Annotated in this window: 48 protein-coding genes, 1 rRNA gene and 1 riboswitch; of the genes, 27 read left to right on the forward strand and 22 right to left on the reverse strand. The window is 46.2% G+C overall.

The window, feature by feature from the left end:
* Positions 1-69: 69 nt before the first annotated feature.
* Both KO537_RS10620 and KO537_RS10625 read left to right on the forward strand, forming a co-directional pair.
* A complete protein-coding gene (locus KO537_RS10620; RefSeq protein WP_105250140.1) occupies positions 70-408 on the forward strand; it encodes a P-II family nitrogen regulator in 339 nt (112 codons plus the stop codon).
* Entirely contained in the window at positions 405-1,718 is a 1,314-nt protein-coding gene (locus KO537_RS10625; protein ID WP_173246688.1) for an ammonium transporter, read from the forward strand. Before KO537_RS10620 ends, KO537_RS10625 begins: the two co-directional genes overlap by 4 nt.
* Before the next feature lie 89 nt (positions 1,719-1,807).
* Here the strand turns inward: KO537_RS10625 and KO537_RS10630 are convergent, their stop codons facing one another.
* The 6 genes from KO537_RS10630 to KO537_RS10655 form a co-directional block, all read right to left on the reverse strand.
* On the reverse strand, positions 1,808-3,328 hold the full coding sequence (locus KO537_RS10630) for an EAL domain-containing protein (protein WP_219234450.1): 1,521 nt from the start codon (positions 3,326-3,328) through the stop codon (positions 1,808-1,810).
* A 160-nt stretch (positions 3,329-3,488) separates the two neighbouring features.
* Complete coding sequence (locus KO537_RS10635; protein WP_219234451.1) at positions 3,489-4,361, reverse strand: DMT family transporter; 873 nt, start codon at positions 4,359-4,361, stop codon at positions 3,489-3,491.
* Positions 4,362-4,549: 188 nt separating this feature from the next.
* Positions 4,550-5,398 (reverse strand): 3-deoxy-8-phosphooctulonate synthase, encoded by an 849-nt coding sequence (kdsA, locus tag KO537_RS10640; RefSeq protein WP_105250144.1) that lies wholly within the window; start codon positions 5,396-5,398, stop codon positions 4,550-4,552.
* 58 nt (positions 5,399-5,456) lie between these two features.
* On the reverse strand, positions 5,457-6,704 hold the full coding sequence (locus KO537_RS10645) for a DUF819 family protein (protein WP_105250145.1): 1,248 nt from the start codon (positions 6,702-6,704) through the stop codon (positions 5,457-5,459).
* A gap of 156 nt (positions 6,705-6,860) precedes the next feature.
* Positions 6,861-7,649 carry a tetratricopeptide repeat protein gene (locus KO537_RS10650; protein WP_219234452.1) on the reverse strand — a complete coding sequence of 263 codons (789 nt, stop codon included), beginning with the start codon at positions 7,647-7,649 and terminating at the stop codon, positions 6,861-6,863.
* Positions 7,649-8,044: a SirB2 family protein gene (locus tag KO537_RS10655; RefSeq protein ID WP_219234453.1), complete on the reverse strand. Its 396-nt coding sequence runs from the start codon at positions 8,042-8,044 to the stop codon at positions 7,649-7,651. The genes KO537_RS10650 and KO537_RS10655 overlap by 1 nt, the downstream gene beginning before the upstream one ends.
* A 119-nt stretch (positions 8,045-8,163) precedes the next feature.
* On the opposite strand from KO537_RS10655, the gene KO537_RS10660 reads away from it, so the two are divergent.
* A complete protein-coding gene (locus tag KO537_RS10660) occupies positions 8,164-8,577 on the forward strand; it encodes a GNAT family N-acetyltransferase (protein ID WP_219234454.1) in 414 nt (137 codons plus the stop codon).
* 202 nt (positions 8,578-8,779) lie between these two features.
* Here the strand turns inward: KO537_RS10660 and KO537_RS10665 are convergent, their stop codons facing one another.
* Positions 8,780-8,983 carry a YheV family putative zinc ribbon protein gene (locus KO537_RS10665; RefSeq protein WP_012088350.1) on the reverse strand — a complete coding sequence of 68 codons (204 nt, stop codon included), beginning with the start codon at positions 8,981-8,983 and terminating at the stop codon, positions 8,780-8,782.
* Between the two features lie 253 nt (positions 8,984-9,236).
* Between KO537_RS10665 and KO537_RS10670 the strand changes: the two genes are divergently transcribed.
* Both KO537_RS10670 and KO537_RS10675 read left to right on the forward strand, forming a co-directional pair.
* Positions 9,237-11,150, forward strand: a complete 1,914-nt coding sequence (locus tag KO537_RS10670) for an ABC transporter ATP-binding protein (RefSeq protein ID WP_219234455.1) — start codon at positions 9,237-9,239, stop codon at positions 11,148-11,150.
* Positions 11,151-11,204: 54 nt separating this feature from the next.
* On the forward strand, positions 11,205-11,666 hold the full coding sequence (locus KO537_RS10675; protein ID WP_113939753.1) for a TIGR02444 family protein: 462 nt from the start codon (positions 11,205-11,207) through the stop codon (positions 11,664-11,666).
* A gap of 84 nt (positions 11,667-11,750) precedes the next feature.
* Here KO537_RS10675 and KO537_RS10680 read toward each other — a convergent pair whose 3' ends face one another.
* The 3 genes from KO537_RS10680 to KO537_RS10690 form a co-directional block, all read right to left on the reverse strand.
* Positions 11,751-12,161 (reverse strand): GFA family protein, encoded by a 411-nt coding sequence (locus KO537_RS10680; protein ID WP_219234456.1) that lies wholly within the window; start codon positions 12,159-12,161, stop codon positions 11,751-11,753.
* 51 nt (positions 12,162-12,212) lie between these two features.
* Positions 12,213-13,808 carry a GMC family oxidoreductase gene (locus tag KO537_RS10685; RefSeq protein ID WP_219234457.1) on the reverse strand — a complete coding sequence of 532 codons (1,596 nt, stop codon included), beginning with the start codon at positions 13,806-13,808 and terminating at the stop codon, positions 12,213-12,215.
* A gap of 69 nt (positions 13,809-13,877) precedes the next feature.
* Entirely contained in the window at positions 13,878-14,384 is a 507-nt protein-coding gene (locus KO537_RS10690; RefSeq protein WP_105251529.1) for a TAT leader-containing periplasmic protein, read from the reverse strand.
* A gap of 188 nt (positions 14,385-14,572) precedes the next feature.
* Between KO537_RS10690 and KO537_RS10695 the strand changes: the two genes are divergently transcribed.
* From KO537_RS10695 to KO537_RS10705, 3 genes are all read left to right on the forward strand, one after another.
* The gene (locus tag KO537_RS10695) at positions 14,573-15,616 is read left to right on the forward strand and encodes a hydrolase (protein WP_173497285.1); all 1,044 of its coding nucleotides are present in this window, start codon (positions 14,573-14,575) and stop codon (positions 15,614-15,616) included.
* The gene (locus KO537_RS10700; protein WP_173497284.1) at positions 15,600-15,845 is read left to right on the forward strand and encodes a YheU family protein; all 246 of its coding nucleotides are present in this window, start codon (positions 15,600-15,602) and stop codon (positions 15,843-15,845) included. The genes KO537_RS10695 and KO537_RS10700 overlap by 17 nt, the downstream gene beginning before the upstream one ends.
* 90 nt (positions 15,846-15,935) lie before the next feature.
* Positions 15,936-16,823, forward strand: coding sequence for a phosphoribulokinase (locus tag KO537_RS10705; RefSeq protein WP_011847692.1), 888 nt, complete (start codon positions 15,936-15,938; stop codon positions 16,821-16,823).
* Positions 16,824-17,401: 578 nt separating this feature from the next.
* Here the strand turns inward: KO537_RS10705 and KO537_RS23250 are convergent.
* The 3 genes from KO537_RS23250 to pepB all read right to left on the reverse strand — a co-directional run bounded on the left by KO537_RS23250 (position 17,402) and on the right by pepB (position 19,552).
* Positions 17,402-17,530: a hypothetical protein gene (locus KO537_RS23250; protein ID WP_276572369.1), complete on the reverse strand. Its 129-nt coding sequence runs from the start codon at positions 17,528-17,530 to the stop codon at positions 17,402-17,404.
* A gap of 42 nt (positions 17,531-17,572) precedes the next feature.
* A complete protein-coding gene (locus tag KO537_RS10710; RefSeq protein ID WP_219234458.1) occupies positions 17,573-18,082 on the reverse strand; it encodes a GNAT family N-acetyltransferase in 510 nt (169 codons plus the stop codon).
* A 177-nt stretch (positions 18,083-18,259) separates the two neighbouring features.
* Entirely contained in the window at positions 18,260-19,552 is a 1,293-nt protein-coding gene (gene pepB / locus KO537_RS10715) for an aminopeptidase PepB (protein WP_173246710.1), read from the reverse strand.
* A gap of 201 nt (positions 19,553-19,753) precedes the next feature.
* Between pepB and sfsA the strand changes: the two genes are divergently transcribed.
* The 10 genes from sfsA (at position 19,754) to KO537_RS10765 (ending at position 29,332) form a co-directional block, all read left to right on the forward strand.
* The gene (gene sfsA, locus KO537_RS10720) at positions 19,754-20,458 is read left to right on the forward strand and encodes a DNA/RNA nuclease SfsA (protein WP_105251524.1); all 705 of its coding nucleotides are present in this window, start codon (positions 19,754-19,756) and stop codon (positions 20,456-20,458) included.
* Between the two features lie 163 nt (positions 20,459-20,621).
* Positions 20,622-21,065 carry an RNA polymerase-binding protein DksA gene (gene dksA, locus KO537_RS10725; RefSeq protein ID WP_006082967.1) on the forward strand — a complete coding sequence of 148 codons (444 nt, stop codon included), beginning with the start codon at positions 20,622-20,624 and terminating at the stop codon, positions 21,063-21,065.
* Positions 21,066-21,234: 169 nt separating this feature from the next.
* Positions 21,235-22,149, forward strand: a complete 915-nt coding sequence (gene gluQRS / locus KO537_RS10730) for a tRNA glutamyl-Q(34) synthetase GluQRS (protein ID WP_173246713.1) — start codon at positions 21,235-21,237, stop codon at positions 22,147-22,149.
* A 19-nt stretch (positions 22,150-22,168) separates the two neighbouring features.
* Complete coding sequence (locus KO537_RS10735; protein ID WP_219234459.1) at positions 22,169-23,710, forward strand: polynucleotide adenylyltransferase PcnB; 1,542 nt, start codon at positions 22,169-22,171, stop codon at positions 23,708-23,710.
* On the forward strand, positions 23,710-24,198 hold the full coding sequence (gene folK, locus KO537_RS10740) for a 2-amino-4-hydroxy-6-hydroxymethyldihydropteridine diphosphokinase (protein ID WP_219234460.1): 489 nt from the start codon (positions 23,710-23,712) through the stop codon (positions 24,196-24,198). Before KO537_RS10735 ends, folK begins: the two co-directional genes overlap by 1 nt.
* A gap of 56 nt (positions 24,199-24,254) precedes the next feature.
* Entirely contained in the window at positions 24,255-25,052 is a 798-nt protein-coding gene (gene panB / locus KO537_RS10745; protein WP_028761774.1) for a 3-methyl-2-oxobutanoate hydroxymethyltransferase, read from the forward strand.
* A 24-nt stretch (positions 25,053-25,076) separates the two neighbouring features.
* Positions 25,077-25,922, forward strand: a complete 846-nt coding sequence (panC, locus tag KO537_RS10750) for a pantoate--beta-alanine ligase (protein ID WP_173246722.1) — start codon at positions 25,077-25,079, stop codon at positions 25,920-25,922.
* Positions 25,923-26,311: 389 nt separating this feature from the next.
* Positions 26,312-26,839, forward strand: a complete 528-nt coding sequence (locus KO537_RS10755; RefSeq protein ID WP_131525367.1) for a DUF4124 domain-containing protein — start codon at positions 26,312-26,314, stop codon at positions 26,837-26,839.
* Positions 26,840-27,392: 553 nt separating this feature from the next.
* Entirely contained in the window at positions 27,393-27,812 is a 420-nt protein-coding gene (locus KO537_RS10760; protein WP_105251518.1) for a curlin, read from the forward strand.
* A gap of 14 nt (positions 27,813-27,826) precedes the next feature.
* Positions 27,827-29,332, forward strand: coding sequence for a curlin (locus tag KO537_RS10765; protein WP_173246725.1), 1,506 nt, complete (start codon positions 27,827-27,829; stop codon positions 29,330-29,332).
* 174 nt (positions 29,333-29,506) lie between these two features.
* Here KO537_RS10765 and KO537_RS10770 read toward each other — a convergent pair whose 3' ends face one another.
* The gene (locus KO537_RS10770; protein ID WP_014611267.1) at positions 29,507-30,172 is read right to left on the reverse strand and encodes a LuxR C-terminal-related transcriptional regulator; all 666 of its coding nucleotides are present in this window, start codon (positions 30,170-30,172) and stop codon (positions 29,507-29,509) included.
* A 394-nt stretch (positions 30,173-30,566) separates the two neighbouring features.
* Complete coding sequence (locus KO537_RS10775) at positions 30,567-31,175, reverse strand: DUF2238 domain-containing protein (protein WP_105251516.1); 609 nt, start codon at positions 31,173-31,175, stop codon at positions 30,567-30,569.
* 154 nt (positions 31,176-31,329) lie between these two features.
* On the opposite strand from KO537_RS10775, the gene serA reads away from it, so the two are divergent.
* Together serA and ygfZ are read left to right on the forward strand one after the other, a co-directional pair.
* A complete protein-coding gene (gene serA / locus KO537_RS10780; protein WP_105251515.1) occupies positions 31,330-32,559 on the forward strand; it encodes a phosphoglycerate dehydrogenase in 1,230 nt (409 codons plus the stop codon).
* Between the two features lie 154 nt (positions 32,560-32,713).
* Complete coding sequence (ygfZ, locus tag KO537_RS10785; RefSeq protein WP_173246731.1) at positions 32,714-33,676, forward strand: tRNA-modifying protein YgfZ; 963 nt, start codon at positions 32,714-32,716, stop codon at positions 33,674-33,676.
* A gap of 88 nt (positions 33,677-33,764) precedes the next feature.
* On the opposite strand, the gene KO537_RS10790 is transcribed toward ygfZ, so the two are convergent.
* From KO537_RS10790 to KO537_RS10800, 3 genes are all read right to left on the reverse strand, one after another.
* On the reverse strand, positions 33,765-34,781 hold the full coding sequence (locus tag KO537_RS10790; protein WP_028759378.1) for a two-component system response regulator: 1,017 nt from the start codon (positions 34,779-34,781) through the stop codon (positions 33,765-33,767).
* 48 nt (positions 34,782-34,829) lie between these two features.
* Positions 34,830-40,160, reverse strand: coding sequence for a PAS domain S-box protein (locus KO537_RS10795; protein ID WP_219234461.1), 5,331 nt, complete (start codon positions 40,158-40,160; stop codon positions 34,830-34,832).
* Between the two features lie 130 nt (positions 40,161-40,290).
* Positions 40,291-41,649 (reverse strand): sodium:alanine symporter family protein, encoded by a 1,359-nt coding sequence (locus KO537_RS10800; RefSeq protein WP_105251512.1) that lies wholly within the window; start codon positions 41,647-41,649, stop codon positions 40,291-40,293.
* A 250-nt stretch (positions 41,650-41,899) separates the two neighbouring features.
* Positions 41,900-42,029: riboswitch (glycine riboswitch) on the reverse strand.
* 447 nt (positions 42,030-42,476) lie between these two features.
* Here KO537_RS10800 and KO537_RS10805 point away from each other — a divergent pair.
* From KO537_RS10805 to napB, 6 genes are all read left to right on the forward strand, one after another.
* A complete protein-coding gene (locus KO537_RS10805) occupies positions 42,477-43,151 on the forward strand; it encodes an ABC transporter ATP-binding protein (RefSeq protein ID WP_173246740.1) in 675 nt (224 codons plus the stop codon).
* Complete coding sequence (locus tag KO537_RS10810; RefSeq protein WP_219234462.1) at positions 43,141-45,750, forward strand: ABC transporter permease; 2,610 nt, start codon at positions 43,141-43,143, stop codon at positions 45,748-45,750. The genes KO537_RS10805 and KO537_RS10810 overlap by 11 nt, the downstream gene beginning before the upstream one ends.
* A complete protein-coding gene (locus KO537_RS10815; RefSeq protein WP_173246746.1) occupies positions 45,750-46,964 on the forward strand; it encodes a lipocalin-like domain-containing protein in 1,215 nt (404 codons plus the stop codon). The genes KO537_RS10810 and KO537_RS10815 overlap by 1 nt, the downstream gene beginning before the upstream one ends.
* Before the next feature lie 438 nt (positions 46,965-47,402).
* Positions 47,403-47,672, forward strand: coding sequence for a chaperone NapD (locus KO537_RS10820; protein ID WP_219234463.1), 270 nt, complete (start codon positions 47,403-47,405; stop codon positions 47,670-47,672).
* A complete protein-coding gene (gene napA / locus KO537_RS10825) occupies positions 47,669-50,164 on the forward strand; it encodes a nitrate reductase catalytic subunit NapA (RefSeq protein WP_219234464.1) in 2,496 nt (831 codons plus the stop codon). Before KO537_RS10820 ends, napA begins: the two co-directional genes overlap by 4 nt.
* Positions 50,161-50,592 carry a nitrate reductase cytochrome c-type subunit NapB gene (gene napB, locus KO537_RS10830; RefSeq protein WP_173246752.1) on the forward strand — a complete coding sequence of 144 codons (432 nt, stop codon included), beginning with the start codon at positions 50,161-50,163 and terminating at the stop codon, positions 50,590-50,592. The genes napA and napB overlap by 4 nt, the downstream gene beginning before the upstream one ends.
* Before the next feature lie 267 nt (positions 50,593-50,859).
* On the opposite strand, the gene KO537_RS10835 is transcribed toward napB, so the two are convergent.
* Entirely contained in the window at positions 50,860-51,012 is a 153-nt protein-coding gene (locus KO537_RS10835) for a hypothetical protein (protein WP_081729124.1), read from the reverse strand.
* A gap of 93 nt (positions 51,013-51,105) precedes the next feature.
* Here KO537_RS10835 and KO537_RS10840 point away from each other — a divergent pair, with 93 nt between their 5' ends.
* Positions 51,106-51,993: a LysR family transcriptional regulator gene (locus tag KO537_RS10840; RefSeq protein ID WP_173246755.1), complete on the forward strand. Its 888-nt coding sequence runs from the start codon at positions 51,106-51,108 to the stop codon at positions 51,991-51,993.
* A 146-nt stretch (positions 51,994-52,139) separates the two neighbouring features.
* Here KO537_RS10840 and fusA read toward each other — a convergent pair whose 3' ends face one another.
* The 3 genes from fusA to rrf all read right to left on the reverse strand — a co-directional run.
* Positions 52,140-54,233: an elongation factor G gene (gene fusA, locus KO537_RS10845; RefSeq protein ID WP_105251504.1), complete on the reverse strand. Its 2,094-nt coding sequence runs from the start codon at positions 54,231-54,233 to the stop codon at positions 52,140-52,142.
* A gap of 440 nt (positions 54,234-54,673) precedes the next feature.
* Positions 54,674-56,128 (reverse strand): diguanylate cyclase, encoded by a 1,455-nt coding sequence (locus KO537_RS10850; protein ID WP_173246758.1) that lies wholly within the window; start codon positions 56,126-56,128, stop codon positions 54,674-54,676.
* A 707-nt stretch (positions 56,129-56,835) separates the two neighbouring features.
* Positions 56,836-56,924, reverse strand: a 5S ribosomal RNA gene (gene rrf, locus KO537_RS10855); the annotation flags it as partial.

Here is a 56,924-nt window from a genome sequence, read left to right on the forward strand (position 1 = left end):
GCTTTATCTATATGGCCTAATTCCTGCTTTATTCCAATAAATTGAGTCTGCAGCTTGTTGGAGAGAAAATTGAAACTGGTCACCGCAATCATTAAACCATTCAAATTAGACGATGTACGTGAAGCTTTAACCCAGCTCAGCGTCCATGGCATGACAGTCACTGAAGTACGCGGTTTTGGCCGCCAAAAGGGCCATACGGAATTGTATCGTGGTGCTGAATATGCAGTGGACTTTTTACCTAAGATTAAACTCGAAGTTGCCATTCATTCCGATCAAGAAGATGCCGTTATTGATGCCATTATTGCTGCAGCCCATACGGGCAAAGTGGGTGATGGCAAAATCTTTGTGACTTCGTTAGAACAAGTGGTGCGCATTCGCACTTCGGAAGAAGGAGTTGATGCCCTATGATGCTAGTGAGCTTCAGACTCAGTATTAAATACCTATTGATATTATTCAGTATATTGGCGACGAATGCCGTCGCCGATGATGGTCAATTTAGCGCTGCAAATACGGCGTGGATCTTAAGCTCATCCGCATTAGTGTTATTGATGACCCTGCCAGGATTAGCGTTGTTTTACGGCGGTTTAGTTCGCAGTAAAAACGTGCTTTCAATATTGATGCAATGCTTCTCTATTGCCGCCCTAGTGTCAGTTTTATGGTTCGGGCTAGGTTATTCACTCGCATTCGACACAGGTAACAGTTTCATCGGTGGCTTAGACAAAGCACTACTGTCAGGTATTGGTCGCGATAGTCTTAGCGGGGATATTCCCGAGCCGCTGTTTATGCTATTTCAAATGACCTTTGCCATCATAACGCCAGCCTTAATCATCGGTGGTTTTGCCGAGCGAATGAAGTTTTCAGCTGTGCTTATCTTTTCAGGTGCTTGGTTATTACTGGTTTATGCGCCGATCACCCACTGGGTTTGGGGCGGTGGCTGGTTAGCACAGCTAGGACTGTATGATTTCGCGGGCGGAACCGTGGTGCATATCACCGCAGGGGTTGCTGCGCTCGTGGCCGCTAAAGTGCTAGGTCCACGCAAAGGATTTTTAAACTCGGCGATTATGCCGCACAACCTGACGATGACTGTCACAGGTGCGGGCATGCTGTGGGTGGGTTGGTTCGGTTTTAACGGTGGCAGTGCGCTCGGCGCTAATGGCACCGCAGCCATGGCGATTCTAGCCACTCATCTCGCCGCTTCTATGGGCGCGATGACATGGGCGGCAATTGAGTGGATTAAGTTTGGTAAACCCAGCGCCCTTGGCATAGTCACAGGCGTGGTAGCGGGCTTAGGCACTATCACTCCCGCCTCTGGTTATGTTGGCCCAGCAGGCGCCTTAGTCATAGGTTTACTCGGTGGAATCGTGTGTTTTTACTCAACGGTTTATATCAAACAGAAACTTAAAATCGATGACTCCTTAGACGTTTTCCCCGTGCACGGTGTCGGCGGTATTCTTGGTACTCTTTTGGCAGGAGTCTTTAGCTCGACCCAATTAGGCGTTTTTAGCGGCTACGGTTTTGCGACTATGAACAACACTATGATAGACCAACTTGGGGTACAGATTATCGGGGTTGCAGCGACATTCACTTATACTGCGGTGGTCACTTGGTTGCTGTTTGTGATCATCCGTAAGCTACTTGGCGGCCTTCGCGTCAGCACAGAACAAGAAGTTAACGGCTTAGATTTATCGGAACACGAAGAAACGGGTTATAGCCTTTAATCAGAACCTCGAGCCAGAACCTTTAGTTAAGACAGTTCAATAGCCATAAGGGTACCAAGGCGCCCTGATGGCTGACTTACATCATGATGCTACTTTTTAAAATGCTCGACTAACCATAACTTTAAATCCGCCAACTTCATCGGCTTAGCAAAGAGATAACCTTGTAAAAAATGGACTTGGCGACTAGTCAAATAGTCCGCCTGCTCCTGCGTTTCAACCCCTTCAGCCACCACCACATAATTCATCTTATGGGAGAGCTCAATAATGGTATCGAGCACGTGGGAAGTCACGGAATCCTGCCCTATGGTATCGATGAAGCATTTATCGATTTTCAAGTAATCTAATGGCATGGTTTGTAACAAAGATAAGGTTGTTTGCCCAGTACCAAAGTCATCGATAGCCACTAAAATCCCCAACTGGCGTAAGCTTTCAATGCGCTGGCAAATATCCGGCGTTAATAATTGCCGTTCGGTGATTTCGATTAAAGGCTTAACGCCAATACGATCCAAAGAATCCCGCAGATGAATAAATTTCGACTCGATATCATCTTGGGTAAAATGCTCTGGCGCCACGTTGAACGCGACTCTAAAGCCCGATTCAACCTTCATATTAGCAAAATCTTTTAATGCCTTTTCGAAGATATAATTGGTCAATGGAACAATCAGCTTGCTCTCTTCGGCGATAGGAATAAACAAATCAGGCCGCACTAAGCCCATTTGTGGGTGCTGCCAACGCACTAATGCCTCGACTCCTTTGGCCTTGCCGTCCTCAGCACAGATCACAGGTTGATAAACCAAAAAGAACTCTTCGTTCTCTATCCCGCTACGAATATCATCAGCAAGGGAGTGACGAGATAACCGTGAATAGAGCACAAACAAGATAGAACCCGTAATCAAAATAATGCTAAAGGGTAATGAGATGGCAAAAAATATCCAAAAAAAATGCCTAAAAAAAGCAGGTGACATTTCTAGTAACACCGAAAAACGATGATCCTCAGAATCTAAAGTCATTACCTCATTTTTGATAAACTCGAGTGATTCAGGAATCGTTTTACCATTGATGGATAAAGCGACATTGATAACTGCGCTAGGAAACACATCGGGCTGTACAAAGGAATCTAATAAATATTGTCCTTCAATAATGACAGCAGCGCCGTGTTTAGATTTAGGGTCCCATTTAGATGACACTATCGCGGGCACCTCAGGCATAAAAGGCGTGCCCGTAATAATAAACTGGTTAGATATTTCAAGATTTTCGGTAGCACTAACAATGCTCAGGGGAGTATCAATATCACCGGTTTTAGATGAGCAATAAACATGTTGTGAATCATATATTAAAGCCGAGCGAAAGTAGGGTTGGAACAACATATAGTTGTATAACTCTTGACACTCAGAATCCTTCAATGCCAATGCATAATGGCTGATTTCATTAGCATGGGACACCAAAGTATCAATATGACTCACATAAATAGCCCCCACACCTTTGACTTTATCTTCAACAAAATACTGTGCAGAGAGATAACTTGCGGCAGCAGCAATTCCAATTGGAAACAATATGACTGCCAGCCATTGCCATAATGACAGATTTAATTTTGCTAACTTTTTTCGCATATATCCTTAACTCGCACAGCGCTCGGTTAAAAATGGTATCAAAATCTATGGAGCAAGACGTGTGTATATTTGTATCTCAGCGAATGTTTGCTTGATATAAACACACTGAATCGAGTTCTATTTTAGTCTAAAAAACCAGCATACCTTCTATTAATTTAGTCTATTCCCACATCACCAAAATGGCGGCAATAGCGATCAAGACTAACCCTAGCATATCTTTTATCTTTACTTTTTCCTTCAGCCAAAAGGTGGCAATCAAGATCATAAAGAAAACTTCAACTTGGCCTAAGGTCTTCACATAAGGCACTGCCTGCAGCGACATAGCACTAAACCAACCGATAGAACCTAAACAACTGGTGGTGCTTGTCAGTAAAGTCAACTTAGGTCGTTGCCATAATGCTATCAGCGTAAATTTATCCTTAAGCAACAAATAACTGACTAACAGCAAAGTTTGTAGGCCTATCACAAATAGCAACACCCAAGCTGCGCTATGGGGGAAACCAATATTCAAACATAAACTCGCTTCTCGTACCCAAAGCGATGTCAGCGCAAACGAAGTACCACAGGCTAAACCAATCAATACCGTATTGAGCGACAGACTTCGCAGGCCTTGTTTGGCACTAATGAGAAAAATTGCCACACCACCCAACAACACTCCCGACCAACCTAAAAGGGATAAATGCGTCCCAAAAAACACTGTGCCTAACACTGCCGCGACCACAGCTTCACTCTTGGCTAGCCCAGCACCAACGGCAAAGTTCTGTTGCTTGAACAATTTCACCATCAAGCCCGTCGCGAGGATTTGCATCGCCGATGCTCCGAGAATAAAACCGATAAAACGGTCGCTAAAATCGGGGATTCCGACATCCTGCCAAAGATATAAGCTCGCCAGATACACGGCGGCAATCGGCCCAGCCCAAATAAAACGCGCTAAGGTCACGCCCGCAACACTCACTTCTTTACTCAGCTGGCTTTGAAACGCATTACGCCAAGCCTGCATAAATGCCGCCAGCAAAGTGAGTAAGATCCACATAAAGGTATTCCGTAAAGAATCTGGTCGGCTATAAAAACAAGATCGTTAAGCAAAGCCCATCATAAAACATTAATGTTTCAGATAGCTACGGGGCTATACCAATCACATTCCTCGACTGAAAAACAAAAGCCCCGAACGAGTCGAGGCTTTGGGATTAAGTCACTAATTCATTAAGTCTTAGCTTGCGATTACTTACTGGTATCGATTGGCTCGAAGGATTTAACCAAATCGTCGATCGCTTTCATTTGCTTCAGATAATTTTCTAACTGATGCAAAGGCAGCGCACATGGGCCATCACACTTAGCGTTATCAGGATCGGGGTGCGCCTCAATGAATAGACCCGCTAAACCCAGCGCCATACCACTGCGCGCTAATTCGGTTGCCTGTGCGCGACGTCCACCCGCTGAATCGGCACGACCACCAGGGCGTTGCAGCGCATGAGTCGCATCAAAAATCACAGGGTAGCCAGATTGCTTCATCTCATCCATGCCCAACATATCAACGACTAAGTTGTTATATCCAAAGCTTGAACCACGTTCACACAAGATGATCTCGTCATTACCCGCTTCGTTAAACTTAGTGATGATATGGCGCATTTCATGTGGTGCTAAAAACTGTGGCTTTTTCACATTGATGATAGCGCCAGTTTTTGCCATCGCGACAACCAAATCTGTCTGGCGGGCTAGAAATGCAGGTAACTGAATAATATCAACTACTTCTGCCACTGGCGCACACTGATGCACTTCATGCACGTCGGTGATCAAAGGTAAATTAAAGGTCTTTTTAATCTCTTCAAAAATCTTTAAGCCTTCCTCCATACCTGGACCGCGGTAAGAGTTAATCGAAGAACGATTCGCCTTATCAAAAGACGCCTTAAATATATAAGGGATCCCCAGCTTTTGAGTCACTTCGGCGTAGGTTTCAGCAATCGACATAGCGAGATCGCGAGACTCAAGCACGTTCATGCCACCAAACAACACGAAAGGTTTATCGTTGGCAATCTCGATTGAACCTAGGTTTATGATTTTATTACTCATCGCAACTTCTCTCTAAAATGCTGGAACCTTTCCCAGCGGTGAATAGGAGCTAAGGCGGTTATACCGCAACTAACTGTAAAATTTGACCACAAATCCATGCCATATAGGTTCCTAACGCATAACCTAATACGGCTAACAGTACGCCCACTGGTGCTAAAGCGGGGTGAAATGCCGCCGCAACTACAGGGGCTGACGCAGCGCCACCCACATTCGCTTGGCTGCCTACGGCCATATAAAATAACGGGGCTTTAATCAGCTTAGCCACCAATAACATAAAGCTTGCGTGAACGATCATCCACACAATACCAATTAAAAAGTACAATGGCGTATCGAGCACCTTACTCACATCCATATGTAGACCAATGGTCGCAACTAAGATGTAAAGGAAGGCTGAAGCCACTTTTGATGCCCCCGCCGCCTCTAAATGACGCACTGGGCTGAATGACATCGCCAAACCAATCGTTGTGACTATCACCACTAGCCAGAAGAATTTAGAGGTTAAACTGTAATCTGCGGTCCAAGGATAGTTCACTTCAAAAAATGGCCCCAGAAAATCAGCGGCGATATGAGCAATACCTGTGATACCAAAGCCTACAGCGACAATCAGCATAAGATCGCGCAGATTAGGAATGCGTGCATTTTCAGCGTGATACTTTTCAACTTTATCTTTTAACGCTTCAATAGCAGAAGTATCTGCACCGGTTTTAGCATCGATCTCTTTCGCTTTTGAGGCAAGAAACAGCAGCACTGCCATCCAAATATTGGCGACTATCACATCGACTGTCACCATCACAGAGAAAATATTACCGCCCACGTCATAAATTTCTTTCATTGCAGCTTGGTTTGCGCCGCCACCAATCCAGCTCCCCGCTAAGGTCGTCATACCACGCCATACAGCATCGGGGCCATCGACCCCAATTAAAGAAGGTTCAATAACCGACACCAGCAACAAGGCGATAGGGCCGCCGATAACGATACCGACAGTGCCGGTTAAAAACATGATCAAAGCTTTCGGCCCTAAACTTAAAATAGCTTTTAAATCAACGCTTAAAATCAATAATACTAAACAAGCTGGCAGCAAATAACGGGATGCTACAAAATACAGTTGTGAGGTATTACCATCGATTACCCCAAAGGTATTCAATAACGATGGCAAGAAATAGCACAATAAAAGGGCGGGAATAAAACGATAAAACTTCTGCCAAAAAGGATGACTACTGCTACTGGTATAAAATACAAAACCTAGAATTGTCGCGAGTATTCCTAACGCCGTGGCATCGTTCGTCACTAAAGCCGTGCTTGTCATGCTAATTTCTCCCTGTTGATACAGTTATTATTTTTATTAGAGACTTAACTTTTAAGTCCCTGGGTCAAACTTCCATCTGCCCAGTGTTATTATTTTTGCGGATTGAATTCGTTAATAAAAGTTGAATAAATAAGAAGAGCCCCGAAAGGCTCTGCTTTAGTGATAAACCTCGGCGTGTTCGTTTAATTCTTTGAGCTGCATCTTCACTATCTCGATCACGGGATCGTGAGGACTATTATCAACAAAATGCTGCAGATCGGCGGCGGCCACATTAATACAACCCAACTGCTGTGCAATAAACGCCCGCTCACGATTCAAATGCACATCGTCAACATACCATTGCAACAGCAGGCTGCAACACTCCATCGCTGCCTCAAATTGATGCGACACTATGCAACCCGCCTTAAGCTCATGCAGCATACGCGTCAGCAGTTTTTTCACCGTTGCAGGCTTTAAGTAACTTGCCTTAAGCTCAGCAGCATTACCTAACTCGCCGCGCACTAACACGTGCAACTGGTGACGGGTGAGTTCCTTGCCCGTTAAAGGATCCAAATAACTCACTTCACCGCCAATCTTACAACGCAGCACCGTATTGCCAGGTAGCAATATGGGTTCGAGTTCAAGATCTAACTGCTTCGCCAGCAACATCAATACCGTCGCCAGCGTTGTACTATTACCTTGGCGACTAATTAAGCAAGTACCTAAATCTGCCGCCTCTGTACTGAAGTAGTTCTCACGAACACAAAAACCTAAATCCTCGTAAAACCAATGCAACAGCGCATTAAAACGCTGTTGTTGATCAACCAAGTAATGACTTAATACGGCTCCCGCCATTTCAAACCAAGCCCATTTAGCGGCTTCAAGTTTAGAAAATCCAAGGTGCGCACCTACATCCAATGCCGACTCGGGCAATGAAATGCCATCTTGCAGAGTGTAGTTACCCATTAACCCAATAATACCGCTTGTTTAAAATGAGCCAATTTAGCAGCATAAACCAACCAACCTATCGCGCCTAAGTAAGCAAACACTTTGAACAATTTGTTTCTATTCGCTTTTATGGCAATGGCGCCTAGGACAATGTAAGCAACTACAGCACCGATTTTTTCGGTCATCCAAGGATCCAAAAAAGGAAATTGCTGGATCATAAAACACAAAGTTAAGCCCGACAGCAGTAGGAAAGTGTCGATAACATGGGGCGCTATCTTGAGCAGTTTCTTCTCCATCAGAGCCGATTGGCGCAGATGCAGAACAAAGCGCACGGTAAGCAGCAACACGCTCAACGCGATAAAGGTAAAATGCAGATGTTTAACCGCAGGATATAGACTGTAAAAAGTTTCCATTACGATACTTATGGCCAGTGACAAAGGCGCTAGTTTACCCTAATCCTTGGCGGCATACCAATGCCTATCAGCCTAGATATTCAGAGCTAACATCATAAAAAATCAAACGAGAAGTGACGATGAATTTAAGCTTAATTAATGATGAATCAACCGAGTTCGCCGACGTTGTAAAACAAAAAATTGTCGAGTTCAACCAAGTCCAATGGCAGGGGCTTAGCCGTAAAAATCTCGGACTCAAACTACAGGACTCCGAAGGTAAACTGTTAGCAGGGATCAGCGGTAAAACCTTCGGCAATTGGTTGTTAATCGATTATCTGTGGGTCGATGGCACCCTAAGACACCAAAAAATCGGCACGCACTTGCTATTAGAAGCAGAAAGCCAAGCAAAAGCGCGCGGCTGCCAATTTGCCCTACTCGATACCTTAGATTTCCAAGCTAAGCCCTTCTATGAGCGCCACGGCTATCGCGTACAATGGATACAACAAGCCTACCCAGAAACCGGCAGTAAATTTTTTATGGTAAAAGTGTTGTGATGTTTAAGGTCAGCGGTCATAACCGAACCCAATGCTTAGGCTACCATTTCTGATATCTAACTCAGACCGCTTCAATGAACTTGAGCTAATTGCGAGTGGTTAATGATTTGCGCACCTTTTACTCGCAAAGCTACAAACGGAAAAATAAGACATAGGACAGACGTCCTCAGCCAAAGCGATCCAATTGAATTAAAGCTTTAACCTAATCCGGCTTAAACACGCCGATCACAGCGCCGGTGGCTTTTTCAGTGACCTTTTCATCGGTTTGCTGTTCACGGTAGTCACACTCTGTGCATTCAACGGTTTCGATGCCGTTTTCCTTGTAGAGTAAAATGCTGTCTTTGGCGCTGCATTTTGGGCACTTAGCACCGGCTACGAAACGCTTTTTGATTTTAGTGTTTGTCATAATAGATAAAGGACCAGATAGCAGGGCCAAGGGACTCGGCCGAAGAAATTGGCGCTATTTTGCCACACTGATGATTGAATGCCAGTGTTACCTGAAAGTGTGAGGCCTTAGGTCGATGTGATGCGATTCACTGAAGATCGTCCTGAAAAGTCGAATAATTGTCCGAGTTATCGGGTCAGGCTGTGGTTTGATACGGGGTTGTACGCTATTATCTGTGCCCTGACGAATTCACGTTCTAACCAAGTTGTAGTCAATGATCAGCATCAACCAAGCGCAATTAATCCGTGGCAGCAAAACCCTGCTAGATGAGACCTCTCTCACGATTTATCCCGGCCATAAGGTCGGTTTAGTCGGTGCTAACGGCACAGGCAAATCTTCACTGCTCGCATTAATTTTAGGTCACTTAAGCCTAGATAAAGGTGAATTTAGTCTGCCTTCTGGCTGGCAAATTGCCACTGTGGCCCAAGAAACCCCTGCGCTCGACGTCTCGGCACTGGAATATGTGATCGATGGCGATAGCGAATATCGTCAATTAGAAGCCTTATTACACAAGGCCCAAGAAGATAACGACGGCAATGCCATCGCACTCTTACACGGCAAAATCGACGCTATCGGTGGTTATGCGATTCATTCGCGCGCGGGTTCATTGTTAGCGGGTCTGGGCTTTAGTGAAGCCGATCAAAGCAATCCAGTGAAAAGCTTTTCGGGCGGTTGGCGTATGCGCCTCAACTTAGCCCAAGCGCTACTGTGTCGCTCTGACTTATTGCTCCTCGACGAACCGACCAACCACTTAGACTTGGATACCATGTACTGGCTCGAAGGTTGGATTAAGTCCTATCAAGGCACGCTGATTTTAATCAGCCATGATAGGGACTTTATCGATGAAATCGTTGATGAAATCGTCCACGTTGAAAATCAAAAACTCAATTTCTACAAAGGCAATTACAGTGCCTTTGAGCGCATTCGTGCCGAACGTATGTCGCAGCAACAAGTTGCCTTCGAACGCCAACAAAAAGAACGTGCACACATGCAGTCCTTCGTTGACCGTTTCCGTTATAAGGCGAGTAAAGCCAAACAAGCGCAGAGCCGCTTAAAGGCGCTAGAGCGCATGACTGAGTTGTTGCCGTCTCAAGCCGATAGCCCATTTTATATGGAATTTCGTGCTCCAGAAGCCCTACCCAATCCGCTGATTAAGATGGAGCAAGTCGCTATCGGTTATAGCGATAAGCCAATCCTGAGCAAGGTGCATTTAAACTTAGTACCGGGTGCGCGCATTGGTTTACTCGGCCGTAACGGCGCGGGTAAATCGACATTAATTAAGCTGTTATCGGGTCAATTATCGCCAATGACAGGTTTGTATGAACCTAATCCTGGCGTCAATATCGGCTACTTTGCTCAGCATCAAATCGAATTTTTACGCCTCGACGACACGCCGATGCAGCATTTAGTACATCTTGCACCCAATGCCAGAGAGCAAGAGCTACGCAACTTCTTAGGCGGTTTTGGTTTTAACGGCGATATGGCGCTTTCACCTGTGCGCCCCTTTTCTGGCGGCGAGAAAGCCCGTTTAGTGTTAGCGCTATTAGTTTGGCAACGCCCTAACCTATTGCTGCTCGATGAACCCACCAACCATTTAGACTTAGAGATGCGCCACGCCCTGACAATGGCATTGCAAACCTTTGAAGGCGCTATGGTTGTCGTCTCGCATGATAGGCATTTACTACGATTAACCTGTAGCGATTACTATCTGGTGGATCAAGGTGAAGTACGCGCCTTCGACGGCGACTTAGACGATTATCACCAATGGTTGCTCGATGCGGCGAAAGCCAACTCGAATCAAAACAGCACCAGCGACGAGATCAAACCTGCCGCCGATAAAAAACAGCAAAAACGCCTCGAGGCCGAGATCCGCCAAAAGGTATCGCCGCTCAAGCGCAAACAAACTAAGTTAGAAACCGAGCAACAAAAGCTGAGCGAACGCCTCGCCGAGCTAGAACACTTGCTGGCCGATAGCGAATTGTATGATCAAGATAACAAAGCCAAGCTAACCTCGGTATTAACCGAGCGAACGAGCTTGACGCAAACCTTAGAAGACAGTGAAATGCAATGGCTTGAGTTGCAAGAAGAGATAGATGCAATGGAGCAAGAGGTCATGGAGCAACAATAACTCCAGCGTTCTTTTACATAAAAGTCAGTAGCAGCGGCAATACAAGGAAATAGTATGGCGGTTTTAACCCAGTTCGACAGTCAACTCTGGCAATGGTGTGATATGAGCTATGCGCAAAACAAAGCGCTCTGTCTCGAATTGCAAAATAGCTGTCAGGTGAACGTCAATCTACTGCTACTGGCACAATATTTAGATATCACTATGGATGTGTCTGGGCCGCAGCAATACAGCACGGACCAATGGCAAACGCTGATGAATGCTGTGGGTGAATGGGATGAAAGGTTTCTCATGCCCTACCGCAAATTACGCAAACTGGCTAAGTCCAGCCTGAATGAGCAAGAGTATCAGCAGATGCTCGCCGTTGAGCTGATGATGGAACGTAAAGCGCAACGAACCATCTTGAATAAACTCAATGAACTCAGCCCAAGCGGCCAAGCGACAAATCTCGTGAGCTACTTAAGCCTGTTTGGACTCAGTGACATTGACGCCAACGAAATCGGCTTAATCGCACCCTGATTCAATCCAAATAAATCATTTTAAATCAATAACATAAAAGCCAGAACAAGCTAAATCAAATTAACGCTATGATCATCTGATCCGCTAACAGCTGCGGCCTTGCGGATAGCGTTCACAGTCATCCTTGATCACCAACCAGTTCAGCTGACTCTCAGTATAAATATGGTACTTAGGCTGAACTTGGTTAGCATCGTCCAGACTCGCTATGCTCAAGGTCGAATAATCAGGATATTGAGTATGTCGGTAAGTTAACGATGTACCGCACTTGTCACAAAATCCACGGCGAATAAACTCGGACGATGCAAACTCAGTCACCTGACCTTTAAGCCAAATCACTTGGCTGAGTTTAAAATCCATCCAAGCCCCAAATGCAGATCCCGTGCTTTTTTGGCATGAACGGCAGTGGCAATAATCCGCATCAAAGGGTTCACCTTCAATCTGATAACGAATCGCGCCGCATAAGCAACCACCTTCCCGTAATATGTTTTCAGACATTCACACCCCATCAAGCTTTATCAAGCTAAGCTGCATTTTGATAAGATAACATCAGGCTTTACCGTCAGTGAGCTTCTGTGCAAGTGCGGTGGCATTACGCGCCGTGATGCCATAAATCGACAGCTGCGGGTTAGCGCCAAGGCTGGTCGGGAAGATAGAGCCATCCATTACAGATAAATTCTCTAAATAGTGCGACTGTCCATAACTGTTGACCATAGAAAGCTTTTCATCTTCGCCGAAGGGACAACCACCCATTACGTGCGCCGATGCGACGATAGTGCGCAGTGGCGCGAGTGACATCTGCGCAATGCTCTCTTTGGCGTCTTTCCACGAGGACAAATAAGGCATACCATCGCTGATCGGCAACACTTTTAAGGCGCCCGCCGAGAATTGTAACTCCGCCATACTAGCAAAAGCGCGTCTCGCGGCCCGCCAAAAAGCATCGGTCAACGGATAATCTAAAGCAAAACCCTTATCCGTTAAGTGTACTTCACCGCCTTGACTGTCGGGATGATAGCCATCGCGGATCAAAGCGATAGTCACTTGCAACTGATTGAATTGTGACATTAACTCAGCATGACTTGTACCATAACCTAAGGTTTTAGAGGCAATTAAAATCGGATGCACCGGCGGCACTTCAAGTTTATAACCCAGCTCACCATCGGCGCCATTGTTCCACACAAATTCATCGGAATAGATAGATTGCGGCGCACCGCTATGGCCATTGATCGAATCGGCAAATACGCCGCCGGATAACAAAGTAGGATGTAAAAAGGTGCGTTTACCCAAAAGTTGGTGGGGATCGGGCACTTGCGAACGCATCAAAATCGTCGGTGTATGGATAGCACCCGCACTCAAAATATAATGTTTAGCCTTAAATAACAGCTCAACGTCAGTGGGTCGTAAATTCACATCCAGCGCCTGCGCCTTTAACGCAAACACTTGGCCATTATGGTGCTCAATCTTAGTCACTTTAGCGCGACTGATCAGCTGCGCGCCTTTCTCAAGTGCCGCGGGAATCGTGGTGACTAACATAGATTGCTTCGCATTGACCGGACAACCCATTCCGCAATAGCCGGTATTCCAGCAACCCGCCACATTACGTTTAATCACAGTGTATTCCCAGCCAAGATTGATACAACCTTGCTTCAGGGCGGCATTATTGCGATTAGGCTCATAGTTCCATTCATGAATGTTGAGCCGTTGTTCCATTTGCTCAAACCAAGGATCTAAACTCTCGCGATTAAGCCCAACAACCGATTTATGTTGCGCCCAAAAAGCTAACGCCTCGGTCGGCGTGCGAATAGAAGTGGTCCAGTTAACTGTGGTTGAGCCACCGACTGCGCGGCCTTGAAAAATTCCAATCGCCTTATCGGCGGTTTTCATCGCCGCAGCTTGTTGATACAAGTTGGGGTAAGCGACCCGCTCTTCCATATTAAAATCGCTGGAGGATTTTAGCGGTCCCGCCTCAATCATGATCACGCTCAGCCCAGCTTGGGTGAGGATTTCAGCCGCCACACCACCGCCAGCACCTGTGCCGACAATAATCACATCAGCTTCAAACTGCTGGTTTTCTTGCAATTGGCTCGCATCAGTGTGCAACCAACCAGAGTTTAAACCATTCACTATAGGATCTATGATTGCCAACTTGAGTGCTCCACTGTCGCGGGTAAAATGCTTATTATTCGGCGTTTAATTAGGTTAAAAATGGACTCGCTATTTGAACAGCTCAGGCTTGGCATAATGCAGGCGGCTCCAGTGCTCAGGACAAGCGTAGTAACTTGCCATCACTAATTCCCGCAATCCGAGATAAGCCGTTTGTAACAAAGCAAAATAACTGTGGCGCCAGGTTTCTAACATATCAGTTAACTCGGCGGGAGAGCGCATCAATAGCGGCGTCATACTCGAAGTGAGCACCAGTAAACCAAGACGATTTTCGAGCATATCGAGCAGCTCAAACAATTCGGTCTGTTGCTCATCGGGTAACACAGCAATCGACTGTTTGATGGCATCTAAAGTGCGGTTTTGCGCCGCTAACTTATGAATGGCCACATCAGGCAAGGCGCCGTCGAGCATCACAGGCAAAAGCACGCTAAACAACAAACGATAATCTTTGCCTTCGCTATCCTCGGGCAAACTAAATTCAGGAGAATAGAGATTAACCCCTAAGGCTAACGCCGCCGTACCGGCAAACGCGCCCATTATAAAGGTTCGTCGCTTCATCTCTATCTCCTAATTATCAGCCTAAATGTCGGCCTAAATATCAGCATAAAAAACAATTGTGCTACAATGGCCGCGAGTTTATACCCAAGCGACCTCAAAATACGAATTTCAGCATTTTGAGTTGGTTTGGGTATAAATTAAACACACGTTTTAATTTTCAGCAATAGCCGATACCAAGATAAACATCTATGCCAAATTCCTTTATGCCACCTTGGTGGGCCAAGAGTCCCCATATACAAACGATTTTACCCGTATTCACTAAAGTGGCCAAACCAGCATTACAGCGGCAGCGCTTAGAGTTACCTGATGGCGATTTTATCGATTTAGATTGGCAGGATGTTCCACAGTCTGGCAAACCGATCGTGGTGATCATCCACGGCTTAGAAGGAAGTGCTCAGTCCCATTATGCGCGGCGGATACTGCAAGCCTGTAAAGAACAGCAACTCGCAGCCGTCGTGCACCATCACAGAAGTTGTTCGGGTGAGGCCAATCGCCTCGCCCGCAGTTATCACAGTGGCGATACGGACGATTTACAGTTTAGTCTATCGACACTGAAAAGCGCGTATCCGCAATCGCCCTTATTAGCCGTAGGTTACAGTTTAGGCGGCAATGTGCTGACTAAGTATCAAGGCGAATATCGGGATGATAGTTTATTAGCCCGCGCAGTGGTTGTCTCTGCGCCGCTGCAATTGTCCGCCTGTGCTAAACGCTTGGAAAATGGTTTCTCGAAGGTGTATCAAAGCTATTTAATCAAACAGTTGCAGCAAAAAATCAGCCATAAACTGAATGATCCCGACTTAGCCATCTCTATGCCGCTAAGCCAGTTGCAGGTCGACCGTTTAAATACCTTCTATGATTTTGACGATAAAGTCACAGCGCCATTACACGGCTTTGACGGCGTCGACGATTACTATACGCGTGCCAGTGGCTTACCCTTTGTCAGCCGTATAACTAAACCGACGCTCATCATACATGCTAAGGACGATCCCTTTATGACCGATGAAGTGATCCCCCAATCAAGTCAATTGTCGGGCTATGTGGAATACGAACTGCATCCCTATGGCGGCCATGTCGGCTTTATTGAAGGCGGTACACCTTGGAAACCGCGCTTCTACCTTGAGAGACGGATTTTACATTTTTTATTAGGCGATCAAAGTGTTGACTCACTTAGCGCAGACCCAATCAACGGCGACAATATCACCCAAGGCAACACCGATGCTCATTCCCTATGAAACCCTGTTACAACTCCCCAAGGAAACGCTCGCCAATGTGATCCGCGAATATCTCTTCGGTCAAGTGGAGGATGGCAGCTTTGCCAGTCTCGATGAGCAGGAGCTTGCTCAAGCTATAATCCAATGTCAACAAGCACTTAAGCAAGGCAAGCTGAAATTAGAGTACAGTGAAGACGATGAATCCTTCGCCATACGTTCAGCGGATCAAATAGCACAGCAGCAAGATTGACCAGTCCTACCTCTGTACCGTATAAATAGTACTCGCGTTTTTATCGCTTACCCATAAGCGGCTCTTTTGGTTCCTAGCTAGGTAGAAAAAATGTCAGCAAAACATCCCATTATTGCAGTTACAGGCTCATCAGGCGCGGGAACCACCACCACCACGACTGCCTTTAGCCATATTTTTCGCCAACTCGGGATCAACGCCGCCTTTGTCGAAGGCGACAGTTTTCATCATTTTACCCGCGCCGAAATGGAAGTCATGATCCGCAAATCCCAAGCTGAAAACCGCAATCTTAGCTATTTTGGCCCAGAGGCTAATAACTTTGCTCGTTTAGAGCAATGCTTTCGCGATTACAGCACCACAGGCCAAGGTGAAACCCGCAGCTATTTACACACCTTCGATGAGGCAGTGCCTTTTAACCAGATGCCCGGCACTTTTACTCAATGGCGACCACTACCTGAAAATACCGATATGCTCTACTACGAAGGCTTACATGGCGGCGTAGTTACTGGTGATGCCAATGTCGCCCAGCATGTGGACTTGCTGATCGGCATGGTGCCCATAGTCAACTTAGAGTGGATCCAAAAAATTATCCGCGATACTTCGGAACGTGGCCACAGCCGTGAAAAAGTCATGGGCTCGATTGTGCGCAGTATGGATGATTATATTAAGCACATGACGCCGCAGTTCTCCCGCACTCACATTAACTTTCAACGAGTACCGACGGTCGATACCTCTAACCCATTTAGTGCCAAAGATATTCCGAGCTTAGATGAGAGCTTTGTGGTGATCCGCTTCCGCGGTATCAATAATGTCGACTTCCCCTATTACCTCAATATGATCCAAGGTTCATTTATGTCACGGGTCAACACACTCGTCGTCCCCGGCGGCAAAATGTCGCTGGCGATGGAGCTGATCCTCACGCCTTTGATTAAAGATTTGATGGAAAAACGTCAACAACTTAATACCCCAGAGGCGAACTGAAACCTTGAGGATTTACGGGTAAGTTTGACTAAAGGCTAAGGAAATAAAGTCTTTTTTTGCAATGGATTAAGTTTTATTTAAGCCACTAGCGCTAATCTTGTCGGCATCGGGATTTCAGGCGAAAGAACGATAGTTGGCATACTCTTGGGAGTTAATTCCCCCATCTTGATCTGTTGATTTCCTTGAGTATGTCAGCAACCTTTTTAACGAAACTATAAGTCTTCAGAGTTAATTCCACATCCATACTTGATCTGTTGATTCCCTTGAGTATGTCAGCAACCTTTTAACGTAACTTTAAGTCTTCAGAGTTAATTCCACATCCATACTTGATCTGTTGATTTCCTTGAGTATGTCAGCAACCTTTTATGAAGAATGAATTCCACATCTATGCTTGATCTGTTGATTCCCTCGAATATGTCAGCAACCTTATCTTAAACTCTAAATCTTCAGAGTTAATTCCACATCCATACTTGATCTGTCGATTTCCTTGAGTATGTCAACAACATCTCAGAAAATAGGTTCTAGGCTTTAGATTCTAGGCTCTAGATTCTAGGAAAATAGAACATTCGTAAACTCACTCACAGAACGCTGCGCTCACCGTAAGAGCAAAGCCCGTTGTGTAAATCGTGAGTCACAAAGTGACGTTCTGTAGCAGTTTGCTGCGTGCCGTTATCCGTAGCCGCAACGCGGCGTTCTAGCAGTTGCAAAGCAACGCCTTAGATTCTAGCAGCAGCGTTTTTTGCGGCGCCCTAGCAGGCAAAAGACCGCACTAGATTTTTATACATCACCATACACTCTAAGGCTATTCCTCTGGGCGAACAGTAAATAGATTCCTCCTCTAACCCCTCACCACCAAAACCACAGTGGCGATAGAAATCCACCGCATTTAAAGTTGACTCCAATCTGAGTTGGGCTATCCCCTGATTAAAAGCCATGGTTTCAATAAATTGTAGCAATACCTTGCCGACACCTAACCCCATAGCATCGGGGGAAACAAACAAGGCTTCTAACTGGGCATAGGGTTCATCCAACATGGCAGTGCCGACCACAGTCTTAAGCTGCAACTCGTCAGAGGACAACTCTGCCACATAAAAATGTGCATCGACGATACGACTAAATTGCTCGGTCAGTTCGCCCTCGGTCCAAATCACCAGATCGCCCGCATCATAAAATCCGGCGCAACCTTTATTGATGGCCGCATTGCGGATATCCCAGCAGGCCTGAGCATCCACTTTCGTTGCTTTTCGTATAGTTATCATCATGTTTTCCAATTAAAAATGCTCAGCCATAACATGCCATGAAGCCGCTAAAACGCCAAGTAAACGAGTGTTCTAATCTTTCAACCAATAAAAAAACCGCCCGTAGGCGGTTTAATCAAAGCTACAGAACCTTAATGGATCTTAGCTAACATATCTGACTTAGTCTTAGCGCTAGACTTAGCCTTTAATCAATTCACTAATAGTCAATACGCCGTGGGTCGTTGCACCCGCGCCCCACATGGCAGAAGCTGAATCTTCAAAAGCACCCGCTAAATCAACGTGTAACCATTTAGCTTCGGGTGACACGAAACGCCATAAGAAACCAGCGGCATTAGAAGCACCACCTGCACCGCCGCCTTTCATTGCGCGGCTGTTTGCGGTGTCAGCATAGGCAGATGGACACATTTCTTTGTGCCAAGGATCCAGCGGCAGCGGCCATACGCGCTCGGCAACGCTAGTGGCTTTTTGCTGGGCCAGTTGCAACACATCCGCCTGTGGCGAGAAAATCGCGTTGTAGTTAGAACCCACCGCCATCACAGCGGCGCCTGTAAGGGTCGCTGCATCGATAATAAAAGGTGCGCCTGTAGCAGAAGCAGCTTGTAGGCCATCGGCCAACACTAAGCGCCCTTCCGCATCTGTGTTCACCACTTCAACTGTTACACCATTTTTGTAGGTCAGAATATCGCCTAACTTATAGGCGCGGCCACTGATCAAGTTTTCGGCACAACATAAGAAGAGTTTAACCCGTTTATTGAGGCCAGACTTGATGGCCAAACCGAGCGCGGCAGTCACAGTCGCCGCGCCGCCCATGTCGCATTTCATGCCTAACATGCCTTCAGAAGCTTTGATGCTGTAGCCGCCAGAATCAAAGGTTATCCCTTTACCCACAAGCGCCACAGACACGGGTGCATCGGCGGCTAATGGGTTAAAGTCTAACTCTAACATTGCCGGTGGACGCTCACTGCCGCGACCGACGGCATGGATACCAATCCACTGTTCTTCAAGCAGCGCTTCGCCTTCGATAATCCGATAACTTACCTTGTCGCCACCAACGTCAGCCAACCATTTTGCTGCTTGTTGGGCAAGCTTCACTGGCGACAGGTTTTCAGGCGTATCGTTGATCAGTTGACGGGCAAAGGTTGCCACATCGAGTCGACGTTGCAATTCTGCTTGCACAGACTCATCACCACACCAATGGATTTGATAACCTGGTTTTGCCGTCGCGAAACCTTGGGCAAACACCCATTGGCTATTGAGATCCCAAAACTGCCCAGCTAATTCCACACAGCTAATACCTTGACTGCGCAGTTTACGGGCCGCCATTTGAATTTGACGTAGCTCATCGCCACCCGCTAAATGAATTTGCGCACCGTCGGCAGTATAAGTCACATCAGCCTTGCCCCAGTGCGCGGCGGGGGCTTCTTTGGTTAATTGTACTTTCATCAATTCAGTTACTTTTAGTTCACTCATTAGGGATCCTTATTTTTCGATTCGTTTTAGAATAATCAATCAGAACAATCAATCAGCAATCAGAACAAACTTTATGGCGGCAGTTTACTGCTAGCAGACGATGACGCAAAGCGATTGGCTGAAGTTACTCAGGTAAAATCTGTAAACATTTGCGAAATTTGCTAGGCTTTGCGACCTAGAACAGCCGAGATAGGTCTACCGATGGAATTTACTCCGCCACTACAACAGGGCATTTTACTGCGCCGCTATAAACGTTTTCTGGCCGATGTGCAGTTAAGCGACGGCAGTGAGATCACCCTACATTGCCCCAATACCGGCTCTATGCGTAATTGCCTGTATCCCGGTGAAACCGTATGGTTTTCTACCTCTGATAACCCTAAACGTAAATATGCCCATACGTGGGAACTGATGACCACGCCAGATGCAGGCTTAATCGGTATCCACTCGGGTCAGGCGAACACCTTAGCCGAAGAAGCCATCAATAAAGGTATCATCAAGGAACTCACGGGTTATGACAGCCTAAGCCGTGAAGTCAAATACGGTGATGAAAATAGTCGCATCGATATCCTGCTACAGGGTGCTCAAAAACCCGCCTGTTATATAGAAGTCAAAAGTTGTACTTTGCTCGAGGATGGCCAAGGTTATTTTCCCGATGCTGTAAGCCTACGCGGTCAAAAACATTTACGTGAATTGATGCACATGGTGAGCCAAGGCCATAGAGCAGTATTGCTATTTGTGGTGCAGCATAGTGAAATATTCAGTGTTGCCCCAGCAGCACATATCGACCCTGAATATGCTAAGTTACTGAAAATGGCTGTGTTAGCCGGCGTTGAAGTGCTAGCCTATCGCTGTAAAATCTCCCCTACAGAGATTCACCTAGCCCAAGCCTGCGATGTACGAGTATGATGTTAAGGCTGAGTTAAATTTGATTTCATTTGAATTAGCGAACATAGTCAAAAAATTCAATCAAAGCAGAATGAAAAGTTTGCCTCGATGTGAAGATTCTGCTATAGATAGCGGCCGTTCTTAAGGACGCCCTACAAACGCAAATGATTACAGGAGATGCGTTATGCCTGAAGGCACCAAAAAACTTGGCGTACTCGCTATCGCAGGTGTAAATCCTTACCAGGAAAAGCCGGGTGAGGAGTATATGAACGCTAAGCAACTGGGTCACTTCAAGACAATTCTTGAAGCTTGGCGCAATCAGTTGCGTGAAGAGGTCGACCGTACTCTTAGCCACATGCAGGACGAAGCCGCAAACTTTCCCGATCCTGTTGACCGTGCAGCACAAGAAGAAGAGTTCAGCCTCGAACTTCGTGCTCGCGATAGAGAACGTAAGCTGATCAAAAAAATCGAAAAAACACTGCAAAAAATTGAAGAGGACGATTTCGGCTTCTGCGATTCTTGCGGTATCGAAATCGGCATCCGCCGTCTCGAAGCGCGTCCAACAGCCGATCAATGCATCGACTGTAAAACGCTTGCAGAGATCAAAGAGAAACAAATGGCTGGTTAATCAAGCATACTGGGCGGGGATTTCCCCGCCTATTTGTTTCTAGCAACTCGTAATCTCGACGAGCTTAAGCCAAGCTCACTCCAATTTACCCCGATTCGCTTTTCTCTTAGCATCCCTCTAAAATACATCCACTTTTACCGTCGCGACTTTAAAACGCCATCTAGTTGTTATGTCAAAGCCATTGCATTCCGATTTATCCAGCCAGCCCTATGTCGGCCGCTTTGCGCCTTCGCCTTCGGGTGCCTTGCACTTTGGCTCGCTTATCGCCGCCCTAGGCAGCTATCTGCGTGCCCGCTCGCAACAGGGTAAATGGCTAATTCGCATCGAAGATATAGACCCACCGCGGGAAGTCAAAGGCGCCGCCGATGATATCTTACGCACCTTAGAAGCCTATGGGTTTGAGTGGGATGATGTGCCTCTGTATCAAAGCCAGCGCACAGCGGCTTATCAAGCGCAAATTGACTCGCTGCTCGCCCAAGATAAAGCCTATTTCTGCCAATGTAGTCGCAAGCAAATTCAAGCCATGGGCGGCGTCTACGATGGCCGCTGCCACCGATTGCCACAAACCCAGTCTGCAAATCTTGTTAGGTCGGGTGCGGTGCGAATCGTCAACACGGCGCAAGTGCAAGAATTTGATGACAATCTAATGGGCCATATTTGCGTTGATAGCCATTTTGCCGCAGAGGATTTCATCATCAAACGCAGCGATGGCCTGTACGCCTATCAATTGGCCGTGGTGCTCGACGATGCCTATCAAGGCATCACTGAAGTGGTTCGAGGCTGCGATTTAATCGAAGCCAGTTGTCGCCAACTGAGTTTGTATCAAAGCTTTGGTTTAGCCGCACCGCAATGGCTGCACTTGCCACTCGCCTGCTTAAGTAAAGGCTTTAAGCTCTCAAAACAAAATCATGCACAGGCAATTGATACACTTAATCCACAGGCGAGCCTCAATGCGGCACTGACATTTTTAGGCCAAACCCCCGTCGAAACCCGCGGCTCTGTGGCGCAAATGCTCGCTCAAGCCGTGGATCAGTTTCAATTATCCACTATACCGCAACAATCTGAGATACTGATCGAGCCCTGATATACTCATTAGGCCGCATTTGGTATATGATAGCCGCCAGATTTTTAATCAAATAACAGATCATATTTCGAGGTGTCCCATTTTTCGCCGTATCAGCCAATTCTGCAAACAGCTATTTGAAGACGCGCCTAAAACGACCGCTCCGACTCCAGCTCAGATTGAACCAACAACACCTGAACAAAGTTCCGGTGCTTTGAGTTTAGAGTTAGTACCAAGAGATGCCCATACCATCTCGCGCAAGCAAATCAGCGAGAATGCCCTTAAGGTATTATACAGACTGAATAAATCTGGCTTTAAAGCCTATTTAGTCGGCGGCGGTGTACGCGATTTACTCTTAGGGATTGAACCGAAAGATTTCGACATAGTGACCAATGCAACACCGGAAGAAATCAAAAAATTATTCCGTAATTGCCGTGTTGTCGGTCGCCGTTTCCGCTTAGCGCACATTGTTTTCGGCCGCGATGTGATTGAAGTTGCCACCTTCCGTGGTCACCATGGCGAAAGCAATGAGAAAGTCTCGAAAGCCAATGCCGAAGGGCGTTTGCTGCGCGATAACGTCTATGGCGAAATCGATGAAGATGCCGAGCGCCGCGACTTTACCGTCAATGCCCTCTATTACGATATCAGCGATTACTCGATTCGCAGCTATGGCGGCGGTATGGCCGATCTAAAAGCGGGCACCCTAAGATTAATCGGCGATCCTGAAACCCGTTACCGTGAAGATCCTGTGCGTATGTTAAGGGCAGTGCGTTTCGCCACTAAGCTCAACATGGGTATTGAAACCGTCACAGCCGCACCGATTAAACAATTAGCGCCGCTGCTCAAAGATATTCCGGCAGCACGCATGTACGAAGAAGTGTTAAAACTCTTCTTTGCAGGCAAAGCCTTAGCCAACTTCGAATTAATGCAAGAATACAAGTTATTCGCACCGCTATTTCCGCAAGTGGCCGCTCTGCTAAAAGATGATCCTAAAGGTACGACCATGAAAATGGTGCAGGCCATCATGAAGAGCACAGATCAAAGAGTTAACGAAGATAAGCCGGTCACACCTTCGTTCTTCTATGCTGCGCTTCTCTGGTATCCACTGCGTCAACGCGCCGAAGATATTGCCGTTGAAAGTGGCCTGACGTTATACGATGCCTTCTTTGCCGCCATGGGCGATGTGATGGAGCAGCAATGCCAAACCATTAGTATTCCGCGCCGTTTTAGTACGCCGGCAAAAGACATTTGGCAGTTGCAGTTACGCTTTGATCGTAGCCAAGGCACCCGCGCCTTTAAACTGATGGAGCATCCTAAGTTTAGAGCCGCATACGATTTACTCTTACTCAGGGGCGAAGTCGAAGCGGGTAATGTCGCTAAAAGTGCCGCTTGGTGGCAACAATTTGTCGAAGCCGATGAAACAGAACGTTTAGCTATAGCGCGTAGCGGCAGTAAATCGCCAAACCGCAACCGTAATGCCACCCAACGTCGTCGCCGTCCTCGTACACCGAATGCCGATGGTTCAGCGCCGACGAGCGCACCTAAAGCGAGTGGTACACCTAAAGTTAAAACGGCTGAATAATGCCCCGCGTCTACGTCGCATTAGGCGCAAATCTTAAAGATCCCAAGGCGCAATTGGACAATGCCGTGATGGCATTGTCCGCCTTAGCCTTAGGCAATAGTCTCGTCGTTTCTCCCTATTACCATTCGACGCCCATGGGCGATGTCGTGCAACCCGATTATATTAACGCGGTGGCGAGTTTCGATACTGATCTTGCGCCATTAGCCTTACTCGATGCACTGCAGCATATTGAAAACACCCAAGGACGAGTCCGCCTAGAGCGTTGGGGGCCGAGAACCTTAGATCTCGATTTACTCTTGTATGGTAATGAGAACATTGACATTCCTAGACTCAAAGTGCCCCACTACGGCATGAAAACGCGCAGCTTTGTGCTCGTGCCTTTAGCCGCAATTGCACCGGATCTGATTCTGCCTTGCAACACTGCCATCGACAGTCTTATCGATACAAAAATGTTGGCCGAGTTACAACAACTGGGCATTGATCATTGAAGTCCGTCCTCAGTTAGCTTATAACACCACTTCTATTTGGTTTGAAGATCATCCATATGTCTAAAATTACTAGCTCAACCCTGTTGAAATACAAACAGGAAGGTAGAAAATTCACGGCACTGACAGCCTATGATGCCAGTTTTGCCAGCGCGTTCGATAGCGAAGGTGTCGATGTGCTGCTGGTCGGCGATTCTTTGGGAATGGTTCTCCAAGGCCATGACGATACCCTGCCCGTCACTACTGCAGAAATCGCTTACCATACTCGCTGTGTTCGTCGCGGTATTGAACGTGCCCTGCTGATCGCCGATATGCCCTTTATGAGTTACGCCACGCCAGAACAAGCTATGGTCAACGCCACTGAGTTAATGCAAGCTGGCGCGAACATGGTCAAGGTCGAAGGCGGCCACTGGTTACTCGAAACCGTCACTAAGCTTACCGAACGCGGTATTCCTGTGTGTGCCCACTTAGGCTTGACGCCTCAGTCGGTTCATGTGTTTGGTGGTTTTAAAGTGCAAGGCCGCGATGCCGAAAATGCCCAGCGCATCCTCGACGAAGCTAAGGCTTTAGAAGCCGCGGGTGCTCAACTATTAGTCGTAGAATGTATCCCTGCGCCTCTCGCTGCGGCGATCACTCAAGCCTTAACGATTCCAGTCATTGGAATTGGCGCAGGCGCATCGACCGACGGTCAAATCTTGGTGATGCATGATGTGTTAGGTATTTCAAGTGGTTACATTCCACGTTTCTCGAAAAACTACCTAAAACAAACCGGTGAAATTCGTTCTGCGGTACGTGCTTATATCGACGAAGTTGCCCAAGGAACTTTTCCTGGCGAAGAACACACTTTTAACAAATAACAGATTTATGCAAGGTAAGGCTCAATGATCACTAGCGCCCATATTGATGATATTCGCACTCAAGTGCGTGCATGGCGTGCCAAGGGCGAAACTGTCGCCTTTGTGCCGACCATGGGCAATCTCCATCGCGGACACATCACCTTAGTGAAAGAAGCGGCTAAACGTTGTGATCATGTGGTGGTATCGATTTTCGTCAATCCAATGCAATTTGGCCAGAACGAAGATCTCGATGCCTACCCACGCACACTCGCCGCCGACAGTGAAGCCCTCACCGCCGCTGGCGCTGAGTTGCTGTTTACCCCAACGCCAGCCGTGATGTATCCCAAGGGCTTAGCGCAACAAACCTATGTTGAAGTGCCAGGTATTTCAGATCTGCTCTGCGGCGCTAGCCGTCCGGGGCATTTTCGTGGCGTTGCGACAATCGTCTGTAAACTATTCAACATAGTACAGCCCGATGTGGCACTCTTTGGCAATAAAGACTATCAACAGCTATTAGTCATTGAAACTATGGTTGAAGACTTGTCATTACCGATTGAGATTATCGGTGTTGATACCATACGTGAGGACTCAGGTTTAGCCATGAGTTCGCGCAATGGTTATCTCACCGCCGCAGAAAAAGCCGCGGCACCAGCGTTAAAACAGGCAATAGATGCTATGGCTGCAGGGATCAAACAAGGTCAGAGTGTTGATGCTGTCACCGAGCAAGCGAAAATCAGTTTAGTGGCGGCGGGCTTTACGCCGGATTATCTGGAAATTCGTCATGCTCACACGCTTGAGAAAGCGCAGAGCCAAGACCAAACCTTAGTCATTTTGGCCGCCGCCTATATAGGTAAAGCGCGACTTATCGACAACTTAAGGTTCGATCGCTAATCTCTTAAGCGTTATCAATAAATAAAAAGGAGCAGTCGCTCCTTTTTATTTACCCAATGACCGACCAGAAGTTATTTTCTTCTTTAGAATCAATCCAAGCGCCAAAAATTTGAAGCGTCAAAAAACTGGTTTTATCCCTAAATTTACGCCATAGTATGATGCAGATGTTAATTTAAGGTAAATGATTAGCGGCAGACATTGACGAGTGAATTTGACCTTATAATGATGTATGGCTAATCCTTTAATTTATTGGGCTTAACAGCCCGTCGACCTAACAATAAACGGTTAAAAAGTCATAATAATATAAACGTCATAATCACTATTTATCATGCTTAATCAAACAATTAAATCACAATAGCTATGCAAGTGTACAAAGGATTTGTGGCCTCATGGCAAGACTGATACTCACCCTAATTTGTGTTATTTTGCCCACTGCAATACAGGCAAATACCATTTATAAATGCCGTAAAGATGACAAAATTGTCTTTAGCCAAACCGCTTGTCCGCAGGAATTTAGCCAACATAAAATCGAATACCAGTTAGGGATAACGACTGAAGTAGACTCTGATAAAAGAGACATTCCTGTCGATCCTTTACACACTCTACTGAATAGCCGAACCATTTCTAAAGAAAAATTATTGCAGTTACTCGACGGCGAGATATATCGTCTTAAGCAGGAAAATAGCTATTTTGAAATTCTGCGCGCCAGTGAATTACAGAAATTAGAACGTAAGCGTTATTGGCAAAATAAAGAGAAAACCGATCCTGAATACATTAACGAAATGGACGATATCAATACTCGCTTCAATGCGTTAACTGTGAGTAATAACAGTGCGATGCAACAACTGGAAGACCGTAAAAGCCAAATCAGTACCGAAGCATTCCATGAAGAGTTAAAAGAACCAGAAAAGCACTGATCTCGCATAAAACAGTAGTATTAATCTTTTCTCTACCCCATTAAGGAATTCAATCATAATAATGGTTAATTTTCCGCTCTCAGTAATGTCCCTTTGTTTAACCTAGAATTCATTACTGCAAGGACAAGAAGCCTCTTGTTGCACACAGGGTAAATGACATAGGTTGCTACAGTTAATTAAACTCCTCAGCAGTTTCTCGCTGGCACAAACGCATACTTTTTTATCAAGAAAATGCAAACGCGATAGTCGATGTATTTCCCTTCACTTGTTATTGCATTGTTTAAAAATCAAATACTCTCTTCACAACAAATACGACTTAACTACTAGGACAACTAGACTAGACCCCTTAAATAAAAACACGTCAATAAACATATAAAATCTATTTAATCAATACGATATAAATACAGCTATCATTTACCTTCCGTTAATCCTTTCTAGAATAAATACCCGTTTGGCCAATTGCGACATATTAACGGGACTCGTATCTTCAGGTCTGAATTTGGGATGCAAGTTGCTTTAAGCAGCCCAAGATATTTGATGCAAGGAGTCACCCGTGCCAAATACCTCTATACGCTTTTTGGTGCCGCTGATCTTGCTCTGTAGTTGTATGACTTCAGCACAAGAGCTGAATGTCAACGAGTTACCCGTAACCCTTCAGGCATTACTGGAACGTTCCGGTCGCGATAACCTTATCGAGCTGGTTCAACAAGGCACTGCCAACCAAGGATTACTGTTCCAGTCTGGCAGCGATAACAAGGCCGATGTAACACAAGTGGGCAATGATAACGATGCGCTAATCACACAGATTGGTTCAAACAATGAAGTCCAACTACTGCAAGTCGGCAGTCAAAATACGGCTTCAGTGACACAAATTGGCAATGACAATCTCGTGCAACTGAACCAACTAGGAAGCGGCAACTTTTCGATTCAACAGATTGCGGATGGTGCTGCAATCTCAATAACTCAATATTAAACAGGGAGCGTCACATGAAATCACAAGCTAAAAAATCACTTATTGCTTTGGCCATTGCAACAGGTTTAAGCGGTCAAGCTTTTGCTGCCAGTACAGTGAGCGAAATTAGCGTAGTACAGTCAGGCCAAGCCCAAGACACTTTAGTCTCACAAACGGGTGGCCTTAACGCCGCTGCGGTTGTACAAACAGGTAGAGATCAAACCGCAACCGTCATCCAAGACGGTGTGTGGCATGAAGCGGCTATTAATTCAACGGGTGATGATAACAAGGTCCAAATAACGCAACAAGTTGACTGGCATGTGGCAAGTGCAAATGTTGTAGGTGACAACAACAATGTAAATGTGTCGCAAGATGGTTTCTTTAACCAAAGCAGTAACGATGTTACTGGCAACGATAACACGGTATTCGTTAACCAATTAGGCGAAGTCAACGAAAGCCAAGTTGAAATCACTGGCGCTGAAAACAGCGTGTTTGTTGAGCAAGAAGGCGACGCAAACTTTGCAGTTTTTCGCGTTGAAGGCAGCAACAACGACGGTAAAATCACACAAATCGGTGACAACAACCAAGCAGGTTTAATCGCTCTCGACTTAACCGCTAACGTGGGTAACAACAACGACGTTTCTGTTAATCAAGCGGGTAACAATAACTTTGGTGCAGCGAAAGGTATTGCAGGTAATGACAACACAGTAGACATGGTCCAAAAAGGTGATAACCATGTTGGCTTCGTTTACGCACTGGCCGGCAGCGAAAACGATATTTCAATGGATCAAAAAGGTAACGGCAACACGGCTTATCTTGCTATGACAACGGGTGATGACAACAGTGTCGATATTACCCAAAATGGCAGCAGCAACACTATCGGTGATACTTTAGTGGCAGATATCCAAGGTGATGATAACGATATTACTATCACTCAAAAAGGCGATGTCAACGGTGCAGAGTTCCAAGTATGGGGCGATAGCAACGACGTTGACTTGAAACAAAAAGGCGATGCGAACTTCGCAACCTTTGGTGCATACGGTGCAGATAATGACTTCGATTTATCTTCTAAAGGCGATAACAACGAAATCATTGCTTTCGCTGATGGTCAAGATAACAGTATTGAAGTTAGCCAAGAAGGTGATGAGAACTTTGCTTATGTAGATGCCGTGGGTAGCGATAACGAAGTTGATGTTGAGCAAGATGGCGCTGAGAACGAAACATTGATTTCTGTTGCTGGCAACAACAATGCCGATGTCAGCGCACTTCAAAGTGGCGATCTTAACGTTATTGACCTGATTATTGAAGGTGATGAAAACACCGCGCAAATTACTCAATCAGGTAACGGTAACTGGGTAGGCGGCGATAGCGACACTTCATTTGCTTCAAATTCATTTGGCGTTAGCGGTGACAATAACAGCCTGTCAATCACTCAAACGGGTAATGACAACTTAGTGTTAGGTTCTCAAGCGGGCACTAACAACAGCATCAACGTGAACCAATCAGGCAATATGAACGTTGCCACTTTAGTGCAATACTAGTCAATACTGTTAAACCACCACAGCTAAACTCTTTGGTGGTGGTTTATAAAAAGGGTGTTAAACAAAAAGCGGGAATGTTTAAATAAACATTCCCGCTTTTCTATGTTGATATGCTAGTAATCATTAACATTAACCACTCACAGCGAAAAGCTAACGACCAATATCTTTAACTGACTAACTGCACAACTCAAAGTGAGTTTGATAGGTTTGCGCCCAACGTAAAAGCTCAACCCGATTACGAGACTGGGTCTTGCGGAAAATAGAAGAAATATGCGCCTTCACTGTATGTTCGCTGATACATAACCTATGAGCGATTTCTTTATTTCTCGCACCACTCGATACGAATTGAATGATAGTGCGTTCACGGGATGTCAGCATCTGCAGCATAGCCACAGTATCAGAGGGCATTTCATTATTACCTTCTAACTTTTGTACGACACGGCGGAACATTTTGCTTAGCAAAGTTCTATCGTACCAAAGTTCCTCTGCCACCATTTTACGTAAACCCGTTAACATCAGATCCATACGTTGATCGGCAAATAAAATACCTCGAATGCCGAGCAACATTGCAGATTCTTGGTCTAAGGAGTCTCGCTCAACTTGATACAGCGCCACAGGAAAATGTGACACTAATCGCGAAGCTAACAGAGGTATCCCTTTGTTATCTAATGCTGAACCTTTTTGGGTGATCAGATAAAAACTACGGCGACTCTTGTCTAAATCCAGTTCTGCCGCATGCTTTACTATACGCGTTTTCAAACCTATGGATTCAGCGAGTAACGCTAAATGACATGGCGCGGCCATTTGGTGTAAAAAAACCAATTCATTAATTGTGCTCAATGACTCTCCTCCCTGAAAAGTATTCTCTATTGCAAAATGGTATGTTTGACTCGTCTTTTTAGTTAGATTTTTCAACATTCCATTAACCTAGTTAATTCTGACTAGTTAACGATTGAAAAACATCACCCAAATGTACTATTCCCTGTTTAATGCTAGTAGGTTCGACTAACTCACCACAATAAAATGGAATAACAGTCAAAAATACCGTTTTACTTGGCCAACGCCCAGCACCTAATACTTTCCAACTATGACGTTATCAATCCAAAGTTGCAACACAAAGAAAACACAATAACAACACTAAAGTATGACAACTCAATGTCATCACACTCACACCATATATTTCAGGGAAGAAAGTCTTACAACTCAAACAGAGAGCATCACCCACTTTTAGCCGCTAAATCCTCTGCTTGAGTCTCGCGATTTGTTTATCTTGAAAACGAGACAGTAAAGCTAACGCGACAATTGCACCAATGAGGGCAAGAAACATGTCAGATTGGGTATCCCATACATAGCCTTGAGTCCCTAAAAAGGCTTCCGCCCCTTCGCCGGTTGCCACGGCAACCCACCATTCGATCAGTTCATAAAACGCCGAAAAAGCGAGCACAAAACAAGTGGCAAGAAACGCGCACCAAGCCCCAGGTTTGACAGCTTGATTACGCAACATAATTTCACGGGCGAGCATGGCTGGGATAAAACCTTGCGCAAAATGACCTACTTTATCGTAATTATTACGTTCTGAACCCATCCAATCGGCAATCGTGTCGAATAACGGCACTTCAGCGTAAGTATAATGAGCGCCTACAAACAACACACAGCAGTGTATTAAGACGAGAAAATATACTAAAGGTGTCAGTGGAAAACGTTTACGAGTAAAGAATAAAATCGGTACAGCAATCAATGCAGGCAAGGCTTCGAGCCACCATGTGAAAGGATCTGCGGGTTTTATCGCCGACCACACCAAAACTGAGAGGTAAATACCGCACCATGCGATTTTGTTATTCAATGTTTCTTCCTCTTATGCGATATTGTTCTAAATTTAGAATATTAACTTTAGCCATCTAGCCCTCCACACTGAGCAAAAAAAGTGCTACTTTGGTGGGTGAAGGTTGTGAGCATATCATAAGAAACATTTCTATTAATTAGAGGGTACCCATATCATGGCGAAACATTCGCTGGACAAGGATAAGATCAAGATCCTGCTGTTGGAAGGCGTCCACCAATCTGCGGTCGATGTATTTGAACGTGCGGGATACACCAATATCGAATACCACAAAGCTTCCTTAAGCGATGAAGCCTTACTTGAGTCCATTAAAGATGCGCATTTTGTGGGACTTCGTTCGCGTACCCAATTAACTGCAGAGGTGCTGAAACGTGCCGAGAAGTTAATCGCGATAGGATGTTTCTGTATTGGAACCAACCAAGTTGACCTTGCCACCGCCGAATCCCTTGGTATCCCAGTATTTAACGCTCCCTTCTCAAACACTCGCAGTGTTGCAGAACTCGTGATTGGCGAAATCATTATGTTGATGCGGGGTATCCCTGAACGCAACGCTATCGCTCACCGTGGCGGCTGGATGAAAACCGCAGCGGGCAGCTATGAAGTGCGTGGTAAAACCTTAGGTGTGATTGGTTACGGCCATATTGGTACTCAACTTGGCATTCTGGCGGAAACCTTAGGTATGCGCGTCGTGTTCTTCGATATCGAAGACAAACTGCCACTAGGTAACGCACAACAAGTCCATTCGTTGGAACTCCTATTAGCACAAGCTGATGTAGTAAGCTTACATGTCCCTGAAACTCCACAAACAAAAGACATGATAGGCGCTGCCGAGTTTGCAGCAATGAAAAAGGGCAGCATCTTTATCAACGCATCACGCGGTACTGTAGTCGATATTGAAGCTTTAACCGTTGCGTTAAAAGAACGTCACCTCGCAGGTGCCGCAATCGATGTATTCCCCGTTGAACCACAATCGAATGACGATGAATTTATCAGTCCTCTACGCGGTTTAGACAATGTTCTCCTCACGCCGCACGTCGGCGGTAGCACGGCCGAAGCCCAAGAAAACATTGGTATCGAAGTCGCGGGTAAGCTCGCTAAATACTCAGACAACGGCTCAACCGTTTCTGCGGTTAACTTCCCTGAAGTGTCATTACCAACACATAAAGGCACCTCGCGCTTGCTGCATATTCACCAAAACCGTCCGGGCGTGTTGATCAAGATCAACCAAGCCTTCTCGGAAAAAGGCATCAACATCGCCGCCCAATATTTGCAGACCACCGCAGAAATTGGTTATGTCGTGATGGAAGTCGACACAACTCAAGCGGAAGAAGCCTTAGTTGAACTCAAAGCCATTGAAGGTACATTACGTACCCGCGTGCTGTTTTAAACTTTAAACTCCACTCGCTTTAAGCCTATCGACTAAAGCACACATAATAAGGCGCACAGATCATTCACAGATATGTGCGCCTTATGCTTTTGAGCCAACTGGAATTCCGTTACAATCTAGCCTCTCACATCGTCTTCATTTTCAGGATCTCGCTATGACTATTTCAGTTTCTACGCCCCATTGGGATCTGGACGCTACCTTGCCTCCACTTATGCTTGCCAACTTATCTCATTTGGGCCTCATCAAAGTCGTTGGAGAACAAGGCCGCAGTTTTATCCATGGCCAAGTGACCACAGATATCAGCTCATTGGCCACGGATCAATGGCGCTGGGGCGCGCATTGCGATCCTAAAGGTAAAATGCTGGCCAGTTTCAGAACCTTTGCCATTCAAGATGCACTCTTTATGTTGATGCCAAAGGATGCCATCGAAGTCGATTTACCCCAGTTACAAAAATATGCCGTGTTTAGTAAAGCCACCCTAAGCAATGCATCCGCTGAATGGACTCTGCTCGGGGTTGCCGGTGAACAGGCAAGCCAATTCGTGAACAAACATTTTGGTGACATTCAGCAAGAGCTCACACTCATTGAAAATGGTGCGATTTTAAAAGACGCTGAACGTTTTATTTTAGTATTAACACCAGATGCCGCAGCAGCTTTAGTTGCGCAATCGGAACTGAGTGTATTTGACGCCAGTGCATGGCAAGCGTTAGAGATTGCAGCGGGTTACCCCAATCTTGCCGCCAGCCATGCCAGCCAGTACGTACCGCAGATGTGTAATCTACAAGCGGTTAACGGTATCAGCTTCAATAAGGGCTGTTACATGGGACAAGAAACCATAGCGCGAATGAAATATCGTGGTGGTAATAAACGCGCCCTGTATATTTTGCGCGGTCACACCAATCTTCAAATCACCCTAGCATCAGGCCTCGAAATCGCGATGGAAGACAGTTTTCGCCGTGGCGGTCAAATCATTGAGTTTGTGCAGCGTGGCAATCAAGTCTTGTTAACCGCCGTACTTCCTAATGACACGGCTAATGATACTCAGCTACGTTTTGCCGACGATGAACAATCACATTTAACGATCCAAGCACTGCCCTACTCATTAGATGAAGCGTAATGCTTTGATTTAATATAATTAGTATAAAATATTGAAGCAGAATAAAGGCGCCAATGGCGCCTTTATCTTAGTCAATGCACTTCGAGCATCAATTTTCTAAATAAGTATCTCGAATGGCAATTGCTTCTGGCAGGATTTGCTTGAACTCCTCCACCAGCTTAGGATCGAAATGTTTTCCCGCTTGATTTTCAAATAGCTCCATAGTTGCTTCAATCGTCCAAGCCTGCTTGTAAGGCCGTTGCGAAGTCAGCGCATCGAACACATCCGCAATCGCGGTGATACGCCCTTCAAGGGGAATTTCTTCGCCTACCAAGCCATTGGGGTAACCTGAACCATCCCACTTCTCATGGTGAGTTAAGGCGATACGACGGGCCATTTGCAATAACGGATCGCTATGTTCACCAATAATTTCTGCACCTATGGCGGCGTGCTGCTGCATAATTTCCCATTCCTGCGCATCAAGTTTCCCTGGCTTTTTCAGCACTGCATCGGGCGTACCGATTTTACCAATATCGTGCATAGGCGCCGCATTAAAAATCAAGTCACAAAAGGTCGTCGGTAAGCCGAGCTTTATCGCTAATATGCGGGCGTAATGGCTCATACGCACAACATGTAGACCCGTCTCGTTGTCCTTGTATTCAGCGGCACGGCCAAGACGACGGATAATCTCGAAACGGGTTTCTTCTAATTCGTGGGTACGAACTTTAACTTGTTGTTCGAGTAGACGTTTTTGATCATAAAGCGCAAGATGCGTTTTAACCCGCGCTTTAACGACAGGCGCACTTACGGGCTTAGTAATGTAATCCACCGCGCCCAATGCAAAACCTTGGGCTTCATCAGCAATTTCAGATAAGGCGGTCACGAAGATCACCGGAATATGGCTGGTCAGCGGCTCTTGCTTTAGCAGCTTGCAGACTTCATAGCCATTCATACCTGGCATCATGACATCGAGTAAAATCAAGTCAGGCCGCGATTTTGTCACTAACGCTAACGCCCTCGGGCCATCGATCGCCACTTTGACTTTGTAATCATCACCTAAAATACCAATCAAAATATCGATATTCTCAGGTGTGTCATCGACGACTAATATTGTTGCTTTTTCCATTAACAACTCCACTCAATGTCACGCATTATAAATTCGCGCTACCGCTTTCTATCCTAACTGTGTAATCACATCGTCAATTAAGTCGATTGCCTCATCAAACTGATACTGGTTAATCATAGATAAAGCGGGGCTTAATGTTTGCCACATCGCACTACTCACCTTCGGCTTTAACGCATCAATTTTTGCCACTGCGCTGGCATCGGCATCATCTAAGTTCTGCCGCAAGGCCTGTAATGCCGCCCTTAAATCTTCAGCAGATAATAAATCAACGGCTTGAGGTTCGGCTTGATTCACCGCTGCTGGTTTGGCGTGTTCAATCGCATCGCAGATAGAGGACACTAGCGGTTGAATTTGAACCAATTCATCTTCATAGGGCACTTTCTCTGTTAAATGCAACTCAAGCAAACGCGCTAATTCCACCAACTTTGCCGAACTTAAATTACCCGCTAAGCCTTTAAGGGTGTGGGCGATACGCACCGCATCTTCGACTTGATTCGCCGCAATCGCTTTGCGAACCTGCTCCACCACATTACGTTGACTGCTCACAAAACGATCAAAGATTCGTTGATAAAGACGCGTCGAATGCTGCACCAGTTGCAAACCTCTATCGATATCCAGCTCAGGGTGTTCTGGCCACTTGAGCAATACCGTTTGATCAGCGCCATTGCTGACTTCACCCTGTGCGCTGGACGAAGTTAACCGAGTTGAGGCTTCCGCCCTTATCGCAGCAGAAATTCCAGAAGATCCGAGGTATTTCAATAGGGTTTGATAGAGCACATTCACTTCTATGGGCTTGGCAATATGGTCATTCATCCCAGCCCGAAGACACATATCTCTATCACCAGCCATCGCATTCGCAGTCATAGCGACGACAGGTAAATTTGCCAACTCAGGCCTTTTCCTTATCGCTTTAGTGGCTTGATAACCATCCATCACCGGCATTTGACAGTCCATTAACACTAGATCGAAATGCTGTTGGGATAGCTTATCTAAGGCAATTTGTCCATTGGTCGCTATGGATAAAATAATCCCCACTTGCTCTAAAAACTCGCTGGCGACTTCGAGATTCATCTCGTTATCTTCCACTAATAAGATACGCTTCCCTTGAAGTGGTAATAATAACTGCGGCGCCAGGTCTTCGGTACGGCGTCTGACTGGCAATATGCCTTCACGGCCAATCGCATTCATTATGCCATCGAGCATGCGTGAGGCGCTGATGGGTTTACTGATGTACCCCGCCAGTGCTAATTGCTCAATTTGAGTGATAAATTCATGATTCGCATGGGCGGATACCATAAAGATCTTAGGCTGAGACTTAGCCTGTAGTTGGATCTGACGGGCGGTTTCTAACCCGTCCATACTGGGCATTTTCCAATCGATTAATGCCACTTCATAGGTCTGCAGTAAACAGCGGCTTATTGCTTCTTCACCTGAACGAACCGTATCGACTCTAAAGCCCATACTTTCGAGCGTTGTACGCATTATGTCCCTAGCGGTCGCGTTATCATCTACCACCAGCACAGACATGCCCTCAAGCTCTTGCTCAAGCACTAATTTTTGGCCCTCGGAAATTTGTAACTTCACAGTGAAATAGAAGGTGCTGCCATGACCAAATTGACTTTCGACACCAATATTGCCCCCCATGAGTTCAACGAGTTGCTTGCAAATAGCCAAGCCTAAGCCTGTACCACCGTATTTACGGGTGGTTGAAGTATCCGCTTGGGTAAAGGATTTAAATAATTTTGCTTGCTGCTGCTCAGTTAAGCCTATGCCGCTATCACGCACACTAAAACGCAGCACGACATCATCATCTTGCTGTTCAACAAGATTTAACGACAGTAATACTTCACCCCGCTCGGTGAATTTAATGGCGTTATTCATCAAGTTAATCAACACTTGACCTAAGCGTAGCGAATCACCATATAAATAACGCGGCACGTTAGGGGCGACTGCAAATAACAATTCAATCTGCTTGTGGGCGGCTTTTTCAGAGAACATATCGCTGAGATCTTCTAGCATAGTATCGAGCTGAAATGGCACTGAATCTATGTCGAGCTTACCCGCTTCAATCTTAGAGAAATCCAGAATGTCATTGATAATAGACAGTAAAGACTGCGATGCCCGCTCAATCTTCTCCACATAGTTTTTCTGTTTTTTATCTAATTCGGTCTGTAAGCACAGCTGCGACATGCCGATAATGGCGTTCATCGGGGTGCGTATTTCGTGGGACATATTCGCCAAGAAGTCACCCTTGGCTTTACTGGCGGCATCAGCTTGCTCTTTGGCAAGTAACAGTTCATCGGAGAGCAATTTAAGCTCTGTCATATCGACCATACTGATCACAGCCGATTCAAATTGTCCTTGGGCATCTAACAATGCCGACACATTGACCGTCATCCATAAAGGCGCACCGGAAGGACGAATAAAACTCCTCTCGCCACGATAATGGTCAATTTTGCCACCGACCAATTCCTTAAATTGCGCCTTGGCAATATGCTTATCTTGCGCGCTAAGGACCTCAAAAATTGCGGTATTGCGTAAACTCTCCCGTGACCGCGCCATATCGGCACAGAATTGGTCATTACAATCTAAGATAACGCCTTTAACATCCACATTGACGATACCAATGGTCGCACCATCGAACAGTGCCTTAAAGTGCGCTTCACTGAGGGCTAACTCTTGTTCTATGCTCTTGCGTTGGGTAATGTCCATTACATACCCATTCCAAGTAATAGCGCCATCCTCCTCTATATGGCCGCTCGCACCCGCTTCCATCCAACGTATGCTGCCATTGGGATGGCGATAACGAAACTCGCGGATCCATTGAAACCTATCTTCACTCTTACCCGAAAGTGCTCGCACGACATCCGGCCTTTCGTCATCAAAAATCCGCTCAGCGATGGTGTCAAAATTACTAATAAGATCATCACGATGTAGCCCCAGCATTTTCATTGCCGCACCAGAGAGAAAGGTAAATCTGCGATCAGTAGGCGAGTGCCATAACAATTGGTACACGGTACAAGGAATAGACTCTGTAATATTGGTCAATTGCAGGCGCGAAGCCTCCAACTGCCCTATAGCAAGCTTACTCTCTGTGATGTCATCAATACTGCCGTCGAACCAAAGTGGAACGCCCTCTTCGGTATAACTTGCCTTACCTTTCTCATGCACCCAGCGCACACTGCCATCGCGATGGCGGATACGATATTCCACTTCAAAGGTTTCTTGCTGCGCGAGTGCCCTATCAATATGCAAATGACATGTAGGCCGATCCTCTTCTAAAATCAGCGAAGCAAAGGTACGTTGGCGATTTTCAATAAACTGACTCGCTGCATAACCCGTAATCTCAGCAATATTGTCACTGATATATTCCATGAACCATATATCCGCGATACGAGTCCGATAAACGGCGCCGGGAATATTAGTCACTAAGCCACGAAAACGCTGTTCGCTATCACGGATCTTCTGCTCAACGGCCAGTTTTTGTGTCATATCGCGTATTGAAGCCGCCACTTGCCTTTGTCCATCAAAGGCAGGGGGAAGAATACTCAGCGCTATTTCCGCAATAAATTCATTACCATCGGCTTTTAACGCCCGTACATGACGGGCATTTGCCATGCCTCTATCGCGGCCTTCGCGCAGGAATGTTTGCCGCTCAAGTACATGCCCGTTTCCTAACTCTTGCGGCAATAACGCCTCAACCTGCAAACCCAGCATAGCGCCCGTTTCGTATCCAAAGAGCTGCTGACAGCGACTGTTAGTAAAGACGATTTTCCCAAGTTCGTCGACGATGAGCATGGCCTCTGGAGCGGCTTCTAGTACGGCATTTGACCAGACTGCCGCTGAAAACTGCTCAGTAACATCGGTAAATAACATCTCCACCGACATTAACTCACCCGTATCTGATAATAACGGCTGCATAAACACATCGAGCCTTCTTAAATGCCCTTTTTCATCCAGCATTTCAACTTGATGCGAAGGCACATTTTGGCCCTTTAAGGCCAAATCGGTATATTCCCAGTTCTTCTCATTGAGGGGATTAGCCGAGAAGAGCCTTTGATATTTGCGCTTGAGTAAATCAGGGGTAATCCCCAACACCTTAGTTACCCCCTCACTAACCTGGGCGAGTTGACCATTGGGTTCAAGGGAACAGTAGAAAGACTTTTCACTCATGCCATCAATTAGGCGCGCAAAGCGATTACCGCGGGAATCAAGAATGGCTTGTTCACGTTCTGCGAGTAATTCCGCCATTTGATTGAAGGTAGTACTCAGCGTCACAATTTCACTCACGGCACCTTTAGGTACAATGAGCTGCTGAGTTTTACCCTGTCCAAAGGACAAGATACCCGACTCGAGTAGCTCTAGCGGCCGAGTTAACCGTTTCGCCGCGAGATAACAGGTCAGCAATAATAAGAGGGTTAATAAACTTAAATTGAGGATGATGGATGCTAGATCATCAAGCAGGGAGTTGAATAAATCTTGTTCTGGCGCTAATACAATCACACGCCACTTTAATTGCGGTACAGTCGCAATACTCGCAAGATAAACAACATCTTGGTTATCAACAAACCTTGTTTGACCATCAAGCCTTTTATCCTGTAGCGTCCAAAAATCGGCATTTTTATTTTTATTCTTATCGAGCCACTGGGCTGAAGTCGTTGCCAGCACTTTTTCTTTATCTATATGATAAATAAGCCGCCCTTGATCGTCTAAAACCACCAGACGATTTGGTGCAATCCCCAATTGTTTTGGCAATCCATCTAAGGCTAAATCAACCGTGGCGACTCCAAAATAATTGCCTACCTCACCAAAAGGAGCCGAATAGGTCAACATCAGAATATTCCCAGCCCCCTCATCAAAATATGCCTTTGACCAATAACCGTTCGCTTGATTGATAGCCTTACTCCACCAATCCCAAGTGCCATCGGTATAGTCGTAGCCTTCAGCACCAATATCGAGGTAGTGTAAATCGTTACCACCACTTGTATCGCGGTAAACATAGGGGGAAAAGAGCTTTCGATTGGGGAAGGTATTAGGTTTAAACGCGACTGCGGAGCCAAAAAAATCAGGGTTACGTTTGACTCGATTCATCAAGACACTTTTAACACTCTCAGTGTCATTCATGTCTTCTTTACTTGACAAAAAACCAATAAAATCAGCAAGGCCTTGGGTGTTGGCCTGCGCATGTTCGAGCAGAAACTGCAGACGAGAAGCCGAATGACTCGCCTCTTGTGTCAGGCTATGGTAAAGCCGATTCTCTGAGGAGATATAACTAAACCAAGCGTTTACACCATAGACACTCGCCATAATTAAAATGAGAGGCAAGGCTATGTGGGATAAAATTCTACTGCGAAAAGTACGAAGTTTACTTTTTTCCATGGTGTCGCCCTAAAGCCCTCGATTTTATAAGCACTGCATTTAAAAATAGCACTTATAAAGTAAACGAAGAATTTAGTGGCGACAATGTCAAAGTTAAAATAATGTGAAGTAATTTATTGTTTTAAAAACACTAATAAGCCGTCTCTAAGGTTTGATTAGGTAAGATACGAGCAAAATAGCTTTGGGTTTCGGCGATAATGATATGCCTCAAGCCCACAATGGCGATCAAGTTAGGGATAGCCATCAAACCATTAACCGTATCGGCCAACAACCAAATCACATCCAGTTTGATAAAAGCACCACCCGCAATCAGTACCAAAAACACCACTTGATACATGCGTAATCCGCGCTCACCGACTAAGTAATACCAACAGCGTTCACCATAATAATGCCAGCCCAAAATCGTTGTAAACGCAAAACACACTAGCGCAATCGTCACCAAATACTGACCCACAAGCGCTGAGCCTCCCAGAGCAAAAGCAGCACTCGTCATCGCAGCACCTGCCGTCTCACCACTCCATACCCCAGTGATGATCAGCACTAACCCCGTCATAGTGCAAATGATAATAGTATCGAAGAAAGTACCCGTCATACTGACGAGACCTTGCTCAACGGGTTCATTGGTCTTAGCGGCAGCGGCGGCAATGGGTGCACTACCTAATCCAGATTCGTTCGAGAACACACCGCGGGCAATACCGATTTGAATCGCCTGCGCGACTGTCGCCCCTAAAAAGCCCCCCGCAGCTGAGAGTGGCGTAAAGGCAGATTCAATCACTAAAGCTAAGGCGGGTAAAATCTGCTCGGAGAAACCGACTAAGATCCACACGCAGGCCAGCACATAACCAATCGACATCGCAGGCACAAGTTTTTGCGCCACATTTGAAATGCGCTTAACCCCACCCAAAGTGACGGCGGCAACTAACACAGTCAACACAGTCGCGGTCAACCAAGTCGGCACCTCAAAGGCAATCGTCAGTGCATCGCTGATGGCGTTAACCTGTGCAAAAGTACCGATACCGAAAAAGGCCACACCAACCCCAAAAAGAGCGAACAATTTCGCCATCCAAGGCAGACCAAGGCCGCGCTCGATATAATACATAGGGCCACCCGCAATCTGCCCACGAGCATCGGTGGTACGGTACTTTACCGCCAACATACATTCAGCATATTTAGTCGCCATGCCGAAAAATGCCGCCAGCCACATCCAAAATAACGCCCCAGGGCCACCCATTTTTATTGCCGTCGCCACGCCAACAATATTACCGGTACCGATAGTGGCGGACAGCGCAGTACAAAGCGCGGCAAAGGAAGATAAATCCCCATGACCTTTGGCGGGTTTAAACAACAATCCCATCGCCATCGGCAGACGAAATACTTGGATAAGCTTGAGGCGCACAGTGAGGTAAACCCCTGTACCCACCAGCAAACAAAGGGTAATTGGGCCCCAGACGATGCCATTAATACTGGCAAGTAAAGCTTGAAAACTCATGATATTCCTCGAATATTAAACAACAAAATTAATAAACGGAGGAGGAAAAGAAATGGCTGTGACGCGCCGCAGTCGGACGCTATAGCGAGCTATTTTGACCTAATCTCGGCCGAGAATCGCCTAAGCTGAACGCTAAAAGCGTAGCAAGCGAGAGCTCTACACGAGTGCTTTCAATAAGAGTAAAAGTGCTCCATCTCAAGCAAAAGAGTAAAAATAGCCCACGACGACAAACGACAGGGACTGTGCAGTCATCCTCTCCTCTGTCCTTTTGCCTGAGCGTTTCGCGTCACAGGTTATACAATAACACCACGACACTTTCGCCTTCGGCGCCACCTGATTGCACAATGAGTGCAACTGGTAGTCTCTCCAGAGGCTCGTCCAGTAACAGTCCACGCCTATCGGCACCTGAAAGAGTGCTTTGTTTTTATAAGAAGACTCGCTTCTGTAAAACCAAAGTTGCCTCGTCGGTGTGGGGTCAATTCCCCACTCTCCTGCTACCTTCATCCGAACGGATTGCTAGATTGAGATTTACTCCCAAGCTAACAGGACGCACAGAATGCAACAAATGCGGCGTCAGCTCAAGCCGTTTGCTCACAGTTCGCGGAGGATTTAATCCAGTTGACTATTTTTACACCAAATGACGATTTATGTTTTGTTACTCAGTAGATGATCCTATTACAAGAAAAATCAGTATCTATCTGAATAGAAAATGCTTTATCTTGAACATAGAATGGCAATGCTAAATTGCGGCCACTAAGTAAGTTGCCGCCGCAGTTTGAAACACGGCTTACCACACCCGCCGCCAATGGATATAAAGGAGTTGCTCAATGGCCGACGTCGCTAAGCTTAACCAAGTCACCAAAGGCTTTCGCGATGGTGAGCAATATCATCAAGTACTGCAAGCGGTTAATCTACAGATCCACAGAGGTGAAACCGTGGCGCTTACAGGTCCCAGCGGCAGCGGCAAAAGCACCTTACTCAACCTGATCGCCGGCTTTGAAACGCCAGACTCGGGTGAAATCTTGCTAGAACAAGCGTCCACCTCCACTTGGCAAGACAAAGATTGGAGCCGTTTCAGACGTAATTCCTTAGGTGTCGTGTTTCAGCAATTTAACTTACTCACGCCACTCAACGTGAAAGACAATATCGCCTTCTCCTTAAGTTTAACCGCGCAGCCATGGTCGCCTTGGTGTGACTATCTGGTTGAAAAACTTGGGCTGATGCCACTACTTCATCGGCAAGTTGAAGCCCTGTCAGGCGGTCAACAACAGCGTGTCGCCATCGCCCGCGCCTTAGCCCATAAACCGACCTTGCTACTGGCCGACGAACCTACGGGTAACTTAGATGATGTGTCAGGCAAACAAGTGATGGCACTACTGTGTGAACTGGCACGGGAAAGCCAAACCAGTATCTTGATGGTCACCCACAGCGAAGAATGCGCCGCCTTTATGCAAAAACGTTGGCATTTATCCCAAGGTGCAGTCGCTATCTATGAACAATAAACTGCTCACTAAGGCGACTCCCTCGGGGCTTAGGCTGACGTGGCTCAGCCTAAAGGTTTTTATCGCCCATTATCGCCATGCGCCCATACAAGCAGGTGCCATTCTGCTCGGTATCGCCTTAGCTGTGACTCTGCTCATTGGAGTCAAGGCAACCAACGACAATGCCGTGCGCAGCTATAGCGAGGCGACAGAGCTTTTGAGCCAACGCGCCGATGTGCTACTCACGCCGCCCCTTGGACAAAACACTTTAGATGAATCTGTCTATTTCGCCTTGAGACGAGCCGGATTAAGTCAGAGTCTCGCCGTCGTGAATGGCAAAATCTCCGGTAAAAACGGTCAGTTCTGGCAACTGGAAGGCAGCGATTTGATCGCTGCATTAACACTACAAAAATCGAGAAGTAACGCCTCGACCGACACACTATCAGCTACCTCGCCACAGATGAATGACTTACCGCTTGCCGATCTCCTCAGCGGCGCAGCCACAGTAATCATGAGCCGCAGCCTAGCTGCCAAAGTGGCGCCCGACGGTAAACTTGTTTTAGAAAATAGCACCTTAGATGTCATTGCAATTGATGACAGTTTTGGTCTAGGAAGCGCCATCTTGGCCGATATGTCCCTCGCCCAGCGATTACTAAACATGCAAGGCAGATTGAGCTATATCGCCATGTTCAGTGAGCGAGAAAACCTACCTAAACTAAAATCCCAACTCGACGCTTTAGGGATTACGCCGCAAAAGGCCAGCTTTAGCCAGCAAGATCAAGGCCAAGCGCTGATAGCGCTGACCCGCAGTTTTCACCTTAATCTTAATGCCATGAGCATGTTAGCCTTCGTTGTCGGCCTCTTTATCGCCTATAACGGTGTGCGCTACAGCCTAATGAAGCGGCAAAAATTGTTAGTACAGTTATTACAACAGGGAATTGAGCGCCGCGCCTTGATGACGGCACTGATGTTCGAATTAATTTTGTTAGTTGTCATAGGTTCAAGTCTGGGCTTTATCAGTGGTTTGCAACTCAGCCACTGGCTGCAACCTATGGTCGCCATGACCTTAGAGCAAATGTATGGCGCCCACTTACTCCCCGGTATTTGGCAATGGACTTGGCTTTTTGAGGCAATTGCCCTCACTTTAATTGCCGCGCTCGCCGCTTGCTTGCCCTTGTATTTAGATCTTACGCGCCAAGCATTGGCACAAGGGGCGAATCGTTATCAGCAAATGCAGGCACACCGCAAAACCCATAGCATTCAATTTGCCTTAGCCTGTGGCTTATTGACCTTAGCGGCATTGCTGTTTCCCTTCAGCCAAAACTATAACATCAGCTTAGTGTTGCTCGGTATCGTCGCTATCGCTATTCCCTTATTGTTGCCGCAATTATTGCATTGGGGCGTCAGTGCGTTAATGCCCTTGGCACGTCCCGGATTATGGCAATATCTGCTCGCCGAAACCCGTGAGCTTATTGCACCGCTTTCCCTTGCAATGATGGCGATCTTACTGGCGCTCAGTGCCAATGTGTCGATGAACACCCTCGTTGGAAGCTTCGAGCAAACCCTGCGGACTTGGCTAGAAACCCGCTTGCATGCCGATCTCTATATCCGCCCACCGAGCCAGCATATCGACACGATTCAAACCCAATTGATGCACGATCCTAGAGTCAGCGGTCTTTATCAGCAGTGGCAGATTGAAGCCCAGCTTTCACTGCCAGTTTCGACGGATAATCCGAGCGAGCAGACGATTCCGGTGAGCCTACTCAGCCGCGATGAATTTTCGACTCGGCACACCAGTGCGCTTAAGGAAAGCCTGCCCACATTGTGGCAATCCTACTTTAATGCACCCGTTGTATTGGTGAGCGAACCTCTTGCCATCAAATACCAATTACAGCTTGGTGATACTGTGTCATTGGATGTGCTCGAGAAAACAGGTAACAGCAAAGCCATTATCGGCGGCATTTATTATGACCACGGCAATACCCGAAACGAGGTCATTATCAGCCAGCCACTTTGGCAACGGGCCCAGTTACCTGTACTGCCAGTCAGTTTAGCCGCAAGTTTTCACGGTAAAGAGCAAGGCAGTAGGATAAGTGAAGCAGAACTCGATCAACTACAAGTCCAACTGGCGACTGAGCTAGGTTTATCCCAAGCACAAATCTACAGCCAAACTAAGATTAAAACCCAAGCTATCGCTATGTTTAAACGCACTTTTTCCATTACCTTAGTGTTGAATAGTTTAACCTTGATTGTCGCCGCGATTGGCCTCTTTAGTGCCTGCTTAATGTTGACTCAGGCAAGGCAAGCGCCACTGGCACGGCTGTATTCCCTCGGCGTCAGTCGTAATGCTCTGCGCGGTATGGTGTTTATGCAAATGCTGATTGTGGTACTGATCACTTGCCTGCTCGCTATGCCAACGGGCGCGCTGTTAGGTTACCTGCTTATTAATAAGATCACCTTGCAAGCCTTTGGCTGGACGATAAAAATGATTTGGGATTGGCAAGCCTATGGCCATGCAATACTGATTGCCTTAACCACCTGCACCTTAGCCGTACTCTTACCGCTGTATTGGCAAACCCGTAAACCACTGGTCGCCAGTCTGCAGCAGGAGACACTGTGATGAAAACACTCAGTATTGTATGGGCAGTGGTTGGGTTAATGCTGATCGGCGGCTGCGATAAAACGCCATCGACGCAAAACACTCAGTCCAAATCCATGGCCAATGTGGTGGGGAAAACCTCTACTAATCAAGATGATTTAGCTTTTACGCCTGTTGTTCCCGGCTATAAATTTGAATTTCCGCGGGATCACTTAGCACATAACAGTTTTCGCCAAGAATGGTGGTATCTAACCGCGAATTTGACCACAGAAAAAGGTGAGCAACTCGGCGCCCAGTGGACGCAGTTTAGAGTCGCCCTTAAACCCCCTGCTCCGCAAGAAACAACTCTGCAAACAATCGCTCCACAAACAACAGTTCCGCAAGGAACAGATGTGATAGCTAAAAGTGAATCCACTTGGGAGACTCAGCAGCTTTATTTAGCCCACAGTGCATTAACCTCGAGTAATGCTCACTTGGCCCACGAAAAGTGGTCACGCCGCCATAGCAAGTTTGCCGAGGTGAAATTAGATCCTTATCAAATCCGCCTCGATAACTGGCACTGGCAGAGCGAAACCAATGCACTCTTTCCCGCCACCTTAACGGTGGAGAATCCTGATTTTAGCTACCGACTTAAGCTGAATAGCCAAGCACCACTGCAATACCAAGGCGTTAACGGCTATAGCCTTAAAAGTCACGATGGCCAAGTAGCCTCTTACTATTACAGCCAGCCCTTTATTGAAATTTCAGGTGAAATCAACCGCAATGGCAAAGTGGAGCAAGTCACAGGCCAAGGTTGGCTCGACAGGGAATGGAGCTCGCAATTTCTCACTAAAACGCAACAGGGCTGGGATTGGTTCGCGCTCAGGTTAAACGATGACTCGACGCTGATGTTGTTTCAGCTACGGGATCAGTCGCCAGCAGAGAACACAAAGAATGCGCCTATCTCGGCATTTTATAGCGCCAGAAGAATGTTTGCCGATGGTACAGGGCGCAACATCAATTCCACTGACAATCCCAATGACATTCAGATGACGCCTCTTAAATGGCAACACACAGTCAATGGCGACTATCCCGTTAGCTGGCAAGTAAAAATCCCCAGCGAAAATATCGATCTCACTATCACCCCGCTCAATGCCAATAGCGCTATGCCATTATCAACGCCCTACTGGGAAGGCCCAGTGCAACTCTCTGGCAGCCATACAGGTACGGGTTATATGGAGCTAACGGGCTATTAACGTCTTATATATACTAAACAATGTGAATATAACTAATTGTTCCTAAATATGTTCTATCGCAGGATTTCGCAAGCATGCACGTCAGCTATTGCTCTTACCCAGAAATTTTATAAACACCTGTAACTGGTAAAAAGTATAGGATTCCTATCTACACACTTGTGCTTCCGTTAATGTTCACGGGTTCCAGATATGCACAATAGTATTCTCCATAAATGTACTCCTCACTATGTCCTAGTGAGGACAGTGCTAAGCGCTTAAATATCAAACTGGGAGTTAGATCACTCGCAAAACTTTGATCCGGATCGACTATCGCTTGCAATACCTCTTGTGAGGTATACCCACATTTTTTATCAGGTCTAGACTCGCCAGTATCAGCACTCGGTTACCCTCCTTTTTAATCTTAAGTAACCGAGTTTACGCTACTACAGGTCATCCAATATGAGTCAGGAATACCACGTCACCAGCCTTGTGGTGCATGCCACGCCTAAAGCCTTACAGCAGGTTGAAGCCAATATCCGCGCATTAGTGGGTACTGATATTCATGCAATTACACCCGAAGGAAAATTGGTCGTTACCCTAGAAGGGAGTAGCCAAAGAGCGATTCTTGACAATATTGAAGCCATCAATGCCCTGTCCGGCGTGTTATCTGCCAGCTTGATTTACCACCAAGTAGAACCATTAGCACAAGAGAGTGAGGAAATATTATGAGCATAAGCCGCCGCGAGTTTCTCAAGGCCAACGCAGCGGTTGCCGCTGCAACGGCCGTTGGCGTCACACTTCCCATTAAGATGGTCGAAGCCGCCGAACAAGCTGACAGTATCAAGTGGGATAAAGCTCCCTGCCGTTTCTGCGGTGTGGGGTGTAGCGTATTAGTGGGCACCCAAGCGGGCAAAGTGGTCGCCACTAAGGGCGATCCTGAGAGTCCAGTCAACCGTGGCCTTAACTGTATTAAAGGTTATTTCCTATCAAAAATCATGTACGGCAAGGACAGATTAACCACGCCATTGCTGCGGATGAAAGACGGCAAATACCATAAAGAAGGTGAGTTCACCCCAGTCAGCTGGGATGTGGCCTTCGATACTATGGCCGCGAAATGGAAACACAGTCTCGCCACCAAAGGCCCGACGTCGGTAGGTATGTTTGGCTCTGGTCAATGGACTATTTGGGAAGGTTATGCCGCCTCTAAACTTCATAAAGCAGGTTTCCTTACCAACAACATAGATCCCAATGCGCGCCACTGCATGGCCTCAGCCGTAGGCGGCTTTATGCGCACCTTCGGTATCGATGAACCCATGGGTTGTTATGACGATTTAGAAGCCGCCGATCAGTTTGTACTCTGGGGCGCAAACATGGCGGAGATGCACCCAATTCTGTGGGCACGAATATCCGATAGACGTTTAAGCAGTCCAACTTGTCGCGTGCATGTGCTGTCAACCTTTGAAAATCGCAGCTTCGATTTGGCCGATAATCCTATGGTGTTCCGTCCACAATCGGACTTAGTGATCCTCAACTTTATTGCCAATTACATTATTGAAAATAAAGCCGTTAATACCGACTTTGTCACCAAACACACTAAGTTTGCCCTTGGGGTAGATGATATCGGCTATGGCCTGCGTCCAGAGCATCCATTAGAGAAAAAAGCCAAAAATCCAGGCAATGGTAAATCCACGCCCATTAGCTTTGACGAGTATGCCAAGTTTGTCAGCACTTATACGCTGGAATATGCCGCCAAGATGAGTGGCGTCGAGCCAGAGAAGCTGGAGATTTTAGCCAAAGCCTATGCCGACCCTAATGTTAAAGTCATGAGTCTGTGGACCATGGGCATTAACCAACACGTTCGCGGCGTGTGGGCGAACAACATGCTTTACAACATCCATTTGCTCACGGGCAAAATTGCCACACCGGGTAACAGTCCATTCTCGTTAACCGGTCAACCTTCGGCTTGCGGGACTGCCCGTGAAGTCGGTACTTTCGCCCACCGTTTACCCGCCGATATGGAAGTCACTAACGACAAGCACCGCGCCATTACCGAAAAACTATGGCAAGTACCTGCTGGGACGATTCCCGCCAAACCTGGCTATCATGCCGTACTCCAGAGCCGTATGCTCAAAGATGGCAAGCTCAACTGCTACTGGACCATGTGTACCAATAATATGCAGGCAGGCCCCAACATCAACGATGAAATCTATCCAGGTTTCCGTAATCCAGAAAACTTTATCGTGGTTTCAGATCCCTACCCAACCATCACAGCTATGGCGGCAGATTTAATTTTGCCAACGGCAATGTGGGTCGAGAAAGAAGGAGCTTACGGCAACGCCGAGCGCCGTACTCATATGTGGCATCAGCAAGTAAAAGCCCCAGAAGGCGCAACCTCAGATCTGTGGCAACTAGTCGAATTTTCGAAACGATTCAAAGTCTCCGAAGTCTGGCCAGCCGAACTGATAGCCAAACAACCGGAATACGCGGATAAAACCTTATATGAAGTGCTATTTGCCAATGGCGTGATCGACAAGTTCCCAACTTCCGATTGCAAAGCCGAATTAAACGATGAAAGTGAACACTTCGGTTTCTACCTGCAAAAAGGTATTTTCGAAGAATATGCAGCTTTCGGTCGTGGCCATGGCCATGATTTAGCCGACTTTGACCGTTACCACGAAACCCGCGGCCTACGCTGGCCAGTCGTTAATGGCAAAGAAACTCTGCGCCGTTTCGTTGAGGGGAGCGATCCTTATGTCAAAGCGGGTGAAGGCTTTAAATTCTATGGCAAGCCAGATGGCAAAGCGGTGATTTTCGCCCTGCCCTATGAGCCCGCCGCCGAAGAGCCGAATGAAGAGTACGATTTGTGGATGTCGACTGGCCGCGTGCTGGAGCATTGGCACACTGGCTCAATGACAGCCCGCGTACCCGAGCTTTACCGTGCCTACCCCGACGCGCAGATTTTCATGCATCCAGAAGATGCGAAAGCTCGCGGCGTACAACGTGGTGACGAAATCATAGTGGCCTCACCGCGCGGAGAAGTGAAAACCCGAGTTGAAACCAAAGGCCGTAACAAACCGCCACGCGGCGTAGTATTTATGCCTTTCTTCGATGCGCGCCAGTTAGTCAACAAACTGATATTGGATGCGACCGATCCCCTGTCAAAAGAAACTGACTTTAAAAAATGCCCAGTGAAAGTCTTCAAGGCGGAGAATAACCAATGAGAAAAATACTCACCTTAACTGCGTTACTCGTCGCCATTACCGGCTGTTCAGGTCAGCAAACCGACACCAACGTAGCACCAGTTAATATTCAATCCCTCGCAGGAAACATGGCGATCACCGACATTCGCCCAGCCGATGCCATGGCGATTTATCCTAGTCGCGGCACCGCCATTGAGCGCAGTTTTAGCGAACAACCCCCGCTCATCCCACATAAGGACGATTACAAGATCACCTTAGATAAAAATGGCTGTTTAAGCTGCCATAGTTGGGACAAGGCAAAACGCATGAAAGCCACGCCAGTAGCTAAGTCCCACGTGATTGATGATAAAGGCACAGTGAACGGGCATAACTATTTCTGTACTCAATGCCATGTCGCTCAGGCCGAAAACAAGCAACCACTCGTCGAGAATCAGTTCTCCGGCAAGTAAATCTCCATCCCCTGCAAAGCCAAGCCACCCGAATTGATTAGGGTGGCTTTTTTGCTATTTAAGCATCCAATCCTAATGAGTTGGCTTAGAGCCAGTAATGAGCATTCAAGTAAATATAAGACTAAACGTCTATCGCTGGTTCAGCATCCGTTGCTGAACAGTACTTTCGCCGAGGAAGGATTGAGCAGAAGTTAAAAAGGCAGAGTGAGAATCGAGGGAAATAAAAATAAGAGCAGAATCTAAAACACAGAAAAGTAAAAACCCAGCCTAGGCTGGGTTTACTTGTTGTTTTGCTTTATGCAAATCACCCGCTGGAGCTGTTTTAGTTACTTGCGCCGCTTTAGCGTTTTGCACATCTTTTGCCACAGGCATAGCCGCCTGCCACAAAGCACCTACCCACAGACTTGAACTTGATTTCATCGGTATTCCCCTGTTTTGTTAACAAGGTCAAAGTAATACTTAGGCTATCATTAGTAAAATGAATAAATTCCATAATATGGATTCCATTTGAGCATGAACATCCCAATCAAGACCTTACAGTGTTTTCTGACCTTAGTGGAAACTGAAAACTTTACCCGCGCCGCGCAGAAATGTTTTATCACCCAGCCGACACTAAGCAAAATAATCCAGAGACTTGAAGAAAGCCTTGGTGAAACCTTGCTGATCCGGAATAACCAAAAGGTTGAGTTAACTCAAGCTGGTCAGCTCTTTGAGCACAGTGCACGGGAAATCCTCGGCCAATGGCATAGACTGCAGGAGGACATGAGTAACCTTAGCGGTCTCAAATCGGGGCGGTTGCGACTGGGTGTATGTCCTATGATGAGCAGTCTTATTATTGGTTTGCTCACTAGCTATCGTAAGCGTTATCCGGGGGTTGAACTACACATGTATGAGTACGGTGGATTCGGCTGCGAACAAGCATTGCTCAATAACAGTCTCGATATCGCCTTTACCGCGCTCCCCACGACCCATGAGACAGAACTAGTCAATCAACCCCTGACTAAGTACCCTTTACTCGCATGCCTGCCTGAAGGACATCCCTTAGCCGAGAAAGACCACTTAAAATGGCAGGACTTCCAACCCTATCCTTTTATCCTCTACAACGAAGACTTCTCCCTTGCTAAACTGATTAGTCGCCTCAGTCGCAAAGCAGGTGTTCAACTCAATATTGCCTTTCGCAGCGGTCAGTGGGATTTCCTCGCCGCCATGGTCGAAGCCGATATGGGCGTCGCTATTTTACCTGAGCCTATCTGCAATCGATTAAGCACCAGTAAACTGGTCTTTAAACCTATGCAGCCCGCAATGACATGGGATCTGGCGCTTATTTGGCGTCAAAGTTTACCTTTAACACCGGCGGCCAAGGCCTTGCTCGAATTGAGTAAACAAAAAACTGAACGCTGAGAAAATAAAGCGAGAACTGACATTTTTTAAACAACGGGATACGAAACTTCGTCAGCCATAGCGGGTGATTACAGTTGGATCTCGCCCATAAAAAAACCGCTGCGAGCCTAGAGGCCGACAGCGGTTTTTATTAGCTAAGTTAAGAATTACTTCTTAGCTTCAGCAGCCTTACGTTCTTTAACTTGAGCAACAACTTTCTCAGCTACGCTAGCTGGACATTGGCTGTAGTGTGAGAACTCCATAGAGAACTGACCACGACCAGAAGTCATTGTACGTAAAGTACCGATATAACCGAACATTTCTGATAACGGTACGTCAGCTTTAACGCGAACACCTGTCACACCAGCAACTTGGTCTTTGATCATGCCGCGACGACGGTTTAAGTCACCGATCACATCACCCACGTTGTCATCTGGGCTGAACACGTCAACTTTCATGATTGGCTCAAGAAGTTGTGGTTTAGCTTTAGCGATAGACTGACGGAAAGCGCCTTTAGCAGCGATTTCGAACGCGATTGCTGATGAGTCAACTGCGTGGAATGCACCGTCAGTTAATTCGAACTCAACGTCTAACACTGGGAAGCCAGCGATAGTACCGGTGTTCATCATGCTCGCGAAACCTTTCTCAACTGCTGGCCAGAATTCCTTCGGAACGCTACCACCAACAACTGAAGATTTGAACACGAAACCAGTGTTTGGCTCACCTGGGCGGATGATATATTCGATCTTACCGAATTGACCAGAACCACCTGATTGTTTCTTGTGAGTGTATTGATCTTCAACCATTTGAGTAATGGTTTCACGGTAAGCAACTTGTGGCTCACCTACGATCAATTCAACACCATAAGTACGCTTCAGAATGTCTACTTTGATATCTAAGTGAAGTTCGCCCATACCTTTAAGGATGGTTTCACCTGAATCTTCGTCAGTTTCTACGCGGAATGATGGATCTTCAGCGATCATCTTACCGATTGCGATACCCATTTTCTCAGAACCGCCTTTATCTTTTGGCGCTACTGCGATAGAGATAACTGGCTCTGGGAACACCATAGCTTCTAAGGTAACTGGGTGTTTCACGTCACATAAAGTGTGACCAGTTTGAACGTTCTTCATACCCACGATAGCGATAATGTCGCCAGCTTGAGCTGATTCAATTTCAATACGGTCGTCAGCGTACATTTCGCACATACGGCCGATACGTTCAGTTTTGCCAGTCGCGCTGTTCAGGATGGTATCACCCTTCTTCAGACGGCCTGAGTAGATACGTACGAAAGTCAGGGCACCGAAACGGTCATCCATGATTTTGAACGCTAACGCTTTTAATGGCTCATCAGCAGAAACGATAGCGAATTCGCCAGTTTCGTTGCCTTCTTCGTCAGTCAATGGTTGTGGATCAACTTCGTCTGGTGCTGGTAAATAATCAACAACAGCATCAAGAACCAGTTGCATACCTTTGTTCTTGAAAGCAGAACCACAGTATGTTGGGAAGAATGCTAGTTTGCGAGTACCAGTACGAATACAACGCTTGATGTCTTCGATAGATGGCTCTTCGCCTTCCATGTACGCTTCCATCACTGCATCGTCTTGTTCAACTGCAGTTTCGATCAGCATTTCACGGTATTCTTCAACCATGTCAACCATATCAGCAGGAACGTCTAATACTTCAAAGTTTTCTGGAATACCAGAATCATCCCACACGTATGCTTTACGAGTTAATAGGTCAACAACACCAGTGAATTCGTCTTCAACACCGATTGGCAGAACCATAACCAGTGGAGTTGCAGCTAATACGTCTTTAGTTTGCTTAACAACGCGTAAGAAGTCAGCACCCATACGGTCTAACTTGTTTACGAAGATAATACGCGCAACTTCAGATTCGTTCGCATAGCGCCAGTTAGTTTCTGATTGAGGCTCAACACCGCCTGAACCACAGAATACACCGATACCGCCATCAAGCACTTTCAGAGAACGATAAACTTCAACGGTGAAGTCAACGTGTCCTGGGGTGTCGATAACGTTGAAACGGTGATCTTTCCAGAAGCAACTTACAGCAGCGGACTGAATAGTAATACCGCGCTCAGCTTCCTGTACCATGAAGTCAGTGGTAGATTCACCATCGTGAACTTCACCGATTTTATGGATTTTACCGGTTAGCTTAAGGATACGCTCGGTGGTCGTGGTTTTACCCGCGTCAACGTGAGCGAAGATACCAATGTTTCTGTATTTGGATAATTCGGTCATGATTCAACTTTAATGAGTAGTTTAAGAAGTAGACGGAGTATGCGACAAACACCGACACACCGCACATCAGATTATTTTAGGCGCATATTGTAAATTGGAACCCTGCTCGGCGCAAATGGCTAGAGTACTTTTTCACGATAAAGTCGCGTAATAATTTAGGTAAATAGCCATAAACACGAACTAAAACAGATAAGTAAAACACTTTAGCTTATTTTTCACTCAATCAATAAAAACCGTTAAATAAACCTCATTTTAATGGGATAAGGCGATTTTCAAGGGATTTCTATCATATCGTCAGTACAAACATCAAACATTAACCTGCAAGCATGGATGCTAGAACAATCATGTTATACCTATCTCCAAAATAGAGATGACATCCGCGACTCACTTCAATCGCAGTCTTTTAGCCAAATAACCACAAATCAGTCTTGAGTAAACCCTTACGTGTCGATGCACATTTGATTACGCCCTTGTGCTTTAGCACGATAAAGGGCTCGATCTGCCCGCTCAAAACACAATTGTATAGGTTCGTTTTCTGCGAGCTTAGCGACACCAAAACTACAAGTTAAGTGAACATTGTCAGTAAATTGATAATTGTTAATCCTCTGCGCAATCCGCACACACAAGCTTTCAACTAATGGCAATGATGACTGTTGGCAGAGGATAACAAATTCTTCGCCACCCCAACGTGCAACCACATCAGAATCACGCACACAGTGCTGTAATACCTGTGACACTTGCTCAAGAATGCGATCGCCGACGTTATGCCCTAGCGTGTCATTAATCTCTTTAAAGTAGTCGATATCAATCATTACAAGGCACATGCCTGCCCCAGCAGATTTATCATGCTGCTCGTTATTAATAAAAAAGCGATTAAAGTAATGTCGGTTATACAATTTAGTTAAGGGGTCGTGGGTAGATAAAAATTCGAGTTCGGCATTTGACGCTTCAAGCTGTTCGCGTAAAGTTTCCAACTGTTTATTCTTATCGGTTAATCTTCGATTATATTGACTCATAAAGTAAGTTCTCGCCCCCAACATTAGGAGCAACAGACACGTAGCGCAGATAATTTGATACACAAGCGAATAGTTAGTCTCATCTATCACAGTCACATTATTCCACTTCTGATAAATCGTGATCCGCTCTTGCTCACTCACAGTGTTTAAGGCTTTATTTATCACAGGTAACAAGGACTCTTGACCATAAGCGACCCCCATCCGTAACTCATCTTCCGGCCCGCCCCAACCCGCAATTTTTAAATGTTCAAATCCCATTTGTTGAATGTAAGCGTTAACCGAAAACATTGACCCAACAAACAGATCTGCACGTTTATCCAGAACCGACTGCAATCCCGCAGGTTCACTGGCAACAGTAAGCATCTCTATCTGAGGATAATAATGCTGAATATACTCAGCTAAACGATAACCTTTGGGCACGGCTAAAATACGCGTATTGATATTCTCCAATCCTTGCAGAAAAGGCTGTTCTTTAAGTGAAACAAGCACATTTGGTGAGCGGAAATAGACATCACTGAAGTGCAGATAAGTCTCGCGTATTAGCGTTTTATTCAACATAGGGGTTAAATCGCACTGACCACTTTGCAAAAAAGATAAAGTTTCGGTCCAAGAAGATGTCGGCACTAGCTGAAACTTAAGGGAAGAATGTGACTCAACATGACGAATATAGTCCGATGAAATCCCCAGATGCTTACCTTCTCGTATTCCTTCATAGGGCAGCCAATCAGGATCAACGCAATAACGGACTATCACAGCAGACTTGACGCTAACATCTTGATCCGCAAGTTTAGTACTAGACACCAGGAAACGATCCGCATTCACCAGTAATGGCATACACAGCAATAGCGACACTAACCTCAATAAGCCACGCAATTCCATTGAAATTTCAACCTAAAAGCTGATGCTAGATGGGGAATGTAAAAAAGTGTATACGTGAAAACCACACAATACCAATTCCCATCATTGCTTATACGAAACGCTCGTTTGTCCATTGTGTCTTAACGCCTTCGTACATCAGCAAAACTTATCTTCATAAGGTGATCAGTTGATGGGAAAGAACGTTGCTAAGTTCACTCAGTCCTAAATTCACTCAATCTGAGTTTGGTATCACATTTAAAAAAGCCAATATTTATCGCTTGCTTCATCAGCAGGACTATCCTAAATAACCCCCCTTACTCGCCATCCAAAGCCATCACAGCGCCTTTTGCAAACCGCGATTATATGCAGCTGCACCTCGCCTTAACTTCTACAGCTACGTTCTTTGGCCGCTATACCGCGATCATGATGGACTGTGCGGGGGCATCAAATAAAGATGGCAGAAGATTTTATAATCTGAGATAAAACTGCAGCCTTATTCTCCGGAACTGAATCTGATAGAACAGTTGTCGCGGATATTAATAGAATTGATATAAAGCCAAATGGTGCAAATTATTCGTATCGTGGAAGGTAAAAAAGGGATTATCGAGAGAAAAATAGGAGGAAAACTGACTAATTGAATAGACACTAGGCTGGATTTCACAAATTACAGACGCAAAAAAGCCAGCTTATTCAGCTGGCTTGGTTACATCTCAATGAGATAATTAGGCGCTTGGCGATGACCTACTCTCACATGGGGAGACCCCACACTACCATCGGCGCGTTTGCGTTTCACTTCTGAGTTCGGGATGGGATCAGG

This window comes from Shewanella sp. NKUCC01_JLK (genome assembly GCF_019345615.1).
Lineage (GTDB): Bacteria > Pseudomonadota > Gammaproteobacteria > Enterobacterales > Shewanellaceae > Shewanella > Shewanella oncorhynchi.

Bases quoted from the DNA above. Each gene is read 5' to 3' on its own strand.
- KO537_RS10625 (WP_173246688.1), top strand. From the start codon at position 405: ATGATGCTAGTGAGCTTCAGACTCAGTATTAAATACCTATTGATATTA.
- KO537_RS10630 (WP_219234450.1), bottom strand. From the start codon at position 3,328: ATGCGAAAAAAGTTAGCAAAATTAAATCTGTCATTATGGCAATGGCTG.
- KO537_RS10635 (WP_219234451.1), bottom strand. From the start codon at position 4,361: ATGTGGATCTTACTCACTTTGCTGGCGGCATTTATGCAGGCTTGGCGT.
- kdsA (WP_105250144.1), bottom strand. From the start codon at position 5,398: ATGAGTAATAAAATCATAAACCTAGGTTCAATCGAGATTGCCAACGAT.
- KO537_RS10645 (WP_105250145.1), bottom strand. From the start codon at position 6,704: ATGACAAGCACGGCTTTAGTGACGAACGATGCCACGGCGTTAGGAATA.
- KO537_RS10650 (WP_219234452.1), bottom strand. From the start codon at position 7,649: ATGGGTAACTACACTCTGCAAGATGGCATTTCATTGCCCGAGTCGGCA.
- KO537_RS10655 (WP_219234453.1), bottom strand. From the start codon at position 8,044: ATGGAAACTTTTTACAGTCTATATCCTGCGGTTAAACATCTGCATTTT.
- KO537_RS10660 (WP_219234454.1), top strand. From the start codon at position 8,164: ATGAATTTAAGCTTAATTAATGATGAATCAACCGAGTTCGCCGACGTT.
- KO537_RS10665 (WP_012088350.1), bottom strand. From the start codon at position 8,983: ATGACAAACACTAAAATCAAAAAGCGTTTCGTAGCCGGTGCTAAGTGC.
- KO537_RS10670 (WP_219234455.1), top strand. From the start codon at position 9,237: ATGATCAGCATCAACCAAGCGCAATTAATCCGTGGCAGCAAAACCCTG.
- KO537_RS10675 (WP_113939753.1), top strand. From the start codon at position 11,205: ATGGCGGTTTTAACCCAGTTCGACAGTCAACTCTGGCAATGGTGTGAT.
- KO537_RS10680 (WP_219234456.1), bottom strand. From the start codon at position 12,161: ATGTCTGAAAACATATTACGGGAAGGTGGTTGCTTATGCGGCGCGATT.
- KO537_RS10690 (WP_105251529.1), bottom strand. From the start codon at position 14,384: ATGAAGCGACGAACCTTTATAATGGGCGCGTTTGCCGGTACGGCGGCG.
- KO537_RS10695 (WP_173497285.1), top strand. From the start codon at position 14,573: ATGCCAAATTCCTTTATGCCACCTTGGTGGGCCAAGAGTCCCCATATA.
- KO537_RS10700 (WP_173497284.1), top strand. From the start codon at position 15,600: ATGCTCATTCCCTATGAAACCCTGTTACAACTCCCCAAGGAAACGCTC.
- KO537_RS10705 (WP_011847692.1), top strand. From the start codon at position 15,936: ATGTCAGCAAAACATCCCATTATTGCAGTTACAGGCTCATCAGGCGCG.
- KO537_RS10710 (WP_219234458.1), bottom strand. From the start codon at position 18,082: ATGATAACTATACGAAAAGCAACGAAAGTGGATGCTCAGGCCTGCTGG.
- pepB (WP_173246710.1), bottom strand. From the start codon at position 19,552: ATGAGTGAACTAAAAGTAACTGAATTGATGAAAGTACAATTAACCAAA.
- sfsA (WP_105251524.1), top strand. From the start codon at position 19,754: ATGGAATTTACTCCGCCACTACAACAGGGCATTTTACTGCGCCGCTAT.
- dksA (WP_006082967.1), top strand. From the start codon at position 20,622: ATGCCTGAAGGCACCAAAAAACTTGGCGTACTCGCTATCGCAGGTGTA.
- gluQRS (WP_173246713.1), top strand. From the start codon at position 21,235: ATGTCAAAGCCATTGCATTCCGATTTATCCAGCCAGCCCTATGTCGGC.
- folK (WP_219234460.1), top strand. From the start codon at position 23,710: ATGCCCCGCGTCTACGTCGCATTAGGCGCAAATCTTAAAGATCCCAAG.
- panB (WP_028761774.1), top strand. From the start codon at position 24,255: ATGTCTAAAATTACTAGCTCAACCCTGTTGAAATACAAACAGGAAGGT.
- panC (WP_173246722.1), top strand. From the start codon at position 25,077: ATGATCACTAGCGCCCATATTGATGATATTCGCACTCAAGTGCGTGCA.
- KO537_RS10755 (WP_131525367.1), top strand. From the start codon at position 26,312: ATGGCAAGACTGATACTCACCCTAATTTGTGTTATTTTGCCCACTGCA.
- KO537_RS10765 (WP_173246725.1), top strand. From the start codon at position 27,827: ATGAAATCACAAGCTAAAAAATCACTTATTGCTTTGGCCATTGCAACA.
- serA (WP_105251515.1), top strand. From the start codon at position 31,330: ATGGCGAAACATTCGCTGGACAAGGATAAGATCAAGATCCTGCTGTTG.
- ygfZ (WP_173246731.1), top strand. From the start codon at position 32,714: ATGACTATTTCAGTTTCTACGCCCCATTGGGATCTGGACGCTACCTTG.
- KO537_RS10790 (WP_028759378.1), bottom strand. From the start codon at position 34,781: ATGGAAAAAGCAACAATATTAGTCGTCGATGACACACCTGAGAATATC.
- KO537_RS10795 (WP_219234461.1), bottom strand. From the start codon at position 40,160: ATGGAAAAAAGTAAACTTCGTACTTTTCGCAGTAGAATTTTATCCCAC.
- KO537_RS10800 (WP_105251512.1), bottom strand. From the start codon at position 41,649: ATGAGTTTTCAAGCTTTACTTGCCAGTATTAATGGCATCGTCTGGGGC.
- KO537_RS10805 (WP_173246740.1), top strand. From the start codon at position 42,477: ATGGCCGACGTCGCTAAGCTTAACCAAGTCACCAAAGGCTTTCGCGAT.
- KO537_RS10810 (WP_219234462.1), top strand. From the start codon at position 43,141: ATGAACAATAAACTGCTCACTAAGGCGACTCCCTCGGGGCTTAGGCTG.
- KO537_RS10815 (WP_173246746.1), top strand. From the start codon at position 45,750: ATGAAAACACTCAGTATTGTATGGGCAGTGGTTGGGTTAATGCTGATC.
- KO537_RS10820 (WP_219234463.1), top strand. From the start codon at position 47,403: ATGAGTCAGGAATACCACGTCACCAGCCTTGTGGTGCATGCCACGCCT.
- napA (WP_219234464.1), top strand. From the start codon at position 47,669: ATGAGCATAAGCCGCCGCGAGTTTCTCAAGGCCAACGCAGCGGTTGCC.
- napB (WP_173246752.1), top strand. From the start codon at position 50,161: ATGAGAAAAATACTCACCTTAACTGCGTTACTCGTCGCCATTACCGGC.
- KO537_RS10835 (WP_081729124.1), bottom strand. From the start codon at position 51,012: ATGAAATCAAGTTCAAGTCTGTGGGTAGGTGCTTTGTGGCAGGCGGCT.
- KO537_RS10840 (WP_173246755.1), top strand. From the start codon at position 51,106: ATGAACATCCCAATCAAGACCTTACAGTGTTTTCTGACCTTAGTGGAA.
- fusA (WP_105251504.1), bottom strand. From the start codon at position 54,233: ATGACCGAATTATCCAAATACAGAAACATTGGTATCTTCGCTCACGTT.
- KO537_RS10850 (WP_173246758.1), bottom strand. From the start codon at position 56,128: ATGGAATTGCGTGGCTTATTGAGGTTAGTGTCGCTATTGCTGTGTATG.